The 57,671-nt window shown below is 62.0% G+C and carries 52 protein-coding genes and 1 other RNA gene (2 of these 53 cut by a window edge); 30 read left to right on the top strand and 23 right to left on the bottom strand.

The annotated features are described in order from the left end of the window. A protein-coding gene (lepB, locus tag AC1RRC_RS11045; protein WP_493055500.1) for a signal peptidase I crosses the window boundary here: on the bottom strand, nt 1–293 show its start. It extends 382 nt beyond the left edge of the window; 293 of the gene's 675 nt are visible here — the first part of the coding sequence; it begins with the start codon at nt 291–293; the stop codon falls past the left edge of the window. 50 nt (nt 294–343) lie between these two features. Next, complete coding sequence (locus tag AC1RRC_RS11040; protein WP_493055499.1) at nt 344–1,066, bottom strand: ArsR/SmtB family transcription factor; 723 nt, start codon at nt 1,064–1,066, stop codon at nt 344–346. A gap of 76 nt (nt 1,067–1,142) precedes the next feature. Between AC1RRC_RS11040 and AC1RRC_RS11035 the strand changes: the two genes are divergently transcribed. Next, a complete protein-coding gene (locus tag AC1RRC_RS11035) occupies nt 1,143–2,327 on the top strand; it encodes a cytochrome P450 (protein ID WP_493055498.1) in 1,185 nt (394 codons plus the stop codon). Beyond that, entirely contained in the window at nt 2,324–2,677 is a 354-nt protein-coding gene (locus AC1RRC_RS11030; protein ID WP_493055497.1) for an antibiotic biosynthesis monooxygenase family protein, read from the top strand. Before AC1RRC_RS11035 ends, AC1RRC_RS11030 begins: the two co-directional genes overlap by 4 nt. Here AC1RRC_RS11030 and ggt read toward each other — a convergent pair. The 7 genes from ggt to AC1RRC_RS10995 all read right to left on the bottom strand — a co-directional run bounded on the left by ggt (nt 2,674) and on the right by AC1RRC_RS10995 (nt 10,085). Next, on the bottom strand, nt 2,674–4,428 hold the full coding sequence (ggt, locus tag AC1RRC_RS11025; RefSeq protein WP_493055496.1) for a gamma-glutamyltransferase: 1,755 nt from the start codon (nt 4,426–4,428) through the stop codon (nt 2,674–2,676). The two genes, AC1RRC_RS11030 and ggt, sit on opposite strands and share 4 nt — an antisense overlap. Nucleotides 4,429–4,485: 57 nt before the next feature. After that, entirely contained in the window at nt 4,486–4,917 is a 432-nt protein-coding gene (locus AC1RRC_RS11020) for a hypothetical protein (RefSeq protein ID WP_493055495.1), read from the bottom strand. A gap of 177 nt (nt 4,918–5,094) precedes the next feature. Further along, nucleotides 5,095–5,994 carry an RNA polymerase sigma factor RpoH gene (gene rpoH, locus AC1RRC_RS11015; RefSeq protein WP_493055494.1) on the bottom strand — a complete coding sequence of 300 codons (900 nt, stop codon included), beginning with the start codon at nt 5,992–5,994 and terminating at the stop codon, nt 5,095–5,097. Between the two features lie 344 nt (nt 5,995–6,338). Further along, nucleotides 6,339–7,253 carry a permease-like cell division protein FtsX gene (gene ftsX, locus AC1RRC_RS11010; RefSeq protein ID WP_493055493.1) on the bottom strand — a complete coding sequence of 305 codons (915 nt, stop codon included), beginning with the start codon at nt 7,251–7,253 and terminating at the stop codon, nt 6,339–6,341. After that, nucleotides 7,250–7,897, bottom strand: a complete 648-nt coding sequence (locus AC1RRC_RS11005) for a cell division ATP-binding protein FtsE (RefSeq protein ID WP_493055492.1) — start codon at nt 7,895–7,897, stop codon at nt 7,250–7,252. Before AC1RRC_RS11005 ends, ftsX begins: the two co-directional genes overlap by 4 nt. 16 nt (nt 7,898–7,913) lie before the next feature. Continuing rightward, complete coding sequence (gene ftsY, locus AC1RRC_RS11000; RefSeq protein ID WP_493055491.1) at nt 7,914–9,038, bottom strand: signal recognition particle-docking protein FtsY; 1,125 nt, start codon at nt 9,036–9,038, stop codon at nt 7,914–7,916. 114 nt (nt 9,039–9,152) lie between these two features. Beyond that, a complete protein-coding gene (locus tag AC1RRC_RS10995) occupies nt 9,153–10,085 on the bottom strand; it encodes a MerR family transcriptional regulator (protein ID WP_493055490.1) in 933 nt (310 codons plus the stop codon). Nucleotides 10,086–10,934: 849 nt separating this feature from the next. Here AC1RRC_RS10995 and AC1RRC_RS10990 point away from each other — a divergent pair. Next, nucleotides 10,935–11,999 (top strand): porin, encoded by a 1,065-nt coding sequence (locus AC1RRC_RS10990; protein WP_493055489.1) that lies wholly within the window; start codon nt 10,935–10,937, stop codon nt 11,997–11,999. Here the strand turns inward: AC1RRC_RS10990 and AC1RRC_RS10985 are convergent. After that, nucleotides 11,996–13,090, bottom strand: a complete 1,095-nt coding sequence (locus AC1RRC_RS10985; protein ID WP_493055488.1) for an RNA-guided endonuclease InsQ/TnpB family protein — start codon at nt 13,088–13,090, stop codon at nt 11,996–11,998. The genes AC1RRC_RS10990 and AC1RRC_RS10985 overlap by 4 nt on opposite strands. A gap of 122 nt (nt 13,091–13,212) precedes the next feature. Between AC1RRC_RS10985 and AC1RRC_RS10980 the strand changes: the two genes are divergently transcribed. Then, entirely contained in the window at nt 13,213–13,707 is a 495-nt protein-coding gene (locus AC1RRC_RS10980) for a hypothetical protein (protein ID WP_493055487.1), read from the top strand. 72 nt (nt 13,708–13,779) lie between these two features. Here the strand turns inward: AC1RRC_RS10980 and AC1RRC_RS10975 are convergent, their stop codons facing one another. Then, nucleotides 13,780–15,483 carry a thiamine pyrophosphate-binding protein gene (locus tag AC1RRC_RS10975; protein WP_493055486.1) on the bottom strand — a complete coding sequence of 568 codons (1,704 nt, stop codon included), beginning with the start codon at nt 15,481–15,483 and terminating at the stop codon, nt 13,780–13,782. A 158-nt stretch (nt 15,484–15,641) separates the two neighbouring features. Between AC1RRC_RS10975 and rnpB the strand changes: the two genes are divergently transcribed. The 20 genes from rnpB to AC1RRC_RS10875 all read left to right on the top strand — a co-directional run bounded on the left by rnpB (nt 15,642) and on the right by AC1RRC_RS10875 (nt 39,769). Then, an RNA gene (gene rnpB / locus AC1RRC_RS10970) (RNase P RNA component class A) lies at nt 15,642–15,981 on the top strand. A 10-nt stretch (nt 15,982–15,991) separates the two neighbouring features. Further along, on the top strand, nt 15,992–17,497 hold the full coding sequence (glpK, locus tag AC1RRC_RS10965; RefSeq protein WP_493055485.1) for a glycerol kinase GlpK: 1,506 nt from the start codon (nt 15,992–15,994) through the stop codon (nt 17,495–17,497). Between the two features lie 155 nt (nt 17,498–17,652). After that, nucleotides 17,653–18,441, top strand: a complete 789-nt coding sequence (locus AC1RRC_RS10960; RefSeq protein ID WP_493055484.1) for a PAS domain-containing protein — start codon at nt 17,653–17,655, stop codon at nt 18,439–18,441. Between the two features lie 288 nt (nt 18,442–18,729). Continuing rightward, nucleotides 18,730–21,021 (top strand): M9 family metallopeptidase, encoded by a 2,292-nt coding sequence (locus AC1RRC_RS10955; RefSeq protein WP_493055483.1) that lies wholly within the window; start codon nt 18,730–18,732, stop codon nt 21,019–21,021. Nucleotides 21,022–21,686: 665 nt separating this feature from the next. Next, on the top strand, nt 21,687–22,115 hold the full coding sequence (gene mraZ, locus AC1RRC_RS10950) for a division/cell wall cluster transcriptional repressor MraZ (protein WP_170305550.1): 429 nt from the start codon (nt 21,687–21,689) through the stop codon (nt 22,113–22,115). A gap of 10 nt (nt 22,116–22,125) precedes the next feature. Continuing rightward, on the top strand, nt 22,126–23,082 hold the full coding sequence (gene rsmH, locus AC1RRC_RS10945) for a 16S rRNA (cytosine(1402)-N(4))-methyltransferase RsmH (protein ID WP_493055482.1): 957 nt from the start codon (nt 22,126–22,128) through the stop codon (nt 23,080–23,082). Beyond that, nucleotides 23,079–23,351: a cell division protein FtsL gene (ftsL, locus tag AC1RRC_RS10940; RefSeq protein ID WP_493055481.1), complete on the top strand. Its 273-nt coding sequence runs from the start codon at nt 23,079–23,081 to the stop codon at nt 23,349–23,351. The genes rsmH and ftsL overlap by 4 nt, the downstream gene beginning before the upstream one ends. Continuing rightward, on the top strand, nt 23,348–25,201 hold the full coding sequence (locus AC1RRC_RS10935) for a peptidoglycan D,D-transpeptidase FtsI family protein (RefSeq protein WP_493055480.1): 1,854 nt from the start codon (nt 23,348–23,350) through the stop codon (nt 25,199–25,201). The genes ftsL and AC1RRC_RS10935 overlap by 4 nt, the downstream gene beginning before the upstream one ends. 8 nt (nt 25,202–25,209) lie before the next feature. Then, nucleotides 25,210–26,769: a UDP-N-acetylmuramoyl-L-alanyl-D-glutamate--2,6-diaminopimelate ligase gene (locus AC1RRC_RS10930; RefSeq protein WP_493055479.1), complete on the top strand. Its 1,560-nt coding sequence runs from the start codon at nt 25,210–25,212 to the stop codon at nt 26,767–26,769. Continuing rightward, nucleotides 26,769–28,169 carry a UDP-N-acetylmuramoyl-tripeptide--D-alanyl-D-alanine ligase gene (locus tag AC1RRC_RS10925; protein WP_493055478.1) on the top strand — a complete coding sequence of 467 codons (1,401 nt, stop codon included), beginning with the start codon at nt 26,769–26,771 and terminating at the stop codon, nt 28,167–28,169. Before AC1RRC_RS10930 ends, AC1RRC_RS10925 begins: the two co-directional genes overlap by 1 nt. 2 nt (nt 28,170–28,171) lie before the next feature. After that, complete coding sequence (gene mraY, locus AC1RRC_RS10920) at nt 28,172–29,341, top strand: phospho-N-acetylmuramoyl-pentapeptide-transferase (RefSeq protein WP_493055477.1); 1,170 nt, start codon at nt 28,172–28,174, stop codon at nt 29,339–29,341. A 16-nt stretch (nt 29,342–29,357) separates the two neighbouring features. Continuing rightward, complete coding sequence (gene murD / locus AC1RRC_RS10915) at nt 29,358–30,899, top strand: UDP-N-acetylmuramoyl-L-alanine--D-glutamate ligase (protein ID WP_493055476.1); 1,542 nt, start codon at nt 29,358–29,360, stop codon at nt 30,897–30,899. 3 nt (nt 30,900–30,902) lie between these two features. After that, entirely contained in the window at nt 30,903–32,114 is a 1,212-nt protein-coding gene (ftsW, locus tag AC1RRC_RS10910; RefSeq protein WP_493055475.1) for a putative lipid II flippase FtsW, read from the top strand. Next, nucleotides 32,111–33,196, top strand: coding sequence for an undecaprenyldiphospho-muramoylpentapeptide beta-N-acetylglucosaminyltransferase (murG, locus tag AC1RRC_RS10905; RefSeq protein ID WP_493055474.1), 1,086 nt, complete (start codon nt 32,111–32,113; stop codon nt 33,194–33,196). The genes ftsW and murG overlap by 4 nt, the downstream gene beginning before the upstream one ends. After that, on the top strand, nt 33,197–34,609 hold the full coding sequence (gene murC, locus AC1RRC_RS10900; protein ID WP_493055473.1) for a UDP-N-acetylmuramate--L-alanine ligase: 1,413 nt from the start codon (nt 33,197–33,199) through the stop codon (nt 34,607–34,609). Nucleotides 34,610–34,611: 2 nt separating this feature from the next. After that, on the top strand, nt 34,612–35,616 hold the full coding sequence (locus AC1RRC_RS10895; RefSeq protein ID WP_493055472.1) for a D-alanine--D-alanine ligase: 1,005 nt from the start codon (nt 34,612–34,614) through the stop codon (nt 35,614–35,616). Between the two features lie 6 nt (nt 35,617–35,622). Further along, complete coding sequence (locus tag AC1RRC_RS10890; RefSeq protein ID WP_493055471.1) at nt 35,623–36,393, top strand: cell division protein FtsQ/DivIB; 771 nt, start codon at nt 35,623–35,625, stop codon at nt 36,391–36,393. Nucleotides 36,394–36,444: 51 nt separating this feature from the next. Beyond that, a complete protein-coding gene (gene ftsA, locus AC1RRC_RS10885) occupies nt 36,445–37,677 on the top strand; it encodes a cell division protein FtsA (protein ID WP_154375265.1) in 1,233 nt (410 codons plus the stop codon). A gap of 191 nt (nt 37,678–37,868) precedes the next feature. Further along, complete coding sequence (ftsZ, locus tag AC1RRC_RS10880; RefSeq protein ID WP_493055470.1) at nt 37,869–39,080, top strand: cell division protein FtsZ; 1,212 nt, start codon at nt 37,869–37,871, stop codon at nt 39,078–39,080. A gap of 185 nt (nt 39,081–39,265) precedes the next feature. Then, on the top strand, nt 39,266–39,769 hold the full coding sequence (locus tag AC1RRC_RS10875) for a peroxiredoxin (RefSeq protein ID WP_493055469.1): 504 nt from the start codon (nt 39,266–39,268) through the stop codon (nt 39,767–39,769). 47 nt (nt 39,770–39,816) lie between these two features. Here AC1RRC_RS10875 and AC1RRC_RS10870 read toward each other — a convergent pair whose 3' ends face one another. The 3 genes from AC1RRC_RS10870 to AC1RRC_RS10860 form a co-directional block, all read right to left on the bottom strand. After that, nucleotides 39,817–40,293: an SET domain-containing protein gene (locus AC1RRC_RS10870; protein WP_493055468.1), complete on the bottom strand. Its 477-nt coding sequence runs from the start codon at nt 40,291–40,293 to the stop codon at nt 39,817–39,819. A 63-nt stretch (nt 40,294–40,356) separates the two neighbouring features. Continuing rightward, a complete protein-coding gene (locus AC1RRC_RS10865; RefSeq protein WP_493055467.1) occupies nt 40,357–41,562 on the bottom strand; it encodes a DUF4214 domain-containing protein in 1,206 nt (401 codons plus the stop codon). 110 nt (nt 41,563–41,672) lie between these two features. Next, the gene (locus tag AC1RRC_RS10860) at nt 41,673–42,128 is read right to left on the bottom strand and encodes a DUF2628 domain-containing protein (RefSeq protein ID WP_493055466.1); all 456 of its coding nucleotides are present in this window, start codon (nt 42,126–42,128) and stop codon (nt 41,673–41,675) included. A 189-nt stretch (nt 42,129–42,317) separates the two neighbouring features. Between AC1RRC_RS10860 and AC1RRC_RS10855 the strand changes: the two genes are divergently transcribed. Then, nucleotides 42,318–43,160 carry a DMT family transporter gene (locus tag AC1RRC_RS10855; RefSeq protein ID WP_493055465.1) on the top strand — a complete coding sequence of 281 codons (843 nt, stop codon included), beginning with the start codon at nt 42,318–42,320 and terminating at the stop codon, nt 43,158–43,160. A 42-nt stretch (nt 43,161–43,202) separates the two neighbouring features. Here AC1RRC_RS10855 and AC1RRC_RS10850 read toward each other — a convergent pair whose 3' ends face one another. Continuing rightward, the gene (locus AC1RRC_RS10850) at nt 43,203–43,601 is read right to left on the bottom strand and encodes a type II toxin-antitoxin system MqsA family antitoxin (RefSeq protein ID WP_493055464.1); all 399 of its coding nucleotides are present in this window, start codon (nt 43,599–43,601) and stop codon (nt 43,203–43,205) included. A 2-nt stretch (nt 43,602–43,603) separates the two neighbouring features. Next, nucleotides 43,604–43,903: a type II toxin-antitoxin system MqsR family toxin gene (locus AC1RRC_RS10845; RefSeq protein WP_493055463.1), complete on the bottom strand. Its 300-nt coding sequence runs from the start codon at nt 43,901–43,903 to the stop codon at nt 43,604–43,606. 95 nt (nt 43,904–43,998) lie between these two features. Between AC1RRC_RS10845 and lpxC the strand changes: the two genes are divergently transcribed. Next, nucleotides 43,999–44,934 carry a UDP-3-O-acyl-N-acetylglucosamine deacetylase gene (gene lpxC / locus AC1RRC_RS10840; protein ID WP_493055462.1) on the top strand — a complete coding sequence of 312 codons (936 nt, stop codon included), beginning with the start codon at nt 43,999–44,001 and terminating at the stop codon, nt 44,932–44,934. Nucleotides 44,935–44,994: 60 nt separating this feature from the next. Here lpxC and AC1RRC_RS10835 read toward each other — a convergent pair whose 3' ends face one another. Beyond that, on the bottom strand, nt 44,995–45,477 hold the full coding sequence (locus AC1RRC_RS10835; RefSeq protein WP_493055461.1) for a DciA family protein: 483 nt from the start codon (nt 45,475–45,477) through the stop codon (nt 44,995–44,997). Between the two features lie 196 nt (nt 45,478–45,673). On the opposite strand from AC1RRC_RS10835, the gene secA reads away from it, so the two are divergent. After that, a complete protein-coding gene (gene secA / locus AC1RRC_RS10830; RefSeq protein WP_493055460.1) occupies nt 45,674–48,445 on the top strand; it encodes a preprotein translocase subunit SecA in 2,772 nt (923 codons plus the stop codon). 90 nt (nt 48,446–48,535) lie between these two features. On the opposite strand, the gene AC1RRC_RS10825 is transcribed toward secA, so the two are convergent. Continuing rightward, a complete protein-coding gene (locus AC1RRC_RS10825) occupies nt 48,536–49,462 on the bottom strand; it encodes an HDOD domain-containing protein (protein ID WP_493055459.1) in 927 nt (308 codons plus the stop codon). Nucleotides 49,463–49,644: 182 nt separating this feature from the next. On the opposite strand from AC1RRC_RS10825, the gene AC1RRC_RS10820 reads away from it, so the two are divergent. Both AC1RRC_RS10820 and AC1RRC_RS10815 read left to right on the top strand, forming a co-directional pair. Then, the gene (locus AC1RRC_RS10820) at nt 49,645–50,274 is read left to right on the top strand and encodes a response regulator (protein WP_493055458.1); all 630 of its coding nucleotides are present in this window, start codon (nt 49,645–49,647) and stop codon (nt 50,272–50,274) included. A gap of 19 nt (nt 50,275–50,293) precedes the next feature. Beyond that, nucleotides 50,294–50,644 carry an Hpt domain-containing protein gene (locus AC1RRC_RS10815; RefSeq protein WP_493055457.1) on the top strand — a complete coding sequence of 117 codons (351 nt, stop codon included), beginning with the start codon at nt 50,294–50,296 and terminating at the stop codon, nt 50,642–50,644. On the opposite strand, the gene AC1RRC_RS10810 is transcribed toward AC1RRC_RS10815, so the two are convergent. The 5 genes from AC1RRC_RS10810 to AC1RRC_RS10790 form a co-directional block, all read right to left on the bottom strand. After that, nucleotides 50,631–52,604 carry a sensor histidine kinase gene (locus tag AC1RRC_RS10810; RefSeq protein WP_493055456.1) on the bottom strand — a complete coding sequence of 658 codons (1,974 nt, stop codon included), beginning with the start codon at nt 52,602–52,604 and terminating at the stop codon, nt 50,631–50,633. The genes AC1RRC_RS10815 and AC1RRC_RS10810 overlap by 14 nt on opposite strands. Nucleotides 52,605–52,717: 113 nt before the next feature. Continuing rightward, entirely contained in the window at nt 52,718–53,125 is a 408-nt protein-coding gene (locus tag AC1RRC_RS10805; RefSeq protein ID WP_493055455.1) for a type 2 periplasmic-binding domain-containing protein, read from the bottom strand. A gap of 16 nt (nt 53,126–53,141) precedes the next feature. Then, complete coding sequence (locus AC1RRC_RS10800; RefSeq protein ID WP_493055454.1) at nt 53,142–54,362, bottom strand: porin; 1,221 nt, start codon at nt 54,360–54,362, stop codon at nt 53,142–53,144. Between the two features lie 224 nt (nt 54,363–54,586). Then, complete coding sequence (locus AC1RRC_RS10795; RefSeq protein ID WP_493055520.1) at nt 54,587–55,000, bottom strand: type 2 periplasmic-binding domain-containing protein; 414 nt, start codon at nt 54,998–55,000, stop codon at nt 54,587–54,589. Nucleotides 55,001–55,021: 21 nt separating this feature from the next. Further along, nucleotides 55,022–56,236: a porin gene (locus tag AC1RRC_RS10790; RefSeq protein ID WP_493055453.1), complete on the bottom strand. Its 1,215-nt coding sequence runs from the start codon at nt 56,234–56,236 to the stop codon at nt 55,022–55,024. A gap of 292 nt (nt 56,237–56,528) precedes the next feature. On the opposite strand from AC1RRC_RS10790, the gene argJ reads away from it, so the two are divergent. Further along, nucleotides 56,529–57,671: the 5' portion of a bifunctional glutamate N-acetyltransferase/amino-acid acetyltransferase ArgJ gene (argJ, locus tag AC1RRC_RS10785; RefSeq protein WP_493055452.1), read on the top strand. Its footprint extends 96 nt past the window's final position; the window shows 1,143 of its 1,239 coding nt (coding positions 1–1,143); it begins with the start codon at nt 56,529–56,531; its stop codon lies off the right edge, out of view.

Raw genomic sequence — 57,671 nt, 5'->3', positions numbered from 1 at the left:
GTGTCGCCCGGCAAGGCGACAATGCGCTTGATCAGGCGGGTGCCGTCCGACGGCGACGAAAACGTCACGATATCGCCGCGTTGTGGTTCGCCCAGGTGCGTGACCACCACGTCCGTCAGCGGGACTTTCAAGTCAAACGCCAGGCGGTTAACGAACACCACGTCGCCTTCCAGCAAATTGGGATGCATGGACGCGGAGGGAATCGGATTCCAGTCGGCCACTGCGGTACGGAACAGGCCGAACATCAACATGAAAGCGATAAATCCTTTATTGTCGCGTACCCAGGTTTTCATTGATTTACCTCAAGAATGATGTGTGGTGCAAACATCATCGTCGGCGAATCTTAAACACTGCTTAGGCTGGCCAGCGCCGACAGCATGCGCCGTTCCCCCTGCGGTGCGATGGCCAGCGCGCGGCTGTCCAGGTCTTGTTCCGCCCAGCCCTTTTTCAGGGCCAGTTGCAGCAGCGCGGCGCCCAGTGCGCCGCCGATATGCGGCTTGCGTTCACTCCAGTCCAGGCACGCGCAGGCAAAGCGGCGGCGCGAGCGGCGCAGCGCCGCCACGTCGATGCCGAGCGCGGCGCAGCCCTGTTCGCCGCTGGCGGTCAGCGTGTAACCGTCGGCTTCGTCGCGCAGCCACCCTTGCTGCGCCAGCCGGTCGTGCAATTGCACGGCGACCTGGCCGGCCATGTGGTCATAGCAGATGCGGGCGCGGCGCAGCCGGTCCGGCGTGTTGGGTTTGAAGCGGGGGCGCGGCACACCGGCCACCACTAATAACGCTTCCAGCGCGGCCGCCACCTGGGCGTCGGCCAGTTGGTAATAGCGGTGCCGGCCCTGTGCCAGCTGGTGCACCAGGTGTTCGTCTTTCAGGCGCGCCAGGTGCGCACTGGCGGTGGACGGGCTGACATCGGCCACCACCGACAACTCGGTCGCCGTACGGGCGTGGCCGTCGAGCAGGCTGCACAGCATGCGCGCCCGGGCAGGTTCGGCAATCGCGCCGGCAATGCGGGCCAGCCTGTTGTCGGCGCCGTCCGCGTCACCCGCACCATCGGATCCGCTTGCATCCATGTTTCGTTCTCCATCGAATTGTCGTGGCTTCACCTGCAGCATACTGCAACGCATCACACACGCAAAGGAGAAGTCCATGGACGCCATCGCGGCAGTCACGCACGAGCAACCGTACCCGTATTACGCGCAACTGGCGGCGCGTCCCGGGCTGCAATACGATGGCCATTTGAAGCTGTGGCTGGCGGCCGATCCGGCCACGGTGCGGGAAGTCATGACGCACCCGGCATGCCGGGTGCGGCCGGTGGCGGAACCGGTGCCCGCCGCGATTGCGGGCGGCGCGGCCGGTCACGTCTTCGGTGAGCTGGTGCGCATGAACGATGGCGCGCGCCATGCGGCGCCCAGACTGGCGCTGCAGCGTGCGTTGGCGGCATTGGACCCGGTATGGGTGCGGCGCACCGCGTGGGAAACCGCGGTCGCGCTGGCGCAGCGCCATTCCGTGCACACCGCGGCCGGATTGTCCGCATGGCAGGCGGCCGTGCCGGTGCACACGGTGGCGCACTTGCTGGGTTTTACCGATACCACGCCGGTGGCGGCCTGGATGGGGGAGTTTGTCGCCTGCCTGTCGCCGCTCAGCAGTCCGGAGCAGCTGGCGCGCGCGCACGGCGCGGCGCAGGCGCTGCTCGATGGCTTGCGCGCGCTGGTGCAAGCCGGCACGGCGCAGCCGGGCAGTTTGCTGGCGCTGGCGCTGGTGCTGGCCGAAGCGGAAGCCGCGGGCTGGAATCGGTCCGATGCGATCCTTGCCAACCTGGCGGGATTGCTGTCGCAAACTTATGAAGCCACGGCGGGGTTGATCGGCAACGCCATTGTCGCGCTGGCGAATGGGGCGCAAGGTGCGCAGCATGACGGCGACCTGGCGGCGCTGATGCAACACGTGCTGCGCGACGATCCGCCGATCCACAACACGCGCCGCTTCGTGGCGGAAGCGGCCGTGATCGGCGGGGTGGAAGTGCAGCCGGGGCAGGCCATCCTGGTGTTGCTGGCGGCGGCGGGCCGGGCGGCGCAGGTTCCGCAGGTGACGCAGGATGCACAGGCTACGGAGGCGATGCAGTGTGCGCAGGTGACGCAGGCTTCCTTAGGCGCGGCCGTGCCGCAGTATGCGTATGGCCATGGCGCCCACGCTTGCCCGGGGCAGGCGCTGTCGCAAACCATCGCGTGCGCCGCGCTGGGCGCCTTGCTGGCGCGCGGACCGCTGCCGCCACTGGCGTGGCGTTACCGTCCTTCCGTCAATGCCCGCATTCCCGTCTTTATGGAGACCGTATGATCGCCGTGATTTTCGAAGTGTGGCCCCGCGCAGGGCGCCAGCAGGATTACCTCGCCATGGCCGCGCAACTGCGGCCGTTGCTGGAACAGATCGATGGCTTTATTTCCATTGAACGGTTCCAGAGTTTGAGCGACCCGGGCAAGCTGCTGTCGCTGTCATTTTTCCGCGATGAAGCGGCCATCCTGCAATGGCGCAACCTGGAAGCGCACCGCGCCGCGCAGGAAGCGGGGCGGGGTGGCGTGTTTGAGGATTACCGGCTGCGGATTGCCGGGGTGATGCGGGATTATGGTTTGCGGGACCGGGAGCAGGCCCCGCCGGACAGCCGGCAGCGCCACGCGCCCTTGGCTTAATGTCCCTTCTTCTGCACCAGCGCACTGCCCACGCCATGGCGCTTGCCTTCGCTGACCGCCGTCACGGTGCCATCCGGATTGAACACCAGCGCATTGGCCGCGCCGATTTCCTCCACGTCGGCCGCCCAGCGGCGGCCATATTTGTCCTGCGCCAGCGCGGCCGGCGTGCCGGTATATCCGGGTTCGATATGCGTAGCCTCGCCATTGCGCTCCGACAGGCGCGGCGCATCGATGGCCTGGTCCATCGGCATGCCGAGGTCGATGTGGTTGACGATCGACTGCAGCACCGTCGTGATGATGGTGGCGCCGCCCGGGCTGCCGATGGTGAATGCGGGTTTGCCATCCTTGAAGGCGATCGTGGGCGACATGCTGGAACGCGGGCGTTTGCCGGCTTCCGGCACGTTCGGGTGCGGACCGGCAAAGTCGAAGTCCGTCATTTCATTGTTCAGCAAGAAGCCATAGCCCGGCACGGTGATGCCGCTGCCGCCCCAGGATTCAATCGTGTAGGTGTAGGCCACGATATTGCCGTCCTTGTCCGACACCGTCAGGTGCGTGGTATGCGCGCTTTCCGCCAGCAGCTTGGCGGTCACGGCGGGGCGCAGTGGCACGCTCTGGTCTTGCTGGAACGGGTACGGATCGCCGGCCGTGGCGACTTTGCCGGCCCGGGTCGGGTCGATCAGCTCGCGCCGCCGCGCCGCGTAGGCTTTGCTTAACAAACCTTGCACCGGCGCTTCGACGAATTCCGGGTCGGCCAGGTAGGCATTGCGGTCGGCAAACGCGAGGCGCGCCGCTTCCATGTACAGGTGCTCGACCTTATCGCGCGGCATGGCTTTCAAATCGTAGCCTTCCAGGATATTCAGCGCTTCGCCGATCGTGACGCCGCCGGACGAGGGCAGCGGCATGCCCGCCAGTTCATAGCCGCGATACGTATAGCGGATCGGTTGGCGCAGGCGCGCTTCATAGTTGGCCAGGTCCGCCATCGTCATGGCGCCGGCGCGGACCTTGCCGCCCGGATTATTGACGGTATCGACAATCGCGCGGCCGATCTTGCCTTCATAAAATGCCTTGACGCCGCCGGCCGCCAGTTCGCGGTACGCCTTCGCCAGATCCGGATTGCGCAGCAAGGTGCCGCTGGGGAGGGCTTTGCCGTTGCGCAGGTACAGTTGCGCCGTGGCGGGGAACAGCGCGAATTTCGCTTCGTTTTCCTTCACCAGGTGAGTGAAGTTGTCGTTGACCTTGAAGCCGTTTTGCGCGACGCCGATGGCTGGCTGTAATACCTGTTTCAGCGACATGGAACCATAGCGGTCCAGCGCCTCATGCCAGCCGCGCACCGCGCCCGGCACGCCGACCGCCATGCCGCTGGCCACCGCCGTGTCAAACGGGATGTCCTTGCCGTCCTGCTGGAATATCGTGGGCTTGAAATTGGCCGGCGCGGTTTCGCGGTGGTCGATGGTGATGACGCGCTTGTCCTTGGCCAGGTAAATCATCATGAAGCCGCCGCCGCCGATCCCGCAACTGAACGGGTCCGTGACGCCCAGGGTCGCGGCGGCCGCGACCGCCGCATCGATGGCGTTGCCGCCTTTGTTCAAGATCGCCAGCGCGGCCTGTGATGCGGGTTCGCTGATGGTGGCAACGGCGCCGCCAGTGCCGGTGGCGACCGGGGTCTTGGCCCAGGCGGCGGCCGGCACGGAGGCAATGGCGATGGAAAGGATCAGGGGACGGAGGACGATGCGGGTAGCGGTCGGGGTCATAGGCTCGCGGTAGTTGGCGTATGGAACCCCGAAGGCCGGTAGCTTGCGAGGTTCCGTCTAGGAAATATCCACCCGTAAGCTTACCTTATATGCCGGCGGTGGCGTATGCAGCGGCGTCGGTTCGGCGGGGTCCAATGGCCCCAGGGTGAACTTCAAGCCCTGCTGCGCCGCAGTATTGCTGCCGTTGGGCATGTCTTCCGCCAGCACGAACTGGCTGGATTGACCGCCATGGGTCAGCACGAAGGTGAAACTGATATAGCCCTTCCAGACGCAGACGGCGCCGGGACGGCAGCGGCTGTCGTTGACCTTGTCGAGCTTTAAGGTGGTGTTGGGCGACAGGTTGACGGTCTGGCCGGGTGTCAGCACATACGTCTGGCTGACGGGGAGGGCAGGGCCGCCGCCACTCTCGGCGGGGCTGATGCCGCAGGCGGCAACAATACCGCCACAGACAATCGCGCTGCATAGCGAACTGATGAAACGAGGCTGCATATTTCGTCTCCTTGGGCCGTGAAACAAAGGGGGCTGACGGGTGAAAATATTAACCAAATTGCATCAAAATAGGCGCACGCTTGGCAGGCGCCACAAAAGCAACGCCCCTGGGAGAATTGCTTTGCAGGCAATTCTACGCCAGGGGCGTTGTGCGGTGCGGAAAATTTCCGCCACCGCTTAGATATAAGGTGTCAGCGCGGTCTTCATCTTTTTCAGCGCCGCGGCTTCGATCTGGCGAATCCGCTCGGCCGATACGCCGAATTCTTCCGCCAGGGTGTGCAGGGTGGCGCCGGAACCGTCATCGTTGGCCAGCCAGCGGGCTTCGACGATGCGGCGCGAACGGGCGTCCAGTTTCGACAAGGCGGTTTCCAGGCCTTCCGAATGCAAACGGGTCACCTGTTCCGCTTCCAGCACGCGGGTTGGTTCGCTTTGCTCGGACGACAGGTAAGCGATCGGCGCGAATTTGTCATCTTCATCGTCGGTTGGCGACTCCAGCGCGATATCGCGGCCGGACAAACGCGTTTCCATCTCGATGACTTCTTCGCGCTTGACGTCGAGCGTCTTGGCCAGCTGGTCGATCTGGGCCGGCGTCATCGCATCGAGGCCCTGCTTGTGGCTGCGCAGGTTGAAGAACAGTTTGCGCTGGGCCTTGGTGGTGGCCACTTTCACCAGGCGCCAGTTCTTCAGGATGTATTCGTGGATTTCCGCCTTGATCCAGTGCATCGCGTACGACACCAGGCGCACGCCCTGGTCCGGGTCGAAGCGTTTGACGGCTTTCATCAGGCCGATATTGCCTTCCTGGATCAGGTCGGCGTGCGGCAAGCCATAGCCAAGGTAGCCGCGCGCAATCGAGACCACCAGGCGCAGGTGCGACAGCACCAGTTCCTGGGCGGCGCCGAGGTCATTGTTTTCTTTCAGGTTACGGCCGAGGCGCACTTCGTCGTCCTGGGTCAGCATAGGCAGGCGGTTCACCGCCGAAATATAGGCGTCCAGGTTGCCCAGGTTGCCACTGAACCCGAGGCCGAGTGCGTTGTTGCTGGCAGGTACCAGAGCAGCAGTTGCGGTCATCGTTGTCATTCTTTTCCTCGCTCTATGCGTGTTACTAAGTTGGAAGCATCTTGCGCCGTGTCTCTTAAAGCTCGCTTAACAGTTGCGTTGCAACAAGAAACACTTAATTCGGACATATATTAGCACTCTCCCTTGGTGAGTGCCAATCGGCTGTGGCAATACAATTAATAGCACAGGCCTATCGGAGCAGTCTACGTGATGGGATTTATCAAATCGTAGTTAATTTACAACGTTTGTGCTTGCTCAACGTGTAAATCGATAGGCTAAGCATATCGGGACAGCGCGGGAAAGGACTGTGCGAAAACGCACGGAAGCAGCGGGAGCGCCGGCGCCAAGCGCGCCGGCGGCGGGGATTAATTGAGTTTGGCCAAATGGCGCTGGACCGACAGCAGGGCGCCGATCAGTCCCAGGCCGGCCGACAAGGCCAGCAAGCCGGCCGCCGGCCAGGCCGACAGCGGCGCCAGCCGGAATTCCGACGCATACAGCCGCGCAAACTCGGCAATGGCGTTATTCAGCGGACCCAGCGCCAGCGCCACGCCGCCCAGCGCCAGGCCGCCCGCGCACAGGCCCAGCAGCGCACCGGTGTAATAGAACGGACGGTGGATGAAGGTGTCGGTGGCGCCGATCAGCTTCGATACCAGGATTTCTTCGCGTTGCGTCAGCACCTGCAGGCGGATGGTGTTGAACACCACCGCCACCACCACCGTGCCCAGGGTGGCGGCCAGCAGCAGCAGCGCCAGCTTGAGGATGTTGATCAACGCCGCCAGGCGTTTGACCCAGGCCGAATCGATTTGCACCGATTCCACACCGGGCAGCAGGCGCAATTGTTCCGCCAGCACATCCACGTCGAGGCCGGTGGCGGCGGTGCGGAAGGCGTCGAGCTTGACGATATAACTGTCCGGCAGCGGGTTGTCGCCCAACGTCGCCAGCACGTCGGACAGGCCGCTCTTGTCTTTCAGGTTGTCGAGCGCCTTTTCGCGCGGCACGAAAATGATTTTCGCTTCGCGCGCCAGTTCGCGCAGCGGCGTGGCCAGGCTGGCGGCCTGCTCGCGCGGCACGTCCTGTTTGACGAACAGGCTGATTTCCGGGTCGACCGACATTTGTTCCGACAGCGGACGCACATTGTCCAGCAAGGTCATGCCCATGAAGGGCAGGGCCAGCGCGATCGCCACCACCAGGATGTTGAACAGGAAACTGCCGGGCGCGCGGCGTACGTGCACCAGCGCGGCGGCCAGCGCAAAGCCATGTTGGCGGAACCAGTTGGTCATTCCAGGGCTCCCTGGCGCAAGTGGATGACGCGCGCGGCGCCATCGAGCACCACTTCATCGTGGGTGGAAATCACGCACGTCACGCCCACCGAGTGGAAGGCGCGCAATGCATCGAACACCCGTTCCGCGCTGGCGCGGTCCAGGTTGGCGGTGGGTTCGTCGGCCAGGATGATTTGCGGGCGGTTGACGATGGCGCGGGCGATCGACACGCGCTGCTGTTCCCCGCCGGACAGCGCCAGCGGCTGCGAGTTGGCGCGGTCGGCCAGCCCCACCTTGTCCAGCGCGGCGCGGGCGCGCTGCTCGGCCTGGGCGCGCGGGGCGCCCGTGACCATCAGCGGCATCATGACGTTGGCCAGGATCGAGCGGTCGTTCAGCAAGCGCTGTTCCTGGAAGATCAGACCGAGGTTGCGGCGCAGGAACGGCACGCCGGCGGCTTTCAGGCGGCCGATATCCTGGCCATTGACCGTCACCTGGCCGGAACTGGGGCGTTCCATGGCGGCAATCATTTTCAGCAGCGTGGATTTGCCGGCGCCGGACGGGCCGGCCAGGAACACCAGTTCACCTTTATTGATGGTCAGCGACACGTCGCGCAGCGCGGTCGCATCCGGCCCATACTGCTTGGTCACATGCTGGAATTCAATCATCTTAGTGGCCCCCGCATTAACCCAGCAGGGCATCCACGAAGTCGGCCGCATTGAACGGCTGCAAGTCTTCGATGCGTTCGCCAATGCCGATGAAATACACCGGCACCGGGCGCACGCGGGCAATGGCGGCAATTACGCCGCCCTTGGCCGTGCCGTCGAGCTTGGTGATGATCAGGCCGGACAGTTGCAGCGCATCGTCGAAGGCCTTGACTTGCGCCAGCGCGTTTTGGCCCGTGTTGCCATCGATCACCAGCAGGGTTTCATGCGGCGCGCCTTCCAGGCCTTTGCCGATCACGCGCTTGATTTTCTTGAGCTCTTCCATCAGGTGCAGCTGCGTCGGCAGGCGGCCGGCGGTGTCGATCATGACCACATCCATGCCGCGCGCCTTGGCCGATTGCACGGCGTCGTACGAGACGGCGGCCGGGTCGCCCGATTCCTGCGACACCACGGTCACGTTGTTGCGCTGGCCCCAGATCATTAATTGTTCGCGGGCGGCGGCGCGGAACGTGTCGCCGGCCGCCAGCAGCACCGACTGGCCATGGACTTGCATATGCTTGGCCAGTTTGCCGATGGTGGTGGTCTTGCCGGCGCCGTTGACGCCGGAAATCATCATGACCAGCGGCTGGTGGCGGCCCAGTTCGAATGGTTTTTGCAGTGGCAGTAGCAGGTCCACCATCAGCGCTTTCAGCGCCTGCTTGACGGCGGCCGCATCGAGCAACTTGTCTTCCTTGACCTTGCGCTTGAGCGCGGTCAGCAGGTATTCCGTGGCGTCGATGCCGGCATCGGCCATCAGCAGTGCCGCTTCCAGTTCGTCGTACAAGTCGTCGTCGATCTTGGCGCCGACGAACAGCAGCGACAGGTTGGCGGAAGTTTTCGATAAACCCGCTTTCAGGCGGGTCATCCAGGACGGCTTGTCCTGTTCCGGGATGGCCAGGGCGCTGGTATCGATCGGCGGCGGCGTTTCCAGTACCGGCGGGACGGGAGCGTATGCCGCGGCAGGGGCCGGGGTTGGCATCGCCACCGGTGCGGCAGTGGCTGCCGGCGCTGGCGGCGGGGAGTCGGGAACGGCAGCCGGCGCCAGTGGCGCTGCGGTGACTGCGGGATCAGGTTGCGCGGTCTTTTTCTTGAAGAAGCTGAACATGGGTGTGCGGTAGGGGACTTCAAGCGGATCCGGCAGGGCGCCGGAAAATCAGCCGGTATTCTACCAGAGCGCTACCAGAGCGCTTGCCGGGCCCGGGGCGGCCCGGCGGTGACATCAGGCCTGGTTGCGGACCCGCAGGCGCCAGTCATTGATGCCGGAGGCAATTTCCGGCAAGTCATATACGCGCAAGAAGGGCGGCGGGCGCTTGCGCAGCACGGCGCAATGGCCGCCGGCCCAGATTTCCACCGTGGCCGGCAGGCGCGCGCGCAATTCCTTCAAGCCGTCGAGCGCCTGGCGCGGATTCATCGAGGCCGACAGCGACAGCGCGACAATATCGACGCCCAGCGCATGGGCGGCATCGGCGATGTCCGGCACCGGGGTTTGCGTGCCCAGCGAGATCGCATGCGCTCCTTCGGCGGTAAACAGCGCTTCGGCCATCAGCAAGCCCAGGCCATGGCGCTCTTGCGGCAAGGTGGTCAGCAAGATGCGCGGGCGCGGCGCGCCATTGTGGCTGGCATTGGCCTGCGGCACGGAAAAAATCGCGCTGCGCATCACCATTTGCAGCGATTCGGCAAACAAGTGTTCTTCAAATACCGCGAAACGGCCGGAGGCCCATGCATCGCCGACCATCAGGGTCAGCGGCGTGACCAGGTCGATCACGAAACTTTTCAAGCCCATCACCAGCAGCGCCTGCGACAGCTTGCGGCGCAATGCATCCATTTGATGGGATTTGCACAAGTCCAGGTAGACCTGTAATTCAGGGTGCTGTGGCGTGCGGGGACGCGACTTGCTGTTGTCGGCGGCTTTCTCCGCCAGCGCCTGCAATTCTTCCGGGCTGTAGCCGATCACTTTGCCGGGGCGGAAGCCCAGGTCGATCAGCCTTTTCACCAGGCGCAGCTTGACCACCTGGTCGGTGGGGTAAACGCGTTCACCGAACGGATCCCGCAACGGTTGCGGGAAATCGTAGCGGCGCTCCCAGACGCGCAGGGTTTCCTTGGCGACGCCGGTGTCGCGTTCGACATCGCTGATCGTACTGGGGACAGTCAATGGGGCCTCAGTCTTCATGTTCCTTAAAACGGCTACGGGATTGGGGGAGCCGTGTACTTGTACTTGTCGGGGCCATCCCCGTTGTGCGAGTGCATTCTACTCGCGTTTCGCCAGAGAAAGTGGGGGTGTAAAAGTGCGGTTTTCCCTCTGAAAACCGTTAGTTAAACCGCTTGTCCACGACACACGGCGGCCATGTGGAACTATGGGCGGGATTCGCTGCAATGCGCTAGTTTTGTGCTGGACAAAAAACTTGGAAAATTCGTGAAAAAAATCTCGGCAATGTTGTTTCCGGCAGTAGTGGTGTTCACCCGGGCCGGACAGCGGACGGAGCGGCGGAACTTACGTTAACGATAGGATAGTTTGTTAGGGGGTCAAGGAGCGTATTTATATACGTGCTCCCTGATGGTGCGCGCGCACCAAATTGCGGCAGGGTTTTGCTATTGCGGAAAATACTTATAACAAATGAATACAAGCAAAATTAGCAAAATTAATGTATAAATGATGCGTTTTGCCTCAATTTGCAAGTTTAGCCACACTTTCCCGCTGCTGCGCACAACCAGCAGAACCCGTGTTTCCTAGGGGCGCACGGGTGCCGGGCTGACACTTGATTGAATGGCAAACGGCCAGTATAGTGCCGCCTCCGAAGCGTTGACGCTTCGGAAAGTCGGCGGTAACGGCCAAATAAAAGTGGAGTGTTGTGTTGCATACCCGCAACAACACGCGGCATTCGGGGAATGCTGACACGCATAAGTAGCGCATCACGATAGTGCGCTGACAAGGACAGAATTCAGGCCTGCAGTAGTTGTCGGCTTTAAACATTTTTGCAACACAAACTGAAGGAAACTCGTAATGAAAAAAACTCTGATCTCCCTGGTAGTTCTGGGTGCAATGAGCAGCGTAGCCCACGCTCAATCCAGCGTCACCATCTACGGTATCGTTGATGCCGGCCTGGTGAGCGAGCGCGGTGGCAAGGCAGGTAACGTAACGAAGGTGTCCAGTGGTGTTGGTAGTGCTTCGCGCATCGGCTTCCGTGGTACGGAAGACCTGGGCGGTGGCCTGTCCGCAGTATTCACGCTGGAAAGCGGCTTCGCAGCCGACACCGGCGTAGGCGACGCAGCTGGCCTGTTCCAGCGCCAGTCGTTCGTTGGCCTGGTGTCGAAAGACGCCGGCAGCCTGACCCTGGGCCGTCAGTACACCCCGCTGTACAGCGCCCTGTCGCAAGTGGCTGATCCATTCGGCGCCGGCCTGGCTGGTTCCGCGAAAAACCTGTTCGCAGCATCGGGCGGCAACGTACGTTACAGCAACGCTGTGAACTACAAATCGCCTAACCTGAGCGGTTTCGCAGTGGAATTCCAATACGGCGCGGGCGAACAGTCCAACGCCAACGCCGGCCGTCAGCTGGGCGCTGGCCTGTCGTACGAAAACGGCCCGTTGAAAGCACGCGTTGCTTACAACAACCGCAACAACAACACCGTTGGCGTCGCGCCAGTCGGCATCGGTCACAACACCCTGTTCGCTGCCAACTACGATTTCGGTAAAGTAAAAGGCTTCCTGGCTTACCAGGATGACAAAGGCGCGCTGTCGTCCGCCATCCCTAACGCTACCGCGTACACCGCTGCTGCTGTTGCTGCTTCGAAAGACAGCGACACCACGCTGATCGGCCTGACCGCGCCAGTTGGCGGCAACGGCACCGTGATCGCTTCGTACATCCGCAAGGATGACAACGAAGCGGCAAACCGCGACGCTGACCAGTGGGCACTGGGTTACTCCTACGCCCTGTCGAAGCGCACCAACACCTACGTTGCGTACGCCAAGATCAAAAACAAGCGTGGCGCAAGCTACACCGTTGGCAACAATGCTGAAGTGGGTTCGGGCGACAAAGCCTTCAACCTGGGCATCAAGCACACCTTCTAATTTCTACGCTGTAGGGATTTAGAAACTGAAACGGCGGCTTGCCTTGGCAAGCCGCCGTTTTTTATTTGCCGCAGGCGCCGGGCCTTCAGGCCGGGCATCTCAATATCACGATCATGTACCGCACCGCAATCGCTACACCGCCATTCCCTTATTCCAAGGTCTGCGATACCTCTCGGCCGCGAATCGGGCTTGGCGCCACAGTTCGAGCAGATCTGGGTGGTGAATCGTTCGTCCACGACCTCAAACATCGTGCCATGCATAATGAACAACCGAGCCTTGTACGCCAGTTGAATACGGAGTGTCGACCAGCCTGCGTCCAGTACCGACTTCGCCATGCTGGTTTTGGCGAGACCCGCCGCGTTTACGTTGCCGACCACGATATGGTCGAACTCGCGCACCAGACGGGTGGACAGTTTGTGCAGAAAGTCATGCCGGCGGTTGGCCGTCTTGGTATGGATGGCTTGGACGCGCCGCTTCTTGTGCGCCCGCTGGGCCATGGCCAGCACCGACTCAGCCTCGCGGTAAAAGTTGGGCGTTGGTATCCGTTCGCCCGTCGTCAGTTTGGCCAGATCATGCAACCGCAGGTCAATGCCAACCCTCTGTACGGGCCCCCTGACCGGAGGCGCCGCCAACTCAAGCACAATGTTCAGGAACCAATTGCCGCGACGGTCACGGGAAAAATTAGTGCCATCGACAATTCTCCCTTCCGGCAGAGGCCGCGAGTAAAACACGCGGAATGTATTGCCCGCAAAGCGAAACGCATTACCCTCCCGCTTGAGTTCGCGTCCCTTCAAGGGCACCCAGCCCAGCGCTTTGCGGCCACGGTAACGCAGGTAGGGCTTGTTAAATTGCTTACGCGACTTTGCGTATTGCTGACAGACGTCGTTGATCGTGCTGGAATGCAGCCCAAGCTCCTTGCTGCAACCGGTCGTCAGCTTGATCAAGTCAAATCCCGTGTGCCAGCTGCGATTGAAGCGCAACGCATCCTTCTGCCTGTCATTGCAGAAATTCCAGACGTCATTTACCTTCCGTGCCTGCTGATTCAGCAGGCCTGTCAGGGATTTCACGCGATATCGATAGACCAGGTTCATCCCCCTTTGACTAAGCGGGGCGGAATTGGTTCCCCATTTAATCGAAAGACTGTTCGGCGGCTGTGCCGCCGGCTCCTTTCACTCCCCGCTCTGGAGGGCAGGGTTTCTCGGAGCAAAATCTGATGAAAACTATTCATCGTGTTGCCGCCATCTTCCTGATGGCGTCGTGCGTTGCCATTGCCGCACCAAAGAAATCCGGCCTGCCCCGTTATGGCATGGCGGTGTATTCCGACCTGTGCATCCACAAGGACAGTGGCGAATTTGGCGGCCGGCGCGTGACCGTGCAGCGCTTTGCCGAAGTCGATACGGTGATCTATGAATACACGGCTGGCGGCCTGAGCTGGCCGATCGTGGCGGACGATGTGCAAATCGGGCCACATGGCGACAAGATGATTTTTACCCTTCAGGTGGAAGGGGAAGAGAAGACGCTGAGCGGCACGTTTGCCGAGAAGGGCGCCGCGTTGGTACTCGATGGCGGCTATTGCGGCCAGCCCGAGGCGCCGGTCCGCCTGGACCGGGTGCAGGATTTCGGGCGCAATCCGCCGCCGTGCAAACCGTGTCCGGCACGCAAGGCGGCGCCTGCCGGGCCCGCTGCGCCTGATTCCGAGTCGGCGTAATTCCGTAGGGCGGGTTTTACAAACCCGCCCTACGCAGTTGCCGGACCACCATGTCGATGGCCCCGGGGCATTTTATTTTCCAGCCTTGGCCGCTTCCGCCTGCTTGCGGATGGTGTCCAGGGTGGCGCCGGGGGTGATCAGGTTGCCGTCATAGCGCAGCTCGATCACGAACGGCAGGTTTTTGCCACGCGTATACTCCAGTGCACGTTCCAGCGCCGGGGCGAATTCCTCCGTGGCGTGCACCGCTTCGCCTTCGCCGCCAAATGCCTTGGCCAATGCCGCAAAGTCCGGGTTGTGCAGCTGGGTGCCCGAGACGCGGCCCGGATAGTGGCGTTCCTGGTGCATGCGGATGGTGCCGAACATGTTGTTATTGAAGACCAGGATGATGACGCCGGCGTTGTATTGCACGGCCGTCGCCAGTTCCTGGCCATTCATCAGGTATTCACCGTCGCCGGCAAAGGTCACCACCGTGCGGGCCGGATCGACGATCTTGGCCGCCACGCCGGCCGGTACGCTGTAGCCCATGGCGCCGCTGGTCGGCGCCAGCTGGGTGCGCATGGCGCCGTAGCGGTGGTAGCGGTGCGCCCACGTCGCGTAATTGCCGGCGCCATTGGTGATGATGGTGTCGGGGGGCGTCATGCGGTCGATGTCCTGCACCACTTGCCACAGGTTCAATGGCGCCTGGTTGTCCTTGAAAATGGTCGGTTGCGCCTGCCATGCCGCCAGTTCCGCGCGCGCCTCTTCCACCGAACCCCGCCACGCGCCGGCATCCACCGGCGCCATCGCGGCCAGCATGGCGGCCGCTTGCGGCATGCCGCTGCCGATCATCAGTTCGGCCTGGTAGACGCTGCCCAATTCTTCATTGCTGGCGTGGATGTGCACCAAACGCTGTTTTGGCACAGGGGACGTCAGCAACTCGTAGCCGCTGGTGGTCATTTCCCCGAGGCGCGGACCAACCACGATCAGCACGTCCGCGTTTTTCACGCGCGCGGCCAGTTTCGGGTTGATGCCGATGCCGACGTCGCCCACGTAGTGCGGGTGGTTGTTGTCCAGCAGATCCTGGAAGCGAAATGCGCACGACACCGGCAAGTGGTTGGCTTCGGCAAAGCGGGTGATGTCCGCGCAGGCCTGTTCGGTCCAGCCGCCGCCGCCCAGCATCAGCAGCGGGCGCTTGGCTTCGGCCAGCATCGAACGCAGTTGCGCGATTTGCGGCTCGGACGGGGCGCCGTGCACCGGCTGGTAACAGCCGGTGTCAGGCACGGCGGCCTGCGTGGTCAGCATGTCTTCCGGCAGCGCCAGCACCACCGGGCCCGGACGGCCGCTGGTGGCCACCTGGAAGGCGCGCGCCATGTATTCCGGGATGCGGTCGGCGCGGTCGATTTGCGCGACCCATTTCGCCATCTGGCCATACATGCGGCGGTAATCGACTTCCTGGAACGCTTCGCGGTCCATGAAGTCGCTGCCGACCTGGCCAATGAACAGGATCATCGGAGTGGAATCCTGGAATGCCGTGTGCACGCCGATCGACGCGTTGGTCGCGCCCGGGCCGCGGGTCACGAAGCAGATACCCGGTTTGCCCGTCATCTTGCCGTAGGCATCGGCCATGAACGCTGCGCCGCCTTCCTGGCGGTTGATGATGAAGCGGATGCCGGAATCGTGCAGCGCGTCGAGCACGTCCAGGTAGCTTTCACCGGGCACGCCAAAAGCCGTGTCCACGCCGTGGATTTTCAGGGCGTCGACCAGGATCTGGCCGCCGCTGCGGGAAGGATGCGTCATGGTGGTTCCTCAAATTAAATCCGATGCCGCATTCTATGCTTCGGTCCGCATGGCGGCTTTTGAAAGAGCGACATCAAATTTCACAAAATGGGACGTCAGACTTTGCGCCGTATCGACTAATTCACGGATAACCCGGCACGTTTGGTACAATACGCCCGGAAGCAAGCCAGACAGTCGCTGGCGTGGGCAGCAATGCCAACGCGGGAGGAAGGTCCGGACTCCATAGAGCGGGGTGACGGTTAACGGCCGTCCGCTGAAAGGCCGCAAGGCTATAAGGCGAGGAATAGGGCCACAGAGACGAGCGTATTAAGTTACGGTGAAACGCGGTAACCTCCACCTGGTGCAATTTCAAATAGGCACGCGATGATGTTGCTCGCGGAGCGTGCGGGTAGAAAGCTTGAGCGGCGGAGTAATCCGTCGCCTAGAGGAATGGCTGTCATAGCGCCGACCGCAAGGAAGGCGCCGTAACAAAATCCGGCCTATCGGCTTGCTTCACTGACTACTACCGATGAAGAAATACATCCTGGCCCTGGATCAGGGCACGACCAGTTCGCGTGCGATCCTGTTCGACCACGCTGGTGCGCTGTTGGGCAGCGCGGCGCAGGAATTTCCTCAGCATTACCCCCAGCCCGGCTGGGTGGAACACGACCCCAACGAAATCTGGAATAGCCAGATCACCGTGGCGCGCAAGGTGCTGCACGACCATCACGTCGATGCGCACCAGGTGCTGGCGATCGGCATCGCCAACCAGCGGGAAACCACCATTGTCTGGGACCGCAAGAGCGGCGAACCGATCGCGCCCGCCATCGTGTGGCAAGACCGCCGCACGGCCGCCATGTGCGAACAATTGCGGCTCGAGGGCAAGGCCAGCATGATTCGCGAACGCACCGGGCTGGAGCTCGATGCGTATTTTTCCGCCACCAAAATAAAATGGATCCTGGACCACGTGCCGGGTGCGCGCGAACGGGCGCGCCATGGCGCGCTGGCGTTTGGCACCATCGATACCTGGCTGGCGTGGAAACTGTGCGGCGTGCACGTGACCGATGTCTCGAATGCGTCGCGCACCATGCTGTTCAATATCCACCTGATGCGCTGGGATGCGGACTTGCTGCATTTGTTCGACATCCCCGAAGAAATGCTGCCGCAGGTGGTGTCGTCCAGCGAAGAAGTGGGCAATACCAGGGAAGCGCTGTTTGGCGCGGCGATTCCCGTGGCCGGCATTGCCGGCGACCAGCAAGCCGCCACCTTCGGCCAGGCGTGCCACACGCCGGGCATGGTCAAGAATACCTATGGCACCGGCTGTTTCATGCTGATGCATGCGGGCCGCCACGCGCCGGTCTCGCACAACCGGCTGCTGTCGACGGTCGGCTGGCGCGTCGATGGCGACGTCGACTACCTGTTGGAAGGCAGTGTCTTCATGGGCGGCGCCACCGTGCAGTGGCTGCGCGACGGCCTCGGCATCATCAAGCAGTCATCCGATGTGGAACCGCTGGCCGCCAGCGTGCCCGACAGCGGCGGTGTCATGCTGGTGCCGGCGTTCACGGGACTCGGCGCGCCGCACTGGGATCCGTATGCGCGCGGTGCGCTGCTGGGCCTCACGCGCGGCAGCACGGCTGCCCACATTGCCCGTGCGGCGGTGGAATCGATTGCCTACCAGAGCGCGGAATTGCTGATGGCGATGCAAAAGGATGTGGCGCTGCCGCACCGCAAAATCCCGCTGGTGGAAGTGCGCGCCGACGGCGGCGCGGCGCGCAACGACATGCTGATGCAATTCCAGGCGGATTTGCTGGGTGTGCCGGTGGTGCGGCCGAAAGTCACGGAAACCACGGCGCTGGGCGCCGCGTACCTGGCCGGTCTGGCCGTGGGATTCTGGGAAAGCCGCGCGGAAATTGCCGCCCAATGGCAATGCGAACGCCGCTTCGAACCCCAAATGGGGGCGGACCAGCGCCAGGCCTTGCTGGCCCGCTGGGCCAAAGCGGTACAGCGTTCCCGTGATTGGGACGCTCCGCTGTAACACATTGTTAAATCCATGATGCTTGCCTGCAACACTTATGCAGGTGAATCATCACGCGACCCCGCGCACGATTGCCGCGCCGTTGCCGATCTGCCTATACTTTCCCTCTAGTTTTTCAAATAATTAATAAGAAACATGCAGGCAATGGAGGAGACGTGGGCGAAGAAACCGGGCCGCAGCGGCCATTCAATGTCGAATTGGCGGCCATCGAAACGTTGTTCGATGCGCTGACCGATGTGGCGTTTTTTGTCAAAGACAGGGAAGGGCGCTACCTGGCCGCCAACCATACGCTGGTGCGGCGCTGTGGACTGCGCCACAAGCATGATTTGACGGGCAAGACGGTGCTGGAAGTGCACCCCCGGCCCCTGGCGCAAGCATACCTGGCGCAAGACCGGCAAGTGATCGAGGCCGGATGCACCATCAAGCAGCACCTGGAATTGCATTTGTATCCGAACCGCCGCCACGGCTGGTGCCTGACCCATAAAACCCCGCTGCGCGACGAGCGCGGCGCGATTGTCGGCCTGGTCGGCACTTCGCATGATTTGGGGTTGGCCGATGAACACCATCCGGTCTATCGCAAGATTGCCGGGATTGCCGCCCATATCCGCGAACATTACCGCGAACCGCTGTGCCTGCAGGCGCTGGCGCACGATGCCGGTTTGCCGCTGGCCCGGGTGGAGCGCCTGTTCCGCCGCGTGTTCCATTACAGCCCGCGCCAGTTGCTGCTGCAGTCGCGCCTGAACGGCGCGCTGGCCATGATCGAGTCCGACCTCAATCGCAGCATTGCCGATATCGCGGGCGAATGCGGCTATACCGACCACAGCGCTTTTTCCCGCCAGTTCAAGGCGCTGACGGGGCAGACGCCGGTGCAATACCGCGCGCAATGCAAGAACGGCGGCATCCGTACCGCCGGCAATGAATCCCTGCTGGCCACCCTGATGTAGCACGCGCCTGGCTATCGAATACTAAGCGAACGATAGTACTAAAGGGGCCAGGCCCCTATGTGGTTTTTTCGGCGCTGCCGCTGTGCCGATCCTGTCACCCTTTCCCACTAAATAAGACGAACCGTGTATCCCGCTGCGGCGGGGTGCTTTTCCTGCAAGCTTGCCACGCTAGTATGCGTTTGCCAGGGGCGGCCGACCCGATGGCGCAAACCATTGATACGGGGATGTCCAGCCTGAAGGCACGACACCCACATATCTATACAAACATAGCCTGAAGGAGCGGTATCCATGCACCAACGTACTTCGCTGCACGCTGTCACCCCGATTGCCCTCGCTATTGCCTTTGCTTTCGCAGCCGGTTCGGCCCATGCCGGCGGCCAGCCAGTCCCGACCCAGAAAGATGCCCACGATCACCACGGCCGTTTGACGCAGCCGCCGATGCCGCGTGAACGCACCACCCTGCCGCCATCGGAAGACCAGGTCCGCTACAACCTGTCGCCGAGCCAGAAGCCGCGCACCGATCTGTTGCCGCGCAACCAGAGCGCCAAGCAGGCGTCCGCCATGGCGCCCACGCCGGAATGCAAGGACATGGCCAGAATGGCGCAGTATAGCGGCGCCGCGCTGGCCGATTACCTGGTCAGCCTGCCGGATTACGAGTGCACCTACCCGCTGTTTTCCGTGACGGGAACGCAAGCCAATACCATCTTCTCGCAAGCGAACATGAATGCGGTGGCCAGCCGCCTGACGCAACTGGCGCCCGGCTATAACGCCACCAACATGGCGCTGGTCAACCTGGTGCTGTACCTGCGCGCCGGCTACTACGTGGCCGGTAGCGGCACCATTGCCGAACCGCCTGCCAGCTTGAAAACGTCGCTGCGCCTGCCATTGGCGCGCCTGATCGAAGGCAGTGCGCTGTACCAGCACAATGCGGCGGCATCGACCACCGCGTCGGAAGTGCTGCGCCTGGTCACGAACCTGCATGATGAAGCGTACTTCCTGCCCAGCATGAAATCCGTGCTGACCCGCTTCACCAACCGCAGCGGTTATCCGAACGCCGTGGAAGCGATGAAAAACTATAGCGCCAGCGGCGGCGTGACCGGCGCCCTGACGGTGCTGTTCCGCGCCCACAGCGATGCGGCCGGCGTGCAGCTGCTGCAAAACGATATCTCGTACGCCAACGCGCTGAACGCCTTCATAGTCAACAACGAGGCCGCACTGCTGGGCACCAGCTATGCCTACCAGTTGAATGACGCGGCCAATGAAAACTTCCGCTTCATGCAATACGCGGGGTTGAAACCGGCGGTCAAAGTGCAGGTGAAAAACGCGCTGGCCACCAGCTCCATGACCGGCGCCGACAGTGATATCTGGCTGGCCGCCGCCGATGCCGTCAAGTATTACGACAATGCCAATTGCGCGGAATATGGCACCTGCAACTATGAAAAGACGCTGGCCGACACCATCCTGAAATTCAGCAAGCAGTGCAGCCCGACCCTGAAGTTGCGCGCGCAAGAGATGTCGGAAGCGCAAATGCAGGAAGTGTGCACGATCCTGGCCGCGGAAGAGGGCTTTGCGCACACCATGTTGAAAACCAACCGCACGCCGGTGGCGCAAGACAACAATGCGGCGCTGGAACTGGTGGTGTTTGACGACTACACCAATTACAACAAGTACGCAGGCAAGCTGTACAACATCAGCACCGACAATGGCGGCATGTACCTGGAAGGCGACCCGGCGGTGGCCGGCAACCAGGCCCGCTTCGTCGCGCACGAAGCATCCTGGCTGCGCCCGACCTTCAAGGTGTGGAACCTGGAACATGAATACGTGCACTACCTCGATGGCCGCTTCGACATGTATGGCGACTTCACGCTGGGCACGTCGGTGCCGACCGTGTGGTGGATCGAAGGCATTGGCGAATACCTGTCGCTGAAAAACAATAACCAGGCCGCGATCGACATGGCGCGCAGCCGCACCTACAAATTATCGGACATCTTCCAGAACACCTACAGCATGTCCGATTACCAGAACCGGGCGTACCGCTGGGGTTATATGGCGACCCGCTTCATGATGGAAAAACACCGCGCCGACGTCGATAACATCCTCGGCAAATTCCGCATCGGTGATTATTCGCGCTACCAGACCTTCATGGGCCAGATCGGCACCGCCTATGACGCGGAATTCGCGGCCTGGGCCGACACCGCGACCACGGCGGGCGAACCGACCTTGCCGAACGACGATCCGGGCGCGAACTTGCCGAATTGCGCATCGGCCAGCCAGTTGGGTAAAAACTGCGTGATCCGCAATATCGGGAACGCCAGCGGCTACCGCTCGTACTTCACCATCATGTTGCCGGCCGGCGCGAAAAACCTGAAGCTGGCGACCCGCAACGGTACCGGCGACGTCGACCTGTACGTGGCGGCGGACCGCTGGCCGGTGCCGGGCAATACCGATTACTCGTCGGTCAAGGCGGGCAATGCGGAAGATGTTGCGATCGCGTCGCCGGTCACGAACCGCTGGTACTACGTGACGCTCGACGCCAAGAGCCCGTACAGCGGCGTTTCGCTGTCGGCCACGTATGAGTAATGTCGGAGTAGTGTCGATGTAATGTCGATTGCTTAACAAGCCAGCCCCGTTCCGGCAGCGCGTCCGGAGCGGGGCTTCCTGTTGCCGCAGGGGTATAATGGCGGCAGGTGCAGCGGACATGACATCCGCTTAATTGTATATACAAGCCAACGTTGTTAAAGTAAATTCTCACTTCGTCCAGAACAAACTCCGCTTTTGAGCCCGGTAGCTGCAAAGTGCGCCGGCGCGCCGATTTCAGCAAGAATTGACCCCATAAGCCCCTGTAAGCCATTCCCTTGGCCACTGTTTTCCGTGTTGTCCGCTTGCTACGAGATTGTTGTCGCTCGGCAACTGTATAACTTTATTTTAATTTTTTTCTTGACAGGATTTTTGTAATTATGAATACGAAAAGCGCGTGTTAACTGATGAGGTAGCACTTGCAGTTGTTATGCTAAGTATCTAATTTCACGGCAATTTTTAATTCGACGCTGCTTCAGGTGTCGGCGCTAAGTCCTTAATTTCATTCATAATTTCTCCTTTTTTCCAATTGGAAAGCGCTTGACCACTATCTTGCCATCCTCTAAAGTGGTCAACTGTGTGAAAAAGTGTAGTTTTGTGGGATTTTTTGGCGGGGTCAGCGCCATGCATACCGGCTCAACGAATTCTCAGGTCATCAAAGGTCAACCGTGTTTCAAGGCGCTTCCGCTATCACTCTCGATGCGAAAGGCAGGATGTCTATTCCTGCCCGGCATCGTGACGCACTGGCACTCCAGTGTGAAGGGCGCCTCACGCTTACCAAGCACCCGGATGGCTGTTTGTTGATGTATCCGCGCCATGTGTGGGAAGCCAAGCGCGACCAGATCGCCGCCTGGCCGATGTCGGCCCGTGGCTGGCAACGGATCTTGCTGGGCAATGCGGTTGACGTGGAGATGGATTCCGCCGGCCGTATCCTGGTGGCGCCCGAGCTGCGCGACGCCGTCGGCCTGGGCCGCGACGTGATCCTGTCCGGCATGATGACCCACTTCGAAATCTGGGATCCGGCCAAGCGCGCCGATAACGAAGCGCAAACCATCGAGGCAGGGATGCCCGATGCCCTGTCGGATTTTTCTTTCTAAGGCCCGCTCAATGACGATTACTGCGGCGCCAGCATTCCAGCATCGGACGGTGCTGTTAGATGAAGCGGTCGATGCGCTCGAACTGGGCGGCGACCGCGCCAATGGTATCTATATAGATGGCACGTTTGGCCGGGGTGGCCATACGCGCCTGATCTTGTCCCGCCTGGGACCCCAGGCAAAGTTGATTGCGTTCGATAAAGATCCGCAAGCCATCGCCACGGCCGAACAAATCAATGACCCCCGTTTCACGATTGTCCACGACAGTTTTGCCACCATGGCCAGCGCGCTGGCCGAGCGCGGTATCGGCAAGGTCGACGGGATTTTGCTGGATCTGGGAATTTCTTCGCCGCAAGTCGATGACGCGGCGCGCGGTTTCAGTTTCCGCAACGACGGTCCGCTGGACATGCGCATGGATACCACGCGCGGCCTGTCGGCCGCCGCATGGCTGGCGGTGGAATCCGCCGAAAACTTGGAAAAGGTGATCAGGGATTATGGCGAAGAGCGGTTTGCTTTTCAGATTGCAAAGGCGATTGTTGCTCGCCGAGAAATCGAGCCGATTTCAACCACACGACAGCTTGCCGGTATCGTGGCAGGGGCGGTCAAGACCCGTGAAAAAGGCAAAGACCCGGCCACCCGGACTTTTCAGGCTATACGGATCCACATCAACAAAGAGCTTGAAGACCTTGAGACCGGTCTGAGCCAGGCCTACGACTGCGTGGCGCCGGGCGGCATTTTGGCCATCATCAGCTTCCATTCGCTGGAAGACCGCATGGTCAAGCGCTTCTTTGCGAGTAAAGCCAATGTGCCGCAGCCGGATCGCCGCCTGCCGATCCGCGCGGTGGATTTGCCGCAGCCGGAAATGAAGCTGCTGGCGAAAATCAAGCCGTCCGATGCCGAGGTTGACGCCAACCCGCGCGCCCGTTCCGCCGTCATGCGCGTCGCGCGCCGGCTGGGAGGCGCCGCATGAGTTTCAAGATCAATGCCGTGCTGGCGGCCTTGCTGGTGGCATGCGCCCTGTCGCTGGTGAACGCGCAATACCAGGCGCGCCACCTGTTCATCGACCTGGAGCGCGCGCAGCGCCAGGCGCGCCAGCTCGACGTCGACTGGGCGCAGCTGCAGCTGGACCAGTCCACCCTGGGCAAGCATGGCCGTATCGAGGAAATCGCGCGCCGCGATTTGAACATGACGCAATTGACCGCCAACCGCACGCAATACCTGACGGAAGGTGAGCAATGATGCGTTCCGGTGGCGCAAACAGCGCGCGCGTGGCCCGTTCCAAGGGTGTGCAATTTTCCAAGAGCCCCATGCTGGCGGTCAGCCTGCCGCCATGGCGTTCGCGCGTCGTCCTGTTTGTGCTGTTTGCCGCTTTTGCCGCGCTGGGTATCCGCGCGGTGTGGCTGCAAGGCTTGTCGACCCAGTTCCTGCAAGACCAGGGCGAGTTGCGCTATGGCCGCACCCTGGAGTTGCCGGCCACGCGCGGCAATATTCGCGACCGCGACAACCAGGTGCTGGCCTCCAGCGCCGAAGTGCGGGGCGTGTGGGGTGTGCCAAATGAATTGCTGAAAGAACCGGCCGACAAGCTGCGCGCACTGGCGGCGCTGCTCGACATGCCGGAAGCGGAATTGCGCGGCAAGCTGGAAACCAAGCAGGCGCAGGTTGATGCCAAGCGCAAGCCGGACGACAAGGATAAAGACAAGGACAAGGACAAGCAGGTGCTGCTGTACCTGAAGCGCCAGGTCGAAATGGAAGTCGCGCACAAGATCACCGCGCTGAAGCTCGATGGCATTGAAATGCGCAAGGAATACAAGCGCTACTACCCGCAGGGCGGCGTGGTGTCGCACGTGATCGGCTTCAATGACCTGGAAGACGTGGGCCAGGAAGGCATGGAAAAGGCGCAGGAGTCGTGGCTGAAGGGTAAGCCGGGCAGCCGCCGCGTGATCGTCGACCGCCTCGGCCACATTGTCGAAGATGCCGGCACCATCAATGAGCCGCACGAAGGCAAGGACTTGATCCTGTCGCTCGACAGCAAGATCCAGTACATCGCGTTTTCGCAGGTGAAAAACGCGGTGGAAAAATTCAAGGCCAAGGCCGGCGCCGCCATCGTGCTGGACGTGCATACCGGGGAAGTGCTGGCGCTGGCCAACTATCCGACGTTCGAGCCGAAGGAAGCGCGCACGCTGCGCGGCGCCGACCGGGAAGTGCTGCGCAACCACGTGATCACCGATACGTTCGAACCAGGTTCGACCCTGAAGCCGTTTACCGTGGCGCTGGGGATGGACACCGGCCGATACAAGCCCAGCTCGCTGATCGACACGGGCAGCGGCCGTTACACGATCCTGGACCGGACCATCAGCGATACCAAGGGCCACGGCGTCATCAACGTGCAGCAGATCATTGAAATGTCGTCCAACATCGGCACTTCAAAAATTGCGCTGTCGATGCCGTCGCAGGAAATGTGGGAACTGTTCACCAAGGTGGGCTTTGGCCAGCAGCCGAAATGGGGTTTCCCCGGCGCGCAGGCGGGCCGCGTGCGTCCGTATAAATCGTGGCGTCCGATCGAGCAGGCCACAATGAGCTACGGTAACGGCATTTCCGTGTCGCTGATCCAGCTGGCGCGCGCCTACCTGATCTTTGCCCGGGACGGCGACATCATCCCGCTGTCGTTCCAGAAGGTCAGTACGCCGCCGGTCGGCACCCAGGTGATCAAGCCGCAAACGGCGCGCCAGATGCGTGAAATGCTCGAGACCGTGGTGTCGGGCAAGGATGGCACCGCCAAGCAGGCGCAAATCGCCGGCTACCGCGCGGGCGGCAAGACCGGTACCGCCTACAAGGTGGTCAATGGCCGCTATGCGATACCGCGTAAATACATTGGTTCGTTTGCCGGCATGGTGCCGATGTCGAACCCCCGATTCGTCATCGCCGTCATGATCGATGAACCGACCCAGGGCGGCCACTATGGCGGCCAGGTCGCCGCGCCCACCTTTGCCGCCGTTGCCGCCAACGCGCTGCGCTCGAAAAACGTGCCGCCCGATTCGAACGTGACCGAAATCGTGGTGCCATCGGACAGCGGACCGGAGGCCATGTAATGCAGAACATGAACCCGACAGATATCAGTAACTGGATCAAACAGCAGGCTGGCAATGGCCAGCTGGTTTCAGACTCGCGCCGCGTGAAAGCGGGCGACGTCTTCTTCGCCTATCCGGGCGATGGCAAGGATGGCCGCGATTACATCGCCGCCGCCGTGGCGCAGGGCGCTGGCGCCGTGGTGCTCGAAGCGCATGGCGCGCAATGGGACCCGGCCTGGGACGCGGCAAAACCCGTGCCGCACCTGGAAGTGGCGGACTTGAAGCGCCAGTCCGGCCCGATTGCGCAAGCGTTTTATGATCAGCCCGACCGCGCCATGTATTCGGTGGCCGTCACCGGCACCAACGGCAAGACCTCGTGCGCTGTGTGGCTGGGCCAGGCCCTGAGCCGCCTGGGCAGCCAGACTGCCGTCATCGGCACGCTCGGCGTGGGCACGTTCCGCGCGCGGGGCGAGCCGGACTTCGACCCGACCGGCTACACCACGCCGGACGCTGTGCTGCTGGCGCAAAAACTGGCGGAGTGCCGTGACGCGGGCGCGCAGGCGCTGGTGATCGAAGTCACGTCGATCGCGCTGGACCTGGGCCGCACCGACGGCATGCATTTCGATACCGCGCTGTTTACCAACCTGACGCGCGACCACCTGGACCACCACGGCAGCATGGAAGCCTATGAAGCGGCCAAGATGCGGCTGTTCGACTGGCCGGGCCTGAAAACCGCCGTGATCAACCTCGACGACGCGGCCGGGCTGCGCATCGTCGAGCGTTTGTCCGCCCGCGCGGCGGCCGGGCAGGTTGCCGTGATGGGCTACACCTTGCAGGATGCGGCGGCGCTGCCGGCCATCCCGCACGTTGCCATGCTGCGCGCCACGCAAGTGCGCACGCGCAGCGCCGGCACCGAATTCAACCTCGATTGCCCGCAGGGACAGGCGCATGTGCGCACCCACCTGGTCGGCCAGTTCAATATCAGCAATGCGCTGGCGGTGCTGGGCGCCTTGCTGGCGAAAGGCGCGGCCGGAGCCATTTCGTTGCGCCACGCGGTGGACGCGATCGAAGCCATTGAACCGGCGCCGGGCCGCATGCAGCAAATGGGCGGTGCCGAAGCGCCGCTGGTGGTCATCGATTATGCCCACACGCCCGATGCGCTGGAAAAAACCCTGTCGACCCTGCGCATCGTGGCGCAGGAACGCGGCGGCCAGTTGTGGTGCGTGTTCGGCTGCGGCGGCGACCGCGATCCGGGTAAGCGTCCGCAAATGGGCAAGATCGCCCAGGCGGCCGATCACGTGCTGGTCACCAGCGACAATCCGCGCAGCGAAGATCCGCACGCGATCATTGCGCAAATCGTGGCCGGCATGGATGCGCAACACCCATCGTCGGTGTTCCAGGCGGTGGAAGACCGCGCCGCCGCGATCCTGTCCGCCGTCAAGCACGCGGGCAAGCAGGACGTGATTTTGCTGGCCGGTAAAGGCCATGAACCGTACCAGGAAATCAAGGGCCGCAAGATGCCGTTTTCCGATGCGGACCACGCGCAACTGGCGTTGAGTGCGCGGCTGACCATGATGAGGCCGAATTGATGCGCGCCACCCTCAGCCAGCTTTTGCCAGCCTTGACGTTAGCCAGTGAATCGGGCGCCGTTTTGCAAGGCGCCGATGTGCATTTTGAAGGCGTCTCGACCGACACCCGCACGGTGGCGGCCGGTTCGCTGTTTGTCGCGTTGAAAGGCGAGACCTTCGATGCCCATGATTTCCTCGCGCAGTGCGCCGCCAAGGGCGTGGTGGCGGTGGTGGCGGAACACGTGCCGGACGGCTTCGCGCTGCCGGCGCTGATCGTGCCGGACACCTTGCACGCGCTGGGCCGGATCGCCAACTGGTGGCGCCGCCGCTTCGCGGTCCCGGTGATCGGCGTGACCGGCAGCAATGGCAAGACCACCGTCAAGGAAATGATTTCAGCCATCCTGGCGGCAAGCCACGGCGACGATGGCCGCCTGGCCACGCGCGGCAACCTGAATAATGAAATCGGCGTGCCGCTGACGTTGTTCCGCATGGATGCGCAACACCAGTCGGCCGTGATCGAGATGGGCATGAACCATCCCGGTGAAATCGGCCGCCTGGCCGCGATTGCCCAGCCAACCGTTGCGCTGGTCAATAACGCGCAGCGCGAACACCAGGAATTCATGCACACGGTCGAAGCGGTGGCCCGTGAAAATGGCGCCGTGCTGGCCGCGTTGCCGGCCGATGGCGTGGCGGTCTTCCCGCGCCATGATACATACACGCACGTGTGGCAAGAACTGGCGGCGGGCCGCCGCACCTTGACCTTTGGCTTGAACAAGGAAGCCGACGTGTCGTGTTCGCATCGCGCGGGCGACTTCGGCAGCCAGATGTTCGTCTCGATCAGGCAGGCGGACGGGGAACTGGAACAGTTCTATGTCGGCCTGCAGGCCGCCGGTGAACACAATGTATTGAATGCGCTGGCCGCCATTGCCTGCACTTATGCGGCGGGTGTTCCAGTGGAACAGATCAAGCACGGCCTCGACCACTTTGCACCGGTCGCGGGACGCCTGCAAAAGAAGGCCGCCGCCAACGGCGCGGTGGTGATTGACGACACGTACAACGCCAACCCGGATTCAGTCCGGGCCGCCATCGACGTGCTGGCGCATGCGCCGGCGCCGCGGGTGCTGGCGTTGGGCGACATGGGCGAAGTGGGCGCGCAGGGCCGCGAATTCCACGAAGAGATTGCCGCCTATGCCGCGAGTAAAGGTATCGAGCATGTGCTCGTCACAGGAGAGCTGGCACGCCATATGGGCACGGTACATGGCGTCCGGCACTTTGAAGAATTCGACTCACTGCTGTCCGCGCTGAGCGCGGTGGCAACGCCGGATGCAACTGTATTGATCAAGGGCTCCCGCTTCATGAAAATGGAACGGGCCGTGCAGCATTTGATTGGGCAACAACAAGCTACAAAGGAAACACACTAATCATGCTGCTCTGGCTCGCACAACAGTACCAGGACGTATTCAGTCCTCTGCGCGTGTTCAACTTCATCACCGCACGCGCAGTGTTCGCGACCATCACCGCGCTGGTGATCGGCCTGTGGGCGGGTCCGGCTGTGATCCGCAAGTTGACCGCGATGAAATATGGCCAGGCGGTGCGCACCGATGGTCCGCAAACCCACTTGAAAAAACACGGCACCCCGACCATGGGCGGCGTGCTGGTGCTGATCGCGATCGGCGTCTCGACCCTGCTGTGGTGCGACTGGTCGAACCGCCTGATCTGGCCGGTGATCGTCGTGACGCTGGGCTTTGGCGCCGTGGGCTGGGTCGACGATTACCGCAAGGTGGTGCGCCAGGACCCGGAAGGCATGCGTTCGGCTGAAAAGTATTTCTGGCAATCGCTGGTCGGCATCGGCGCCGCGCTGTACTTGGCGTTTTCCGTGTCCGCGCCGACCCCGGCCAAGGTGTTCGAACTGTTCTTCCAGTGGGTGCAATCGGGCTTTTCGATGGACTTGCCGCCCAAGGCCGACCTGATCGTCCCGTTCTTCAAGACCATCAGCTACCCGCTGGGCGTGTGGGGCTTTATCGCGCTGACCTATTGCGTCATCGTGGGGTCCAGCAATGCCGTCAACTTTACCGACGGCCTGGACGGCCTGGCGATCATGCCGACCGTGATGGTGGGTTCCGCCCTGGGCTTGTTCGCCTATCTGACCGGCAGCTCGGTGTATTCGAAATACCTGTTCATCCCGTACATCCCGGGCGCCGGTGAATTGATCATTTTCTGCGGCGCGCTGGCGGGCGCGGGCCTGGCCTTCCTCTGGTATAACGCGCATCCCGCGCAAGTGTTCATGGGCGATGTCGGCGCGCTGGCGCTGGGCGGCGCGCTGGGCACCATTGCCGTCGTGGTGCGCCAGGAAATCGTGCTGTTCATTATGGGGGGCGTGTTCGTCGCGGAAACCGTGTCCGTCATCATCCAGGTGGGCTGGTTCAAGTACACGAAAAAACGCTATGGCACCGGCCGCCGGGTCTTCCTGATGGCGCCGCTGCACCACCACTTTGAACAAAAGGGCTGGAAAGAGACCCAGGTTGTCGTGCGCTTCTGGATCGTCACGATGATGCTGGTATTGGTTGGTTTGTCGACGCTGAAATTGCGCTGAGCTGGTGGCCGATGTGATGGAAAAGCTTTACGACGGTAAAAAAGCACTGGTGCTGGGCCTGGGGGAATCGGGCCTGGCGATTGCGCTTTGGCTGGCGCGCCAGGGCGCCCGCGTGCGCGTGGCCGATACCCGCGCCGAAGGCGCCGTGGGCGCGCGCCTGGCGGCGTTGCGCGGCGCCATTCCGGACGCGGAATTCGTGTCCGGCCCGTTGGCCATGGAACTGTTGTTCGGCATGGATTTCGCCGTCACCAGCCCGGGCTTGTCGCCCAACGCGGACCTGGCCGATATCGTGTCCGCCACCACCGCCGCGAAAATCCCGTTGTGGGGCGAGATCGAACTGTTTGCGCAGGCGCTGGCCGCGCTGAAGGCGTCCGCCGGCTACGACCCGAAAGTGGTCGCCATTACCGGCACCAACGGCAAGACCACGGTCACCAGCCTGACCGGCCAGTTGATCCAGCGTGCCGGATTGACGGCGCGCGTGGCGGGCAATATCAGCCCGGCCGCACTGGACGTGCTGCGTGAAGTGATTGATACGAATGAACTGCCGCAAGCCTGGGTGCTGGAACTGTCGAGCTTTCAGCTGCACACGACGTACAGCCTGAATGCGCACGCCGCAACGGTGTTGAACGTGACGCAAGACCACCTGGACTGGCACGGTTCGATGGATGCCTATGCGATGGACAAGGCGCGCATCTTCGGCCCTGACACCGTGCGGGTCTTGAACCGCGACGATGCGACCGTGATGGCGATGGCCAACCCGGTTGGCAAGAACGTGACGTTCGGCCTGAATGAACCCGGCGAGGCGGACAGCTTTGGCCTGCACCATGAACGCAACGTGACGTGGCTGGCCACGGCCGTGCCGGACGACGATGCGGAACCGAAGAAGCGCCGCAAGAACGAGCCGGTGCCGGTGGCGCCAACCTCGGTGAAAAACCTGATGCCGTCCGATGCGCTGCAAATCCGCGGGCTGCACAACGCATCGAACGCGCTGGCGGCGCTGGCGCTGTGCCGCGCGATCGGCTTGCCGTTCGCACCGCTGCTGCATGGCTTGCGCGAATACAAGGGCGAGCCGCACCGCGTGGAATTGATCGGCGCGATCAACGACGTCGAGTATTACGACGATTCCAAGGGCACCAATGTCGGCGCGACGGTGGCGGCCCTGAATGGCCTGGGCAAGAGTTTTACTGGTGCGCACCAGCGCCTGGTGTTGATTGCCGGCGGCGATGGCAAGGGCCAGCAATTCGATCCGCTGGCCGAACCCGTCTCGCGCTACGTGCGCGCGGTGCTGCTGATCGGCCGCGATGCACCGGCCATCCGCGCCACGTTGGAGTCCTGCGGCGCGCTGGCCGGCGACGCCATCATCGATTGCGGCTCGGACGTGCCGGGCGCCATGCAGCAGGCCGTGAGTATGGCCACCAGGCTGGCGCAGCCGGGCGACGCCGTCTTGCTGTCGCCCGCGTGCGCCAGCCTGGACATGTTTAAAAACTATGCGCATCGCGCCCAGGTGTTCATCGACGCCGTGCGCGACGTGGCGCTGGACGCCGGACAGGAGCTGTAATCCATGGCTTTCCAGCTGCCATTCCGCTTCGGTTCATCTTCCGGTTCGACGGCGATCGACAGCCGCGCGCGGCCGTCGAAGATGATGGAGTACGACCAGTTGCTGGTGTGGGTGGTGCTGATCCTGATGCTGCTGGGGATGGTGATGGTGTATTCGGCCTCGATTGCGCTGCCGGATTCGCCCAAGTACGCGGCGTACAAGAACAATTACTTCGTGGTGCGCCAGGCGATCTTTATCGCGGTCGCCATGACGGCGGCGATGTTTACGTTCCGCGTGCCGGTCGCCACCTGGCAGCGCACCGCGCCGTACCTGTTTATCGGCACCCTGGTGCTGCTGGTGCTGGTGCTGATTCCCGGGCTGGGCGTGTCCGTCAATGGCGGGCGGCGCTGGCTGTCGCTGAAGGTATTCAACTTCCAGCCATCGGAAATGATGAAAGTCGTGATGGTGCTGTACGCGGCAGATTACACGGTGCGCAAGCAGGAATACATGCACAAGCTGACCAAGGGCTTCATGCCGATGGCATTGGCGGTCAGCTTTGTCGGCATGTTGTTGCTGCTGGAGCCCGACCTGGGCGCGTTCGGTGTGATTGTCTGCATCGCGATGGGCATCCTATTCCTGGGCGGGATCAATGCGATCTGGTTTGGCGGGATCGGCGCCATGCTGGTGACGATTTTCGTGACCATCATCGCGCTGTCGCCATTCCGGCGCGCCCGTTTCTTTGCCTACCTCAATCCGTGGGAAGAGGGCAATGCGCAAGACAAGGCGTACCAGTTGACGCACTCGCTGATCGCGTTTGGCCGCGGCGAATTCTTTGGCCAGGGCCTGGGCGGCAGCCTGGAAAAGCTGCACTACCTGCCGGAAGCGCACACCGACTTCCTGATGGCGGTGATCGGCGAAGAACTGGGACTGGCCGGCGTGCTGGTGGTGGTGGCCATGTTCTATTGGCTGATCAAGCGCGCTTTCGATATCGGCCGCCAGGCGATTGCGATCGACCAGACCTTTGCCGGGCTGGTGGCCAAGGGCATCGGGATCTGGATCGGCGTGCAAACGTTTATCAATATGGGCGTGAACCTGGGTTTGCTGCCCACCAAAGGGTTGACCTTGCCGCTGATGAGTTATGGCGGCACGGGCATTGTGATTAACTGCGTCGGGCTCGCGGTCCTGCTTCGGATCGATTACGAGAACCGGGTCCTGATGCGGGGTGGCAGGGTATGACGCGTAAATTAATGATCATGGCGGCCGGTACCGGCGGCCATATTTTCCCGGGCCTGGCGATCGCGCAGACCATGCGCGCGCGCGGCTGGGAAGTGAGCTGGCTGGGCACGTCGCACGGCATGGAACAGGACCTGGTGCCGAAACACGGCATCGCGATGGATGCGATCCATTTTTCCGGCATGCGCGGCAAAGGTCTGATGCACACGGTCACCGGCGCGTTCCGCATGGTGAAGGCGTTCGCCGACTGCTTCGGCTATCTCGGCGCCCGCAAGCCGGACGTGGTGCTGGGCATGGGCGGTTATGTCACGGTGCCGGGCGGGCTGATGTCGCGCCTGCGCGGCGTGCCGCTGGTGCTGGTCAATGCCGATGCGGCGCTGCTGTTGTCGAACAAGACGCTGGCGCCGATGGCCAAGCAGGTGTGCTTTGGATTCCCGGCCGATTTCGGCAGCGCGGCCGGCAAGGCGGCGGTCACCGGCAATCCGGTGCGCAAGGACATCATCGACATGGCGGCGCCGGAGCAGCGCTATGCCGGCCGCAGCGGCCCGCTGCGGGTGCTGGTGGTCGGCGGCAGCCTGGGCGCACGGGCGCTCAATGAAGCGTTGCCGGCGGCGCTGGCCTTGCTGCCGCAAGAGCGGCGCCCACTGGTGACGCACCAGTCGGGCAAGGCGAACATCGACGCGCTGCAGGCCGGCTATGCCAGGGCCGGAGTGGCGGCCAGCATCGTGCCGTTCATCGATGACATGGCGCGCGCCTATGCCGAGGCCGATGTTGTCATTTGCCGGGCCGGCGCGATCACGGTGTCGGAATTAACGGCGGCCGGCGTGGCCAGCGTGCTGGTGCCGCTGGTGGCGTCGACCACCAGCCATCAGCGCGACAACGCGCAATGGATGGCGAAACAGAATGCGGCGATTCACCTGCCGCAAACGGAATTGACTGCGCAAGGCCTGGCGGCTTTGCTGGAAACACTGACGCGCGGCGCGTGCCTGGCGATGGCCAGCGCGGCGCGCAATGCGGGCAAGCGCGACGCCAACGACGCGATTGCCAGCGTCCTTGAGAAATTTGGAACGAATTCGGGTAAATAAGTGAAGCACAAAGTTAAAAACATACACTTCGTCGGCATCGGCGGCAGCGGCATGAGCGGCATCGCGGAAGTGCTGCTGACGCTGGGGTATAACGTGTCCGGTTCGGACCTGGGCGCCAATGCGGTGACCCAGCGCCTGTCCGACATGGGCGCCACCGTGCACCAGGGCCACGCGGCGGAATTCATCGGCAATGCCGACGCCGTGGTGACGTCCACCGCCGTCAAGGAAGACAACCCGGAAGTCATTGCGGCGCGTGCGCGCAAGATTCCGATCGTGCCGCGCGCGGTCATGCTGGGCGAATTGATGCGCCTGAAACGCGGCATCGCGATTGCCGGCACGCACGGCAAGACCACCACCACCAGCCTGGTGGCGTCAGTGCTGGCGCAGGGCGGCCTGGACCCGACCTTCGTGATCGGCGGCCGCCTGACGGCCGCCGGCGCCAACGCCAAGCTGGGCACCGGCGACTACCTGGTGGCCGAAGCCGATGAATCGGATGCCTCGTTCCTGAACCTGTCGCCGATGATCGAAGTCATCACCAACATTGACGCGGACCATATGGAAACCTATGGCCACGATTTCGAAAAGCTGAAGCAGGCGTTCGTGCAATTCACCAATTGCCTGCCGTTCTATGGCCGCGCGATGTTGTGTATCGATGATCCGCATGTGCGCTCCATTATCCCGTTCATCAGCAAGCCGATCACGACCTACGGCTTCCACGAAGAAGCCGAAGTGCGCGCCATCAATGCGCGCGCCGATGGCGTCACCATGCGCTTTACCGTGCTGCAGGAAGGATATCCGGACCTCGACGTGGTGCTGAACCAGCCCGGCATGCACAACGTGCAAAACGCCTGTTCCGCGATTGCGATCGCCCGTGAAATTGGCGTGAGTGACGCCGCCACGCAGGCCGGCCTGGCCGGCTTTGCCGGCGTGGGCCGCCGCTTCACCCGTTATGGCGATGTGGCGATCCCTGATGCATCGGGCACCGGCAAGGATGCGGGGAAATTCGCGCTGGTCGACGACTTTGGCCACCATCCGGTGGAAACCGAAGTCACCGTGGCGGCCGCGCGCGCCGCGTATCCGGGCCGCCGCCTGGTGCTGGCGTTCCAGCCGCACCGCTATACCCGCACCCGCGACTGCTTTGAGGATTTCGCCCGCGTGCTCAGTTCCGTCGATGTGCTGGTGCTGGCCGACGTGTATGCGGCAGGCGAAGCGCCCATCGTCGCCGCCGATGGCCGCGCGCTGGCGCATGCGATCCGCGCCCGCGGCAAGGCCGAACCGGTGTTTGTGGAAAACATTGCCGACATGCCGGAAACCATCATGAACGTGGTGCGCGATGGCGACGTGGTGCTGACGATGGGCGCCGGTTCCATCAGCGGCGTGCCGAATAAATTGACGACTTACCAGAAGGCTTGAACGTGACTGCTGCAACCACTCCTGTGACTCCACTGGCCGCTGACGACGCCAAAGCGTTTGGCAAGGTCGGCGTGCTGTTTGGCGGCCGCTCGGCGGAAAGCGAAGTGTCGAACATGTCCGGCAGCGGCGTGCTGGCCGCGTTGCGCGCCAAGGGCATCGATGCGCATGCCTTCGATCCGGGCCAGCGCTCGCTGGCGGACCTGGCCGCTGAACAATTCGACCGCGTGTTTATCGCGCTGCACGGCCGCTACGGCGAAGACGGCAGCATCCAGGGCGCGCTGGAATTGCTGGGCATTCCGTACACCGGCAGCGGTGTGATGGCCAGTTCGGTCGGCATGGACAAGATCACGACGAAAATCCTGTGGCTGGCCGAAGGCTTGCCGACGCCGAAGTATGCGGTGCTGGGCGCGCAATCCGACCTGGGCAAGGTCGCTGCGGACCTGGGCCTGCCATTGATCGTCAAACCGCCGCATGAAGGTTCGACCATCGGCATCACCAAGGTCACGGCAAGCGAGGGACTGCAGGCCGCATATGACGCGGCCGCCGCGCTGGACGATTCCGTGCTCGCCGAGGAATTTGTCACGGGCCGTGAATTCACGGTGGCGGTGCTGGGCACCGGCGGCAGCGCCCGGGCGTTGCCGATCGTGGAAATCGTCGCACCTGAAGGCAACTACGATTACCAGAACAAATACTTCACCGACGATACCCAGTATTTCTGCCCGGCTCCGCTGGACGGCGCAATCGCTGCTGAAATGCAGCGCATCGCGGTGGACGCGTACCGCGCGGTCGGTTGCGAAGGGTGGGGCCGGGTCGATGTGCTGCTGCGCGCGTCGGACAACCGTCCGTTCTTGCTGGAAGTCAATACGTCGCCCGGCATGACGGGGCACTCGCTGGTGCCGATGGCGGCGCGCGCCGATGGTGTCAGCTATGAAGACTTGTGCGTGGAAATCCTGCGCTCCGCGCGCTTGAAAATCGGCGCGAAAACCACTGTGGCAAGCAAGGGGTAATGAATAGTGTGGCATGACGTGAAAGCCCTGAACGCAACGGCATCCGGCCTGTACGCCGCGGTGGCGCTCGCGTGCGCGGCTTCCGGCGTGTGGTGGGTGTCGCAGCGTCCCATGTTCGACTTGCGCACGATCCGCATTGAAACCGTGGAGCAGTCGGATTTGCGCCACGTGAACCACCTGACCTTGCGCGCCGGGACCGAGGGCCGCATCCAGGGCAATTTCTTCACGGCCAACCTCGATACGGTGCGCCAGGCGTTTGAATCGGTGCCATGGGTGCGCCGCGCCAGCGTACGGCGTGAATGGCCGGACCAGCTGATCGTGGCGCTGGAAGAGCATGAAGCCATGGGCACCTGGGGCGAAGACGGCCGGCTGCTGTCCGTGAAAGGCGATGTCTTCACGGCCAACCTGGCGGAAGCCGAGGAAGACCAGGAACAGATGCCGGCGTTTAATGGACCGGAAGGCAGTGAGCGCGAAGTGCTGGAGCGCTTCTCGGAATTGAAGGCGTGGTTCGCGCCCGCCAAGCTGGTGCCGGAAGGGCTGGATCTGTCAGGGCGCTATGCGTGGACCGTCAAGCTCGATAACGGCGTCAGCGTGGAATTGGGCCGGGAACAGTCGAAGACCATGCTGAAAGAGCGGGTCGACCGGCTGGTGCGGATCTGGCCACAACTGGCGGTGCGGGTGCCGAATATCGAGAGCATCGACATGCGCTACCAGAACGGCCTCGCATTGAGTGCACAGGGATTAAAGATACCGCCGGAAGGCAAAGCCAAGCGATAAGCAGCTGAAGCAAGACCAGGCAAAAGAATTCAAGCATACAGGCAAACACAGATGACAAAAGACGCGAAAAACCTGATCGTCGGCCTCGACATCGGCACCTCCAAGGTGGTGGCGGTCGTGGCCGAGGTGATGGGCGATGGACGCCACGAAGTGATCGGGCTGGGCCAGCACGAATCCAAAGGCCTGAAAAAAGGCGTGGTGGTGAACATCGAAGCCACCGTGGAATCGATCCAGCGCGCGCTGGAAGAAGCGGAGCTGATGGCCGACTGCAAAATCCGCAATGTGTATGCGGGCATTGCGGGCAGCCATATCCGCAGCTTCAATTCCAGCGGCATGGTGGCGATCAAGGACAAGGAAGTCACCGCCACCGACGTGGCGCGCGTCATTGAAACGGCGAAGGCGGTTAATATCCCGACCGACCAGCAATTGCTGCACACGGTGCCGCAGGAATTCATCGTCGACAGCCAGGAAGATGTGCGCGAGCCGATTGGCATGAGCGGCATCCGGCTGGAAGTCAAAGTGCATATCGTGACGGGCGCGGTGTCGGCGGTGCAGAACATCGTCAAGTGCGTGCGCCGCTGCGGCCTGGAAGTGTCGGACCTGATCTTGCAGCCGATGGCGTCGGCCGACGCGGTGCTGACCCCGGACGAAAAAGAACTGGGCGTGGTGCTGATCGACATCGGCGGCGGCACCACCGACGTGGCGGTGTTCTCGGATGGCGCGATCCGTCATACCGCGGTCATCCCTATCGCCGGCGACCAGATCACCAACGACATCGCCATGGCGCTGCGCACGCCCACCTCGGAAGCGGAAGAAATCAAGATCCGTTATGGCGTGGCCAAGCAAGTGCTGGCCGACCCGGGCGAACACCTGGAAGTGCCGGGCCTGGGCGACCGTGGCCCGCGCAACCTGTCGCGCCAGGCGCTGGCCGCCGTGATCGAACCGCGCGTGGAAGAACTGTTCGCCATGGTGCACCAGGTGGTGCGCGAATCCGGTTACGAAGGCGTGCTGTCGTCGGGCATTGTGCTGACCGGCGGCACCTCCATCATGCCGGGCATGGTGGAAATGGCGGAAGACATCTTCCTGAAACCGGCGCGCCTCGGTACGCCGGATTACCGCGGGCAGTTGGCCGACGTGGTGCGCAGCCCGCGCTACGCCACCGTGCTGGGCCTGCTGTTGGAAGCGAAAAAGCAGTACCTGCGCGGCCACATCGTGACGCGCCAGGACGGGTCGGTGAAAGCAGTGTGGCAGCGGATGAAAGAATGGTTCCTCGGGAACTTCTAAGCCGTCGTGTGGCGGTCGGGGCAGTACAGATTGTGGTAAGTGCGTAACAAGGCATTGGGCAGCAGTTCAAAAAAAGCCGTACCAAAAAAACTTTTTCTAAAACGGACAGATTTTTTATATAACATCGCAGTTTGCCCGCGCGGGCTGTAGAGACTGGCAGCGCGGCAAGCAGCATCAATCAGGAGCACATCATGGAGTTCGATATGGTCGATAACGCATCAGTGGGTACCGTCATCAAGGTTGTCGGCGTTGGCGGCGCCGGTGGCAACGCGGTACAGCACATGATCAACAAGGGCATGAGCGGCGTTGAATTCATCGCCGCCAATACGGACGCGCAAGCACTGTCGACCTCGAAAGCCGACAACGTCATCCAGATCGGCGAGACCGGCCTGGGCGCCGGCATGAAGCCGGACGTGGGCCGCCAGTTGGCGGAAGAGTCGCGCAAGCGCATCGAAGACGCGCTGCGCGGCGCCCACATGGTGTTCATCGCGGCCGGCATGGGCGGCGGCACCGGTACCGGCGCGGCGCCGATCGTGGCGGAAGTGGCGAAGGCCCAGGGCGCGCTGACCGTGGCGGTGGTGTCGAAACCGTTTTCGCACGAAGGCCAGAAGTGCATGGATATCGCCGAGGAAGGCCTGGAGCTGCTGGCGGCCAACGTCGATTCGCTGATCGTGATCCTGAACGAAAAGCTGGAAGAGATTTACGAAGATGAATCGCTGATCGAGTGGTTCCAGCACGCCGACGACGTGCTGAACAACGCGGTCGCCGGTATTGCCGAGATCATCAACGTGCCGGGCCACATCAACGTCGACTTCAACGACGTCAAGACCATCATGGGCGAGCAGGGCAAGGCCATGATGGGCACCGCGACGGCGTCCGGCGTGGACCGCGCCCGCATCGCGGCCGAGCAGGCGGTGGCGTCGCCGCTGCTGGACGGTGTCGACCTGTCCGGCGCCCGTGGCGTGCTGGTCAACGTGACGGCGTCGCGCGGCCTGAAGGGTAAGGAAATCAAGGAAGTCATGGCGGCGGTACGCGCCTTCGCGGCGCCGGACGCGTCGATCGCACAGGGTATCGCGTACGACGAAACCATGGGCGACACCATCCGCGTGACCGTGGTGGCGACCGGCCTGGGCAAAGCCAAGAAGCACGTGCAACTGGTCCAACAGCCTGTGCTGCGCACCGGCACCGGCCCGCTGATGCCATCGGCATCGCTGGGCGGCGCGGCGGCCACCGGCACCGTTTCCATGGGCGGCGGCATCAGCGGCGGCGGCTCGGCACTGGACGGCATGAAAGCGCCGGCCGTATGGCGCCGCGAATCGGCGTCCGAGCAAGTGCGCGCGATGGAAAAAAATGGCATGGAAACGTATGACATTCCAGCCTTCCTGCGCAAGCAAGCGGACTAACTGCGCGGACTGATGTAAGAAGTCTGGCGGACGGCTGCGGTGACTCCATGCCGCAGGCCGCCGCGTGTTTTCGACTGCTCCCAACGTTTTTGTTTAACCTCTGGCATACTTGCGGGTCTGTGCCGGGGCATGCCGCGCACTTGCGCGGCTTTTTTTTAAACTCAAACCAAAGAGGAGTCACTGAAATGACCATCAAGATTGGCGATAAACTGCCGGAAGGCACCCTGTCCGAATTCATCGAAACCGAAACCGAAGGCTGCTCCCTCGGCCCGAACACCTTCAAAGTGGAAGACCTGGTCAAAGGCAAAAAGATCGCGATCTTCGCGCTGCCTGGCGCCTATACTCCGACCTGCTCGGCACAGCACGTGCCAGGCTATGTGAACAACGCTGAAGCGTTGAAAGCCAAGGGCGTCGATGAGATCTGGTGCATCTCCGTTAACGACGCGTTCGTGATGGGCGCCTGGGGCCGCGACCAGAAAGCCACCGGCATCGTCCGCATGATGGCTGACGGCAATGCGACCTACTCGAAAGCGCTGGGCCTGGATGCGGACTTCTCCAAGTTCGGCATGGGCACCCGCTCGCAGCGTTACTCCGCGTTGGTGGAAGACGGCGTGGTCACGCAACTGAACATTGAAGAAGGCGGCAAATTCGAAAAGTCGAATGCCGAGACCCTGCTGGGCCAGCTGTAATTTCCACGCGGCTGGAATGACAAACGGCGCCCCGGTGGCGCCGTTTGTCATTCGGAGGCGATTTTCTTTCGGCTGCGCTTCTTCGGCGCCAGCATCACGCCGGTGCAATTGGCCGCGCCGCAATAACAGGCAAACGCTTTCTTGATGGCCGGCGTATGGCGCGCTTCATAGATCAGCGCGTAGTTGTAGTTGAGTTCTTCATCCTGTTCGATATCGCGCAGCGCGTGGATGAACACGCGGCCGTCTTCTTCATACGCTTCGCAATTCGGATCGCACGAATGGTTGATGTAGCGCGCGTCATTGCCGTTGCTGCCGCCATCGATCAGGTTGCCATCGGCCAGGCTGAAAAAGAAGGTGTGGTTGATCGGGCCGCCGGACGCTTCCGCGCGGCGCGCGGATTCATCGCTGCTGATGATTTCACCCGTGTATTCAATGATGCGTTCACCGGCCGTGATGGGCTGGCGCGCGAAGACGCCGCGGCCGTGGATGGGAGATTCCTTGACGATATAGAGAGGTGTGCGCATGGTCGCATCTTACCAACTTCGCGCTGATACCGTAAATTCCCTGTGTGCCGGGACGCTCGACCGTTAACACTTGCGCCAATATCCGCTGACATAGGTGCCGTTGCTTCGACGGTATCCATTTACCCAGCATTTGCCTGTCGATGTTGATGGTGTGGTCGGCGTGCTGGTGGTGGGCGATTCGATACTCTTGTCGCTGGCCTCGCATGGCTTGCCATCGTGGTCTCGATCCAGGTATGTATGGCCTTGGGCATACAGGGATACTGCTAGGTCGTGCGAAATCAGGGAGCACTTATAAATGCCTGCGTCAGCCACTGGAGTGACACGTTTGGCAGCCACGTTCAGGGAGACTGTTACTGGTGCCCCTTTAAGCTTTCCATCGCTGACCTGCAACGTAATGGCGTATAGGCCGGCAACGTCTGGTACGAATGCGGGCCTATTTGAAGTTGGTGCATTCATCGCTGCACGGCTTCCCGCAGGAAGGCTTAAAGACCACTCGTAGGCAATGGTATCGTTGTTTGCATCTGTACTGCCCGTTCCATCCAGGGCGACAGCGTCACCTGCTGTGACTGCCTGAAGCGAACGAATGTTTCCAACGGGCCGGTAGGCTTGTCCCGGCTTTGCGTATGGAATGCCATTCTTGATTGCTGACGAAGTTTGGGTTTGATTCTCTGGGCTCTCCGCAAAAGAAATTAGCAGTGAAGGGCGGCTGACTCCGCTGCCGAGCAATTTCAACCAGTATTCCTGTCCTGCCAAGTCAGGGTTCCTGTGCAGAACATTGGAGTACAAGGCCGTCAGGAATTGCAGGTCCGTTGGGCTTGTGCCATACAGCTTCTTGAATTCATCGCTCGCAACGAAAGCAGCAGCAATGTCCAGTAGGGCCGTTCCGGAGTCAAACTGCTGCAGCCAATACCCGAGTCCCGCAACATCCGGAGTGCGGTTGAATGCCGCTTGGTATATGCGGTAAAGCGACCCTGCGGTCGAGGTATCCAGCGCGATTGAGATGTCTGCGAAATGAATGCGCTTCAGTGACAGTTCAGATGTCACTGCGCCCTCTCCATTCTTTGCTGCAATGCTGTAGTTTGTCGCAGTGCGCGTTAGCGTGTAGTTCGAGCTGTCACTTGCAAAGCTTAGCGTTTCGGCCGTAGTCGTAGATATGGCCAAAAATTGCTTGGCGCGTGGCGCAGGTGTTTCTTCACCAGGATTTCCCCCGCACCCTGGAAAAATAGTCAGCAAGGGGAGCAGAGTGATTGCCGTAAAAAGTTTGCGCATGGTTACTTTGATTTCAATTAAGAAATCAATAATACTTGTTTGCGCAAGCTCAAAATGCGTACATTGTCACACTGCCATTCAAGGTCAGTGGGGAAGTCTCGTGGCGGTAATTACACCCATCCATCGTCATGCAGCACCACGCGGGTGAAGTAATCAATGTTGGCGCGCGTGGCGTACAGCAGGGAAGGAATCAAATACACCATGGCACCCAGGCCGCTGTGGGCCAGGCCCACGGCGCCCAGCAGCACCCGCGCTAGCACGATCAGCAGCGCCGACAGCAAGGCCAGCGACACGCCTTTCTTCCACATGCCCATGGCGGCGTAATACACCGGGCCCAGCACGAACGCCAGCAGGTTGAAGCGCACGGCGGCGCGTTCGGCCAAGGTGAGTTCGATCGATTGCGGCATGGCGGCGCCGCCAGCCTTGTGCAGCAAGGCAAAGCGCGTGCGCCACGCGGTGGACATGACGGGCAGCGCGATGACGGCCGCCGTGACATCGGCGCCGCAGTTGTAGCAGAAATCCGTCGTCTCGGAAGCCTGCGAGCCGCAATGCTGGCAAAACGGCATAACGATCCTTGAAAAAAGTATTTACGTGATGATAGCGGGGCTGCAGGGCGTCAAAATCCACGCATTGTCACAGTGATACAGATTTTCCCGGCCCGGCAGCGTTATTGTTGCGTTGTTATAATCAAATGCCCCGTACAGCCTGGAGCTATCCTGAATCCCCGTAACGACAACCTGCGCAGCATTTACGCAATGCTGATCGCAGTGGCCATGTTCTCGCTGATGGACACGGCCATGAAAGTGCTGTCCGCAACCTACCCAGCCATGCAAGTGACGGCACTGCGTTCCCTGTCTTCGCTGCCGCTGGTGTGCGCCTATATCGCCTATCGTGGCAAGTTTGGCGGCATCTTCAAGATCCGCTGGCCGCTGCAATTGCTGCGCGGCGTGCTGGGCATCGCCATGCTGACGTTCTTTGCCTACGCGCTGAAATTCCTGCCGCTGGCCGATACCTATGCGATCTTCTTTATCGCGCCGGCGCTGATCACGGCGCTGTCCGTGTTCATCCTCAAGGAAAAAGTCGATGGCCGCCAGTGGGGCGCCATCGTGGTGGGCTTGATCGGCGTGCTGGTGGTGCTGCGGCCGGAAGGGACCAGCTTTATTTCCGTGGCGGGCCTGGCCGTGCTTGGGTCGGCGGCGTGCTATGCGGTGTCCGCCATCGCCAGCCGTATCCTGAGCCGCACCGATGCCAATGAGCACATCATGTTCTGGCTGCTGGTGATGATGGCGGTCGGGTCGCTGGCGCTGATCTGGGACCGCTGGGTGGCGATCCGTCCGCAGGACTGGATCGTGATCGGTGCGCTGGCTGTTACCGGTTTCCTGGGCCAGTTGGCCATCACCGTGGCGTTCAGCCGTGGCAAAGCGTCCACCGTGGCGCCGTTTGAATACTCGGCGCTGGCGTGGGGCGTGGCGATCGACTGGCTGCTGTGGCAGACCTTACCGGACATGTATACGTTGCTGGGCGCGGCCATCATTATTGCCAGCGGCATTTACCTGGTGCGGCGCGAGGCGGTGCATGCGGAATCCGAGCACCCTTGAGCGGCGTGGCTGTGAGGTAACGCGGCGCATGCGCCGCCGCATTCAGGTGCGGACTTCAGCCAGCAACTCCGGATGGTGGTCCAGCACTTTCAATAGTTTTACCAACGCTACAGATGGACGGGACTTCCCGCTTTCGTAGCGGGAAAAGGCATTGACACCGCCGCCGAAAATTTCCGCGGCTTCCTTCTTACCGAGCTGGAGCTTGGTGCGCACCTGTGCAATGTAGGCAGGGTCCACCAAGCCCGCATTGACCTGTTTTTGGAAGGCCTGTATCAGCGTGCCATAGCGGTCCCCCGCAGTCCTGTCCATCACGGCCTCGCCGCAAACATCGCAATAGTCCGCTTCAACCGCAGCAATCCTGGTCTTCTCGCCTTTATAGACATAAGGCACGTCGCGCGTGTCATGAACCAATGACGGCGCCCCGCATTGTGGGCATTGCATATTCAAAGCTCCTTGAACGAGACGATCAGCACATCGTCAATCACAGTCAACTTCACGTAAAGCGGCTTGCTTGCAGCTTGAGTACGGTATACATCCTGCCATGTGCTGTGATCGGCATGGGTGGTCATGCTCTTGTAAAAGTCACGGGCAGTCAGGGCCCGGACCACCGCACACATGCCCTCCAAATCAAAAATGCCGACATCGGCTGCGCCATGGTAAGCACTCATCGTCGCGCGGACGCGGTTCGCCTCAATCAGCCTTTTCACCAAGCTGAGCTTGCAGTGAGGCGTGCGCTTTTCCATGGATTCATTATAGGCTAGCTGGCGAATATCACCTAGTAGGTGATGCTACTGAGTAAGCCCGGACGCGCCGCCGCCAACTTCGCTATAATTTTGGGATGTTAAAACAACGCACTATCAAAGAAAAAGTCACGACCACGGGTGTCGGCCTGCATTCCGGCACCAAAGTGGTGCTGACCCTGCATCCTGCCGTTGCCGGCACCGGGATCGTGTTCCGCCGCGTGGATTTGAACCCGGTGGTGGAATTCCCGGCCAGCGCCATGGCGGTGGGCGATACCCGCATGGCGTCCGTGCTGATCCAGGACGGCGCCCGCGTCTCCACGGTTGAACACTTGATGTCGGCTTGCGCCGGCCTCGGGATTGATAACTTGTATATTGACGTCAGCGCCGAAGAAATCCCGATCATGGATGGTTCGGCGTCATCGTTTGTCTACCTGCTGCAGCAGGCGGGCGTGCAGGAACTGGACGCCGCCAAGAAATTCATCCGCGTCATCAAGCCGGTGGAAGTGCGCGATGGCAAGGGCGCCAATGAAAAATGGGCGCGCCTGTCGCCGCACGACGGCTTCAAGCTGGATTTCTTCATTGAATTCAACCACCCGGCCGTCGATGGCACGGCGCAATTCGCGTCGGTCGACTTTGGCGACGTCACCTATGTGCAGGCGATTGCCCGCGCGCGGACGTTTGGTTTCATGCAAGACGTGGAAATGTTGCGCGGCATTGGCCTGGCCCGTGGCGGTTCGCTGGAAAACGCCATCGTCATGGATGAATACCGCATCCTCAACGCCGATGGCTTGCGCTACGACGATGAATTCGTGCGCCACAAGATCCTCGACGCTATTGGCGACCTGTACCTGGTGGGCCACCCGCTGGTGGCCAGCTACGAAGCGCACAAGTCCGGCCACGCGATGAACAACCTGTTGTTGCGGGAGTTGCTGAAACACCCTGATGCGTATGAAATCGTCACCTATGACAGCCTGGCCAGCGCGCCGGAATCGTATGTGCGCCAGATGACGCACGAGTGGGAACCTAATTGATAAACCAGCAACATGGGTGCCGGGCCTTCAGGCCGGGCATCCACATATCAGATACGGCAGTCAGTAATCCGGCCGTTCGCGCCGTTTTTGCACCATCCTCTGCAGCGCCGCGATCAGCGGCGCGTTTTGTTTGCTCTGTTCCAGCGTCTGGCTCAGCGTATCAAAGGCATCGACCGCCGCGGTGGTCAGCGACAGCGAGCGCGGTTCCGGCCGGATTTCCGCCGCCTTCATCATCTGCACCCGCAGCTTGATGTTGTTAATTTGCCACCCCCGCTTCAACAGCGCTTCCTGCAATTTGGGTGTTTGCTGCTTGAGTTTCGCCGCCAGCGCGGTATTCGGCGCGGACAGCAGCAGCACGCCCTGTTCAAACGCCAGCACTTCGCAATGGCTGAACATCGCGGGCAGGGTGGCGGCGCAATCGCGCTGCAGTGATGCCATGCGCTCGACCGCCGGCAGCAGGGCGGCCAGCTTGTTGTCCCGCCGCAGGAAGTTGGTGGCTTCCACCGGCGCGCGCGACTTGATGTAGGTATTCGTAAAACGCATGGGCGCAACCTTACCATACCGCGAACGGGCTTTTTAGTAACAATTCCTATTGTTAAAACAGCCAGTGCCCCAATGTGGACCCAAGTTGGCCAATGCGTGGCCGAAGCGGCATGATAAAATCACCGGTCTTTTGCCTCTGGCAAGCCGCACATTTACGCGCACTACTACACGATAGCTCTTTTAACGGCGTTAACCAATGTCCTTACTGACCCAGATTTTCGGCAGCCGCAACCAGCGACTGCTCAAGCAATATCAAAAAACGGTACGCGAAATCAATGCACTCGAGCCGGCCATGGAAAAGCTGTCGGATGCCGAGCTGCAAGCCAAAACCCCCGCACTCAAGGCCCGCATCGCCAATGGCGAAGCGCTCGATACGCTGTTGCCGGAAGCGTTTGCCGTGTGCCGCGAAGCGTCCAAGCGCGTCTTCAAGATGCGCCATTTCGACGTGCAGCTGATTGGCGGCATGGTTTTGCACTACGGCAAAATCGCGGAAATGGGCACCGGTGAAGGTAAAACCCTGACCGCGACCCTGCCGGCCTACCTGAACGCACTGTCCGGCAAGGGCGTGCACATCGTGACGGTCAATGATTACCTGGCGCAGCGCGACGCCGACACCATGGGCAAGCTGTATGGCTGGCTGGGCCTGACCACCGGCATCAACCTGTCGCAGATGGAACATGCCACCAAGCAGGCGGCGTATGCCTCGGACATCACCTACGGCACCAACAATGAATTCGGTTTCGATTACCTGCGCGACAACATGGTGTTCGAAGCCCGCGACCGCGTCCAGCGCGCGCTGAATTTCGGCATCGTCGATGAAGTCGACTCGATCCTGATCGACGAAGCCCGTACCCCGCTGATCATTTCCGGCCAGGCGGAAAACCATACCGAGCTGTACTACAAGATCAATGAAGTGCCGAAGCTGCTGACCCAGCAGGTTGGCGAGGAAACCTCGGACGGCAAGGGCAAGATCGAAGTGCCGGGCGATTACACCAAGGATGAAAAGTCGCACCAGGTGCTACTGACCGAAGCCGGCCACGAAAAAGCCGAAGCCATCCTGGTCAAGATGGGCCTGCTGCCGGAAGGCGCGTCGCTGTACGATTCCGCCAACATCACGCTGGTGCACCACCTGTACGCGGCACTGCGCGCCCACGCGCTGTACTTCAAGGACCAGCACTATGTGGTGCAAAACAATGAAGTGGTGATCGTCGACGAATTCACCGGCCGCCTGATGACGGGCCGCCGCTGGTCCGACGGCTTGCACCAGGCGGTGGAAGCCAAGGAAGGCGTCAAGATCCAGAACGAAAACCAGACGCTGGCGTCGATCACGTTCCAGAATTACTTCCGCATGTACGGCAAGCTGGCCGGCATGACGGGTACCGCCGATACCGAAGCGTATGAATTCCAGGAAATCTATGGCCTGGAAACCGTGGTGATTCCGCCGAACCGTCCATCGCAGCGCAAGGACAAGCAAGACCAGGTCTACAAGACCAACAATGAGAAATACAACGCGATGCTGCTCGACATCCGTGACTGCTACGAGCGCGGCCAGCCCGTGCTGGTGGGCACCACGTCGATCGAAAACTCGGAACTGCTGTCGGGCATCCTGACCGCCGGCGGCTTGCCGCACAACGTGCTGAACGCGAAACAGCACGCCCGCGAAGCGGAAATCATTGCCCAGGCGGGCCGTCCGCAAGCCATCACCATTGCCACCAACATGGCCGGCCGTGGTACCGACATCGTGTTGGGCGGTAACGTTGAAAACCAGATCAAGTTCATCGACGCCAATCCCGAGTTGTCCGATGCGGACAAGGCGGCGCAAGCCCACGCGCTGCGCGATGGCTGGCAGGCGCTGCATGAAAAAGTCGTGGCGGCCGGTGGTTTGCACATTGTCGGCACCGAGCGCCATGAATCCCGCCGCGTCGACAACCAGCTGCGCGGCCGTGCCGCGCGCCAGGGCGACCCGGGTTCGTCCCGCTTCTACCTGTCGCTGGACGACCCGTTGCTGCGCATCTTCGCGGGCGACCGCGTGCGCGCCGTGATGGATCGCCTGAAAATGCCGGAAGGCGAACCGATCGAAGCGGGCATCGTGTCGCGCTCGATCGAGTCGGCGCAGCGCAAGGTCGAAGCGCGCAACTTCGATATTCGTAAGCAATTGCTGGAATACGATGACGTTGCCAACGACCAGCGTAAAGTGATTTACCAGCAGCGTAACGAGTTGCTGGAAGCGACCGATATTTCGGAAATGATCGCCTCGCTGCGCCAGGGCTTGTTCACCGACGTGGTGCGTGAATACGTGCCGGCCGAATCGGTCGAAGAGCAGTGGGACTTGCCCGCGCTGGAAAATGCACTGGCCAACGAGTGGCTGGTGCCGGTGCAACTGCAAGCCATGCTGGCGTCCGAGCCGAACCTGACCGACGACGATATCGTGGAACGCGTGGTGGCGGCGGCCGATGCCGTGTACCAGACCAAGATCGACGTGGTGGGCAAGGAAGCGTTTGGTGGCTTCGAGCGCAACGTCATGCTGCAAAGCGTGGACAGCCACTGGCGCGAACACTTGGCGGCATTGGACCACTTGCGCCAGGGTATCCACCTGCGCGGCTATGCGCAAAAGAATCCGAAGCAGGAATACAAGCGCGAAGCCTTCGAGCTGTTCGGCACCATGCTGGACTTGATCAAGAATGAAGTGGTGCGCCTGGTGATGACGGTACGGATCCAGACCCGCGAAGAAATCGATGCGGCGGAAGCGGCGATGCAGGCGGCGCACGTGGAAAACGTGCGTTACCAGCACGCGGACTTCAACCCGGATGCGGCGCCGGAAGAGTTGCTGGCGCCGAATAACAGCCAGGGCGGCGTCTCGACGGAAATCGAAGCGCAACTGAGCCTGGGCGTCAAAGTGGGCCGCAACGACCCTTGCCCGTGCGGCAGCGGCAAGAAATACAAGGCTTGCCACGGCAAGCTGGCGTAAGACAAAACCGGGGCTTGCCCCGGTTTTTTTATGGGGCCGGTGCTGGTGGCACAGGCATGGCGGCTTGATGAAACCAAGCCGCCCCACGTCTTATGCGGCGGCGGCGATGACCGGCGCGATGGTTACGGGCGCCGCGGCGACCGGCGTCACCTGCATCGCCGGCGGCAAGTGTTCCTGCAACTCCAGCGCATTGCACCACTGCCGCCAGTTCCCGTTCGCGACATCGACAATACCGAGCAGCACGCGGGTATCGAGCTGCAAACGGCTGCTGGTGGCGGCCATTTCCGCGACCAGCACCTTGCGTTCGCCCGGCTGCGCCAGGTACAGGTCCGCCATGCACGACGCCAGCTGCAGCAGGCGCGCCAGGTGGCGCGTTTGGCGGTCGGTGGCCATGTGCGGGGCTTCCTGGCACAGTACGGCATCGGAATATGTATGGCCCATGCGCCAGCTGCGCAACAGCGCGGCGCCCATCGACAGGTGGCTGTAGCCATACAGCATGGATTCCCGGCGCAGCAGCGTCGAGGCCGGTGCGTCGCGGCATTCACGCAACAGTTTGGCGTACGAACGGGGGCGGGCGCAGGCCAGGCCCAGGTTGCCGATCCCGGCCAGCAGTCCCTGGCAAAACAGTTCCGGGCCGGCGGCGACCGGCATTTCCGAGGTCAGCGCCTGGGCCGCGCACGCCATGGCGAAGGCATGCGACCAGTAGCGCTGGTAATTGAAATCGGTACACGCGCCACGGCGGTATTGGGCCAGCAAATCCAGCGCCAGCGCCAGCTGCGACGTGGCAAACCTGCCGACATGCTCGAGCGCGGCCGGCAGCGCGGTCTCCGCGCCGTGCTTGCCCACCAGCGTGTGCAGCGCATAAGCGAGCGCCGGGGTGGCGGCAATACGGGCCAGCAGCGGGCCGGCGTCCTCATCGCCGGACTGGCACAATTGCATCAGTTCCAGCGTTTCCCGGGTAGGGGCCGGCAACAGGCCGGCGGCTTTTAATTCGGCGAAATCGATCAGGTCATTCATGGCGGCTCTCCAGATACCGGCGGCGGCTTTGCCGCGCGCCGATTCGGGTTCATAATGGGCAATGCAGTAATGCTTTGAATCAATTTTATCGAATTTTTCGTAAAATTATTAAATTTGATTAATTTGTTTTTTCTATCGAAAACCGCGACACAGCGGTGGTATTTCTAAGACAGAGGATGGCGATGGCGGCAGACGAGGTATGTACAACACAGAAAGCAGCGGAATTGCTGGGTATCTCGGTGTCTTCAGTACAACAGTTGGTGGAAGCCGGCGTGATCGAGGCATGGAAGACCAAGGGCGGCCACCGCCGCATCCCGCTGGCCGCCGTGCATGCATATAAAGCCGCGCCACAGAATGGCATCGCGCGCACCGCCGCGCCGGCGCCGGCCGCCATGCCGGACGTGCATGCGCCGGTGTCCGTGCTGGTGATTGAAGACAACGCCATGCAGCGCGCCTTGTTTGAACGCCAGTTGGCGCAGTGGGATTTGCCGATTGCCGTGCGTTTCTGCGAAAACGGCTACCAGGCGCTGATTGAAATCGCCCGCTCGCATCCGGACATCTTGCTGGCCGATATCGTGATGGAAGGCATCGATGGCTATGAAGTCATCAAGACCATCTTTGGCTATCCGGAACTGGCGGACATGAATATCGCGATCGTGTCGTCGCTGGAACCCGATGCGCTGGAACAGCGGGGCGGGGTGCCGGACGGCGTGGTGTTCTTCCCGAAACCCGTCAATTTTGATGAATTGCGCGGCTATGTGCGCGCCTGTTGCGCGCAAACCATGCGCAAGCGCCAGCGCCGCACGGCCTGACGTTCCGCCTGTCCCCTTCATGGCTTACCGGCATATCGACCCGTCCCAGTTGCTGGCAACGGTGGGCGGTGACATGGCCGGCTACCGCGAACTGGCCGGTATTTACCTGGCCACCACGCCCGCACTGCACGGCCAGTTGCAGCAGGCGCTGGCCACCGGCGATTGTCCGCGCGCGGCGCGCATCTGCCATACCCTGAAAACCAGCGTGCTGCTGATGGGCGCCCAGGAATTCGGCGAGGTGCTGCGGGCGCTGGAACGCTTTGCGCAAGACGGCGAACAGGCCGTGCTGCCGCTGGCCTGCGCCGAGGTGGCGCGGCTGTTCGCGCTGGTGGAAGAGGAAGTGCGGCTGAGCGCGACTACACTTGGCTGAACTTCGCCGGCGAGACTTTCGGCACCGTGATGCGCACGGTGGCGCCCGCGCCCGGACTCGATTCCACCGCGATCCTGCCGCCCAGCACACCCGTCACGATGTTGTAGACAATGTTCATGCCCAGCCCGGTGCCGCCATGGCCCATCTTGGTGGTGAAGAAGGGATCGAACACGTGGCGGCGCACGTCTTCCGCCATGCCGACGCCGTCGTCGCTGAATATGATCTCCACCATGCCGCCCTCCAGTTCCAGCGCCGTGATGGCGATGGCGCCCTGGTCGCGCCCTTCAAAGGCATGGGCCAGCGCATTGTTCAGCAAGTTGGTGAAGATCTGGTAAAAGCTGCCCGGATACGAATCGAGTTCCAGCGACGGCGGCACGCTGCAGGTGGTGTCGCAATTGGCGCGTTTCAGGCGTGGCGTGTAGGTAGCCGTGGTGTCGAGCAGCACCGACAGCAAATTGAAGGTGCGGCGCTGGTCGCTGGTCTGGTCCACGGCAATCTGCTTGAACGACGCGATCAGGTTGGCGGCTTTTTGCAGCGAGCTGGAAATCAGGCTGGACGCCATCCGCACTTCATCCGTATAGGCCGACAAGGCGGTGCGGCGCAGGGTGCCGCCGGACAGTTGCGCTTCAAACGCATCGACCTTGTCGGCCAGCGCGGTCGACGCCAGCAGGCTGTTGCCGATCGGCGTATTCAATTCGTGGGCAATGCCGGCCACCAGTGAACCGAGCGACGCCATTTTTTCCGAGGCGATCAAGTCGTGCTGGGTCTGCTGCAAGGTTTCCAGCGCGCTTTCCAGGTCGGCCGAGCGTTCGCGCACGCGGGTTTCCAGCGAGGCGTTCAAGTCTTCCAGGTCTTGCTTGGCATTGATTTCCGCCGTCAAGTCCAGCAGTGCCCAGATGATCGCGTCGGCGCCGCCCAGGGTAAAGGTGGAGGACCAGATCGCCACCTTGCCGGGACTGCCGTCCTTCAGCACGATGCCGGCGATTTCGCCATACACGGCGCCATCGCGCATATACAGTTGCCACAGCCGTTCCCGTTCGCCGGGTTCCGACCAGAATTTGACTTCATTGGAGCGGCGGCCGATCAATTGCTCGGGGCCATAGCCGAACACGCGCGCCAGCGCCTGGTTGGTGCCGATAATGCGGCCGCTGCGGTCGGTCACGGTCAGCGGCACCGGGGTCATGTCGAACAGCGACTTGAAACGCGCTTCGGACTCGGACAGCCGCAGCTCGGACGCTTCCAGTTGCTGCAGCCGTTCGCGCAGCGCCGCGCCCATGGTGTTCAGCGAGCGGGCGTACACTTCGATTTCATCGCCGGCGGTATCGGGCAGCGGGCGGCCAAAGGCGCTCTTGAACATGTGCTCGGCCTGCGCCGTCAAGGTGCGCAGGCGCCGGCCTATGCCTTGCGAAAACATATAAAACAGCAGGATGCCCAGGCCCAGGCCGGCCAGCGAAATCAGGCCCGATTGCAGCAGCACTTCATCGCGCGCCTTGGCCAGGTCGCTGGTGGACAGGCCGAAGTTCAGCGACCCCACCTTGTTGTCCTTGAGCAGGATCGGCGCCCGCGCGTGCAGGGTATCGCCCTGTTGCCAGGTGCGCACGCTGTTGAAGCCGTCGCCGCCGCCGCCGCGCAGGATGGCGGGCAATTCGGCGGGACGCTGGCCCGCGGTCGTGACCGGCAACTCATGCGCGTCGAGAATGACGATATAGCGCATGAAGCTGTCCTGGGGATCGGACAGCATTTCAGTCCAGTAATTGGCGAGTTCGCCCAGGCGGCCCGTATTCGCATACGGGCTCAGTGTCAGGTTCAGGGTCACCGCATATTCATGGGCGACCCGCACCGCGTTGCGGTTGACCGCCTGGTCCATCAGGCGCAGGCTGTTGCCGATCAACAGCGCGACCACCACCGCTTGCACGATGGCACTGAGTACGACGAATTTCGCGCGCAGTGATAAGCTCACCTGGGACTCCTGGCAAGCGGGGCGCCAGTCGCCCCGCGAAGCCAGCAATATAACCGATGTGCAAGGAGTTGGGCCGGGCGCCGCTGCGTCGGGCGCCGCTGCGCGACCGGGGATTACTGCAGGGTCAGGATCACCTTCACACTATCGTCGACCGCCGACTTGTCGATATAGCCGATGGCTTTCGGATCATCGGCCACGGCTTTCTTGACGTCCGCGTTGGACTTGAATTCCTTGGGCGGCGTGGCCTTGCCGGTAAATACCAGCTTGGACCAGATGGCTTTCACCTGGGCCGCATCCTTGTCGGTCAGCTTCTGGTAAAAGTCATTGCGGATCGCCGAACCTTCAGCCTGGTCGATCGGCGTAAACATGTTGGATTTCCCGAGGAAGAATTGGGACGCCTGTTCCGCGAACATGCGGGTGGCGGGATTCTTCTGGCTGACGATGACCACGGTTTCCGCCTGCGCGGGCAGGGCGGACAGGGCAGCGCCGGCGGCGAGGAGGCTGGCAAGCAATTTGTTCATGGTAGGCCTCCGTAGGTCAGAATACGTAATCCAGGCTGGCGCCAATCACCGTCACCGAGTCCTTCAGGCCGGCGGCCGGACCGTAAATCAGCGTACCGGTCTTGGTCTTGGGTTTGACGCGGTCGACCTGGAATTTCAGCGCGGCCGAGCTGGCGAAGTTCCAGCGCACGCCGACCAGGTTGGTATCCTGTTCCGACGCCTGCAGCAGGCCCCGGACCGCGGCCGACAGCGGGCCGCTGGCGGGGAAGCCGGCCGGCAGCGCGATCTTGGTGCTGCTGCCCTTGATCGATGCGTGCGCGTAGTACGGCAGGAATTTGCCGATGCGGTAGGCGCCCATCAGGTACCACGCATCGGTTTGCGGAATATAGACCGGGTCGATGGCGCGGCGTGCGCCGAATTCGCCTTGCAGCACCAGGTTGTTCCAGTCCACCGTCATGCCGACCGCGTCGAATTTCATTTTCTTGCCGCTGCCCGTGACGCCGAAGTCGGCCGCCAGCTGCTTGAAGCCCACGGCGGCCAGGGTGGCCGTCAGCGAATTGATGGGAACGATGTCGTCGCTGTGCAGGGTGGTTTGCAGGTGTGCATAGCGCAAGGTGACGGGGCCGTGTTCGGCCGACACGCTGATGCCCATGGCCGGGGCGCGGTATTTCGCGACCGAGGCGGTGGCCGGCAGGAACAGCTTGCCGGACGAGGTGCCCACCACGGCTTGCACGGTGACGTTGGTGTCGCCAAAGGCGTGCTGCCAGTTGACGTCGGCGCCATCGATGGATTCCAGCGGCACTTGCGCATACAGTTCCACCGGCGGGCGCATCATGGTGTTGGCGTAGCCCACGTTCTGGTAATCGGAAATCAGGAAGGTCGGCAATTGCACGCGGCCGACGCGGATGTTGACTTCATCGGTGGCGCGGTATTTGACGAAGGCCCACGTCAGGTCGGTGGTAAACGTCGGGCTGGTATTCTGGCGCGTCAACACTTGCGCCGTGGCGGACAACTGGTCCGTGATCTGGTACGTGGCTTGCAGGCCCAGGTTGGAATCGAGGCCCAGGCGCCAGCCATCTGCCACGCCTTCGGCCTGGTTGTAGCGCACAAATTGCGCTTTATCCGTATCGCTCTTCGCCACCCCCAGGGTGCCGAAGCCACTGATGCTGAGTTTGCCGTCATCGACGATGGCCGCCTGCGCGTGCGGTAAGGCCATCAGGGCGGCCAGAACAGAAGTTGCCAGGGTCAGTCGTTTCATCCAGTCCTCGAAAATAAAGTCACTGCGCCGGATCGCGCGTTTGTCACCTTAGCGGAGTTTTAGAGATGCTCATAGGAAACTCGTCGTGGACAGACGCGGCATGTGGTTTTTACTCAACGGATTGTTGCTGTAAATGACAACGCCCGGCGCGGGCCGGGCGTTTTACAGCCATGGGTGCCGGGCCTTCAGGCCGGGCATCCCACACTTGTGCGGTGACGAAATGCTTATTGCAGCGTCAGGATGACTTTCACCGTGTCATCCACCGCCGACTTGTCGATATAACCAATGGCTTTCGGATCGTCCGCCACGGCTTTCTTGACCTCGGCGTTGGACTTGTATTCCTTCGGCGGGGTGGCCTTGCCGGTAAACACCAGCTTGGACCACAGCGCCTTGACCTGGGCCGCATCCTTGTCGGCGAGCTTTTGATAGAACTCGTTGCGGATGGCCGAACCTTCGGCCTGGTCCACCGGCGTGAACATGTTGGATTTACCCAGGAAGAATTGCGACGCCTGTTCCGCGAACATGCGGGTGGCCGGGTTTTTCTGGCTGACGATTACCACGGTTTCAGCGGCGGCGGGCAGGGCGGCGGCGGCCATGGCGGCGGCGGCCAAAACAGCCATCACGTGTTTGATTTGCATGTGCATTTGGATCACCTAACCTTAGAAGACGAAATCGACACCAGCGGCCACCACGGTCACGCTGTCTTTCTGGCCTGCGGCCGGCGCGAAAATCAGCGCGCCGGATTTGACCTTCGGCTTGATGCGGTCAATCTGCACCTTCAGCGCCACCGATTTGGCGAAGTCCCAGCGCACGCCGACCAGGTCGGACGATTGCTCGGCAGCCGTCAGCAGGTTGGTCACGGCCGCGTTCAGCGGCGGGATGCGCGACAGCGCGGCAGGCACCTTGACCTTGGTGCCGGCGCCTTCGGACGCGGCGTGGGCGTAGTACGGCAATACTTTGCCGAAGCGGTAGCCGGCCATCACGTACCAGGCATTGGTTTGCGGGATGTAGACCGCTTCCTTGGCGCGGCGCTGCGCATATTCCGCCTGCACCAGCACGTTGTTGTAGTCGACGGTGGCGCCCACCGAGGTGAACGTCATGCGCTTGCCCGGCACCAGGCTCAGGTCTTCGCCCAGCTGGGCCAGGCCGGCGCCCTTCAGGGTGGCGGTCAGGGTATTGATCGGGGTCAGGTCGCTGCTGTGCATGTCCGCCGACGCATGGCCCAGGCGGAACGTGACCGGGCCGTGTTCCAGCGTGACGCTGGCGCCGCCCAATGGCGCGCGGTACTTGGCGACCGAGCCGCCGGCCGACGCCACGAACAGCTTGCCGCGGCTGGTGCCGACGAACGCTTGCACGGTCAGGTTGGTGTCGCCAAACGCGTGCTGGTAATTGACGTCGGCGCCATCCATGGCTTCCAGCGGCGCCTGGCCATACAGCTCGATCGGCGGACGCATCATGGTGTTGGCATAGCCGACGTTCTGGTAATCGGAAATCAGGAAGGCCGGCATCACGACACGGCCGACGCGCACATTGATTTCATCGTTGATCTTGGCTTTGAGGAAGCCCCAGGTCAGGTCGGTGGTGAAGCTGGTGCTGGTGTTCTTGCGGGTCAGCACCTGGGCCGTGCCGGACAGCCAGTCATTGACCTGGTACGTGGCTTGCAGCCCCAGGTTGGAATCGAGGCCGATGCGCACGCCATCCTTGACGCCGACCGCCTGGTTGTAGCGGGCAAATTGCGCGGTATCCGTATCGCTCTTGGCCGCCGCCAACGTGCCAAAACCGCTGATGGTGAGGTTGCCGTCTCCCAGCGTGCCTGCCTGCGCCTGAACACCCAGCGCCGCAAGGATTGCTGCTGCTAACAGTTGTTTTTTCATTGTGTGTGCTCTCGTTTTGTATTTGTAGGTGGTACGGACGCGCAAGGGCGCCGTGCGCGACGTAACCTTATTGGAATTTGCGTCACCGTTAAACCACTCGGTCTAAAAACTGAACGATAGTTCTAATTTATGTGGCATTTTTCACCTCATTTTGTGAATTTTTTGATATTTTTCTTCGGAAATTACGGATTGACGTTGTGATTTTGTTATTGAGCCTGTGACAGGCGGCAACGCGGCGCGGCAGGTATTACAATGTTGGCTTTTCCATCTTTCCACACAGAGGACCCGCCCCATGGCCGTCAATTCCCCCCTCCCGGTCGCTGCCGACCTGAAGCCAGTCGCCGGCATCGAGATCGGCTTTGCCCAAGCCGGCATCAAAAAGCCGAACCGCAAGGATGTGCTGGTGATGCGCCTGGCCGATGGCGCCACCGTGTCCGGCGTGTTCACCTTGAACCGCTTTTGCGCGGCGCCGGTGCAGATTTCCAAGGCCAACCTGGCGGCTGTCAACGCCGGCGGCAAGCCGATCCGCGCGCTGATGGTCAACACCGGCAATGCCAACGCCGGCACCGGCGAAGCGGGCCTGGCCAATGCGCAGCAAACCTGCGCCGAACTGGCCACCCTGCTGGGGTGCGATGCCCAGCAAATCCTGCCGTTTTCGACCGGCGTGATCCTCGAGCCGCTGCCGGTGGCCAAGATCGTGGCGGGGCTGCCAACGGCGGTGGCCGGCCTGGCGCTGGACAACTGGTACAACGCGGCCGAAGCCATCATGACCACCGACACGCAGCCGAAAGCCGGTTCGCGCACGGTCAACATCGCCGGCCATAGCGTCACCTTGACGGGCATTTCCAAGGGCGCCGGCATGATCAAGCCGAACATGGCGACCATGCTGGGCTACCTGGCGTTTGACGCGAAAGTCGCGCAGCCGGTGCTGGACGTGCTGGTCAAGCACGCGGCCGACCAGTCGTTCAACTGCATTTCCATCGATGGCGACACCTCGACCAACGATTCGTTCATGCTGGTGGCAACCGGCGCCGGCACCCTGGTGGTCGATTCCATCGATTCGCCGGAATACCAGGCGCTGGCGGCGGCCGTGACGGAATTGTCGGTGTTCCTGGCGCAAGCCATCGTGCGCGACGGCGAAGGCGCCACCAAGTTCATGACCATCACGGTGGAAGACGGCGCGTCGGTGGAAGAGTGCCGCAAGATCGCCTATTCGATCGCCCACTCGCCGCTGGTGAAAACCGCGTTCTTTGCCTCCGATCCGAACCTGGGCCGCATCCTGGCCGCGGTCGGCTATGCCGGTGTCGATGACCTCGATGTCTCGAAGATCAACCTGTATCTGGACGACGTGTGGGTCGCGAAAGATGGCGGCCGCAATCCGGACTACAAGGAAGAAGATGGCCAGCGCGTGATGAAGCAAAGCGAAATCACGGTG

Source organism: Pseudoduganella sp. GW821-FHT12E03, assembly GCF_058807115.1.
This window is presented reverse-complemented; position numbering and strand designations above follow the sequence as displayed.

Coding starts and splice junctions, on each gene's coding strand:
- AC1RRC_RS10800 (WP_493055454.1), bottom strand. CDS start 54,362: ATGAAACGACTGACCCTGGCAACTTCTGTTCTGGCCGCCCTGATGGCC.
- AC1RRC_RS10870 (WP_493055468.1), bottom strand. CDS start 40,293: ATGCGCACACCTCTCTATATCGTCAAGGAATCTCCCATCCACGGCCGC.
- AC1RRC_RS10980 (WP_493055487.1), top strand. CDS start 13,213: ATGAAAACTATTCATCGTGTTGCCGCCATCTTCCTGATGGCGTCGTGC.
- lpxC (WP_493055462.1), top strand. CDS start 43,999: ATGTTAAAACAACGCACTATCAAAGAAAAAGTCACGACCACGGGTGTC.
- AC1RRC_RS11030 (WP_493055497.1), top strand. CDS start 2,324: ATGATCGCCGTGATTTTCGAAGTGTGGCCCCGCGCAGGGCGCCAGCAG.
- rpoH (WP_493055494.1), bottom strand. CDS start 5,994: ATGACAACGATGACCGCAACTGCTGCTCTGGTACCTGCCAGCAACAAC.
- murD (WP_493055476.1), top strand. CDS start 29,358: ATGGAAAAGCTTTACGACGGTAAAAAAGCACTGGTGCTGGGCCTGGGG.
- AC1RRC_RS10925 (WP_493055478.1), top strand. CDS start 26,769: ATGCGCGCCACCCTCAGCCAGCTTTTGCCAGCCTTGACGTTAGCCAGT.
- AC1RRC_RS10935 (WP_493055480.1), top strand. CDS start 23,348: ATGATGCGTTCCGGTGGCGCAAACAGCGCGCGCGTGGCCCGTTCCAAG.
- mraY (WP_493055477.1), top strand. CDS start 28,172: ATGCTGCTCTGGCTCGCACAACAGTACCAGGACGTATTCAGTCCTCTG.
- AC1RRC_RS10850 (WP_493055464.1), bottom strand. CDS start 43,601: ATGCAATGCCCACAATGCGGGGCGCCGTCATTGGTTCATGACACGCGC.
- ftsX (WP_493055493.1), bottom strand. CDS start 7,253: ATGACCAACTGGTTCCGCCAACATGGCTTTGCGCTGGCCGCCGCGCTG.
- AC1RRC_RS10805 (WP_493055455.1), bottom strand. CDS start 53,125: ATGAACAAATTGCTTGCCAGCCTCCTCGCCGCCGGCGCTGCCCTGTCC.
- AC1RRC_RS11005 (WP_493055492.1), bottom strand. CDS start 7,897: ATGATTGAATTCCAGCATGTGACCAAGCAGTATGGGCCGGATGCGACC.
- AC1RRC_RS10820 (WP_493055458.1), top strand. CDS start 49,645: ATGGCGGCAGACGAGGTATGTACAACACAGAAAGCAGCGGAATTGCTG.
- ftsW (WP_493055475.1), top strand. CDS start 30,903: ATGGCTTTCCAGCTGCCATTCCGCTTCGGTTCATCTTCCGGTTCGACG.
- AC1RRC_RS10875 (WP_493055469.1), top strand. CDS start 39,266: ATGACCATCAAGATTGGCGATAAACTGCCGGAAGGCACCCTGTCCGAA.
- AC1RRC_RS10790 (WP_493055453.1), bottom strand. CDS start 56,236: ATGAAAAAACAACTGTTAGCAGCAGCAATCCTTGCGGCGCTGGGTGTT.
- AC1RRC_RS11040 (WP_493055499.1), bottom strand. CDS start 1,066: ATGGATGCAAGCGGATCCGATGGTGCGGGTGACGCGGACGGCGCCGAC.
- AC1RRC_RS10825 (WP_493055459.1), bottom strand. CDS start 49,462: ATGAATGACCTGATCGATTTCGCCGAATTAAAAGCCGCCGGCCTGTTG.
- AC1RRC_RS10990 (WP_493055489.1), top strand. CDS start 10,935: ATGAAAAAAACTCTGATCTCCCTGGTAGTTCTGGGTGCAATGAGCAGC.
- AC1RRC_RS10975 (WP_493055486.1), bottom strand. CDS start 15,483: ATGACGCATCCTTCCCGCAGCGGCGGCCAGATCCTGGTCGACGCCCTG.
- AC1RRC_RS10845 (WP_493055463.1), bottom strand. CDS start 43,903: ATGGAAAAGCGCACGCCTCACTGCAAGCTCAGCTTGGTGAAAAGGCTG.
- AC1RRC_RS10835 (WP_493055461.1), bottom strand. CDS start 45,477: ATGCGTTTTACGAATACCTACATCAAGTCGCGCGCGCCGGTGGAAGCC.
- ftsZ (WP_493055470.1), top strand. CDS start 37,869: ATGGAGTTCGATATGGTCGATAACGCATCAGTGGGTACCGTCATCAAG.
- AC1RRC_RS10955 (WP_493055483.1), top strand. CDS start 18,730: ATGCACCAACGTACTTCGCTGCACGCTGTCACCCCGATTGCCCTCGCT.
- ftsL (WP_493055481.1), top strand. CDS start 23,079: ATGAGTTTCAAGATCAATGCCGTGCTGGCGGCCTTGCTGGTGGCATGC.
- secA (WP_493055460.1), top strand. CDS start 45,674: ATGTCCTTACTGACCCAGATTTTCGGCAGCCGCAACCAGCGACTGCTC.
- murG (WP_493055474.1), top strand. CDS start 32,111: ATGACGCGTAAATTAATGATCATGGCGGCCGGTACCGGCGGCCATATT.
- AC1RRC_RS10815 (WP_493055457.1), top strand. CDS start 50,294: ATGGCTTACCGGCATATCGACCCGTCCCAGTTGCTGGCAACGGTGGGC.
- AC1RRC_RS11020 (WP_493055495.1), bottom strand. CDS start 4,917: ATGCAGCCTCGTTTCATCAGTTCGCTATGCAGCGCGATTGTCTGTGGC.
- rsmH (WP_493055482.1), top strand. CDS start 22,126: ATGACGATTACTGCGGCGCCAGCATTCCAGCATCGGACGGTGCTGTTA.
- ggt (WP_493055496.1), bottom strand. CDS start 4,428: ATGACCCCGACCGCTACCCGCATCGTCCTCCGTCCCCTGATCCTTTCC.
- AC1RRC_RS10855 (WP_493055465.1), top strand. CDS start 42,318: ATGCTGATCGCAGTGGCCATGTTCTCGCTGATGGACACGGCCATGAAA.
- AC1RRC_RS10860 (WP_493055466.1), bottom strand. CDS start 42,128: ATGCCGTTTTGCCAGCATTGCGGCTCGCAGGCTTCCGAGACGACGGAT.
- glpK (WP_493055485.1), top strand. CDS start 15,992: ATGAAGAAATACATCCTGGCCCTGGATCAGGGCACGACCAGTTCGCGT.
- AC1RRC_RS10795 (WP_493055520.1), bottom strand. CDS start 55,000: ATGCAAATCAAACACGTGATGGCTGTTTTGGCCGCCGCCGCCATGGCC.
- AC1RRC_RS10865 (WP_493055467.1), bottom strand. CDS start 41,562: ATGCGCAAACTTTTTACGGCAATCACTCTGCTCCCCTTGCTGACTATT.
- ftsY (WP_493055491.1), bottom strand. CDS start 9,038: ATGTTCAGCTTCTTCAAGAAAAAGACCGCGCAACCTGATCCCGCAGTC.
- AC1RRC_RS11035 (WP_493055498.1), top strand. CDS start 1,143: ATGGACGCCATCGCGGCAGTCACGCACGAGCAACCGTACCCGTATTAC.
- ftsA (WP_154375265.1), top strand. CDS start 36,445: ATGACAAAAGACGCGAAAAACCTGATCGTCGGCCTCGACATCGGCACC.
- AC1RRC_RS10985 (WP_493055488.1), bottom strand. CDS start 13,090: ATGAACCTGGTCTATCGATATCGCGTGAAATCCCTGACAGGCCTGCTG.
- AC1RRC_RS10930 (WP_493055479.1), top strand. CDS start 25,210: ATGAACCCGACAGATATCAGTAACTGGATCAAACAGCAGGCTGGCAAT.